General features: G+C 69.1%; 54 protein-coding genes and 2 tRNA genes (1 of these 56 running past the window's edge). 22 read left to right on the top strand and 34 right to left on the bottom strand.

The features are described from left to right. Positions 1-52, bottom strand: the 5' portion of a protein-coding gene (locus tag LY12_RS15930; protein WP_253857552.1) for an ArsR/SmtB family transcription factor. 488 nt of this gene lie to the left of the window's left edge; only the first 52 of its 540 coding nucleotides appear in the window; its start codon is at positions 50-52; its stop codon lies beyond the left edge, outside the window. Positions 53-128: 76 nt separating this feature from the next. Here LY12_RS15930 and LY12_RS15925 point away from each other — a divergent pair, with 76 nt between their 5' ends. Continuing rightward, positions 129-1,421 carry an MFS transporter gene (locus tag LY12_RS15925; protein WP_253857550.1) on the top strand — a complete coding sequence of 431 codons (1,293 nt, stop codon included), beginning with the start codon at positions 129-131 and terminating at the stop codon, positions 1,419-1,421. 24 nt (positions 1,422-1,445) lie between these two features. Here LY12_RS15925 and LY12_RS15920 read toward each other — a convergent pair whose 3' ends face one another. From LY12_RS15920 to LY12_RS15910, 3 genes are read right to left on the bottom strand one after another with little or no spacing between them, the layout of a single operon-like run. Further along, positions 1,446-2,045, bottom strand: a complete 600-nt coding sequence (locus tag LY12_RS15920) for a hypothetical protein (RefSeq protein WP_253857548.1) — start codon at positions 2,043-2,045, stop codon at positions 1,446-1,448. Positions 2,046-2,052: 7 nt separating this feature from the next. Then, positions 2,053-3,648, bottom strand: a complete 1,596-nt coding sequence (locus LY12_RS15915; RefSeq protein ID WP_253857546.1) for an alpha/beta hydrolase — start codon at positions 3,646-3,648, stop codon at positions 2,053-2,055. Between the two features lies 1 nt (position 3,649). Beyond that, the gene (locus LY12_RS15910) at positions 3,650-3,958 is read right to left on the bottom strand and encodes a hypothetical protein (protein WP_253857544.1); all 309 of its coding nucleotides are present in this window, start codon (positions 3,956-3,958) and stop codon (positions 3,650-3,652) included. Positions 3,959-4,139: 181 nt separating this feature from the next. Between LY12_RS15910 and LY12_RS15905 the strand changes: the two genes are divergently transcribed. Then, on the top strand, positions 4,140-4,601 hold the full coding sequence (locus tag LY12_RS15905; RefSeq protein ID WP_253857542.1) for a DUF6653 family protein: 462 nt from the start codon (positions 4,140-4,142) through the stop codon (positions 4,599-4,601). A 9-nt stretch (positions 4,602-4,610) separates the two neighbouring features. Here the strand turns inward: LY12_RS15905 and LY12_RS15900 are convergent, their stop codons facing one another. The 4 genes from LY12_RS15900 to LY12_RS15885 form a co-directional block, all read right to left on the bottom strand. Beyond that, positions 4,611-5,093, bottom strand: coding sequence for a carboxymuconolactone decarboxylase family protein (locus LY12_RS15900; protein WP_253857540.1), 483 nt, complete (start codon positions 5,091-5,093; stop codon positions 4,611-4,613). A gap of 3 nt (positions 5,094-5,096) precedes the next feature. Then, positions 5,097-5,435, bottom strand: a complete 339-nt coding sequence (locus LY12_RS15895; protein ID WP_253857538.1) for a GNAT family N-acetyltransferase — start codon at positions 5,433-5,435, stop codon at positions 5,097-5,099. Positions 5,436-5,604: 169 nt separating this feature from the next. Continuing rightward, a tRNA-Ala gene (locus LY12_RS15890) sits at positions 5,605-5,677 on the bottom strand. A 36-nt stretch (positions 5,678-5,713) separates the two neighbouring features. After that, positions 5,714-5,896 (bottom strand): DLW-39 family protein, encoded by a 183-nt coding sequence (locus LY12_RS15885; protein WP_183780938.1) that lies wholly within the window; start codon positions 5,894-5,896, stop codon positions 5,714-5,716. Between the two features lie 163 nt (positions 5,897-6,059). On the opposite strand from LY12_RS15885, the gene mbp1 reads away from it, so the two are divergent. The 3 genes from mbp1 to LY12_RS15870 all read left to right on the top strand — a co-directional run bounded on the left by mbp1 (position 6,060) and on the right by LY12_RS15870 (position 7,520). After that, complete coding sequence (mbp1, locus tag LY12_RS15880) at positions 6,060-6,296, top strand: microaggregate-binding protein 1 (RefSeq protein ID WP_183780941.1); 237 nt, start codon at positions 6,060-6,062, stop codon at positions 6,294-6,296. A 207-nt stretch (positions 6,297-6,503) separates the two neighbouring features. After that, positions 6,504-6,986 carry an RrF2 family transcriptional regulator gene (locus tag LY12_RS15875; protein WP_253857530.1) on the top strand — a complete coding sequence of 161 codons (483 nt, stop codon included), beginning with the start codon at positions 6,504-6,506 and terminating at the stop codon, positions 6,984-6,986. 75 nt (positions 6,987-7,061) lie between these two features. Next, positions 7,062-7,520 carry a carboxymuconolactone decarboxylase family protein gene (locus tag LY12_RS15870; protein WP_372493531.1) on the top strand — a complete coding sequence of 153 codons (459 nt, stop codon included), beginning with the start codon at positions 7,062-7,064 and terminating at the stop codon, positions 7,518-7,520. Positions 7,521-7,604: 84 nt separating this feature from the next. Here LY12_RS15870 and LY12_RS15865 read toward each other — a convergent pair whose 3' ends face one another. Both LY12_RS15865 and LY12_RS15860 read right to left on the bottom strand, forming a co-directional pair. Next, complete coding sequence (locus LY12_RS15865; protein WP_253857528.1) at positions 7,605-8,015, bottom strand: hypothetical protein; 411 nt, start codon at positions 8,013-8,015, stop codon at positions 7,605-7,607. 40 nt (positions 8,016-8,055) lie between these two features. Beyond that, positions 8,056-9,111 carry an alpha/beta hydrolase gene (locus tag LY12_RS15860; RefSeq protein WP_253857526.1) on the bottom strand — a complete coding sequence of 352 codons (1,056 nt, stop codon included), beginning with the start codon at positions 9,109-9,111 and terminating at the stop codon, positions 8,056-8,058. A gap of 546 nt (positions 9,112-9,657) precedes the next feature. Here LY12_RS15860 and LY12_RS15855 point away from each other — a divergent pair. The 5 genes from LY12_RS15855 to LY12_RS15840 all read left to right on the top strand — a co-directional run bounded on the left by LY12_RS15855 (position 9,658) and on the right by LY12_RS15840 (position 13,105). Next, the gene (locus LY12_RS15855; RefSeq protein ID WP_253857524.1) at positions 9,658-10,047 is read left to right on the top strand and encodes a hypothetical protein; all 390 of its coding nucleotides are present in this window, start codon (positions 9,658-9,660) and stop codon (positions 10,045-10,047) included. Positions 10,048-11,184: 1,137 nt separating this feature from the next. Continuing rightward, on the top strand, positions 11,185-11,469 hold the full coding sequence (locus LY12_RS26280) for a helix-turn-helix domain-containing protein (protein ID WP_372493530.1): 285 nt from the start codon (positions 11,185-11,187) through the stop codon (positions 11,467-11,469). A gap of 81 nt (positions 11,470-11,550) precedes the next feature. Further along, positions 11,551-11,703: a hypothetical protein gene (locus LY12_RS15850; RefSeq protein WP_253857522.1), complete on the top strand. Its 153-nt coding sequence runs from the start codon at positions 11,551-11,553 to the stop codon at positions 11,701-11,703. Positions 11,704-11,855: 152 nt separating this feature from the next. Beyond that, on the top strand, positions 11,856-12,557 hold the full coding sequence (locus LY12_RS15845; RefSeq protein WP_308292131.1) for a putative immunity protein: 702 nt from the start codon (positions 11,856-11,858) through the stop codon (positions 12,555-12,557). Positions 12,558-12,643: 86 nt separating this feature from the next. Further along, complete coding sequence (locus tag LY12_RS15840) at positions 12,644-13,105, top strand: nuclear transport factor 2 family protein (protein ID WP_253857520.1); 462 nt, start codon at positions 12,644-12,646, stop codon at positions 13,103-13,105. A gap of 207 nt (positions 13,106-13,312) precedes the next feature. On the opposite strand, the gene LY12_RS15835 is transcribed toward LY12_RS15840, so the two are convergent. From LY12_RS15835 to LY12_RS15790, 10 genes are all read right to left on the bottom strand, one after another. Then, positions 13,313-13,389 (bottom strand) — tRNA-Ile (locus LY12_RS15835). Positions 13,390-13,505: 116 nt separating this feature from the next. Further along, the gene (locus LY12_RS15830) at positions 13,506-14,333 is read right to left on the bottom strand and encodes a DUF3566 domain-containing protein (RefSeq protein ID WP_253857518.1); all 828 of its coding nucleotides are present in this window, start codon (positions 14,331-14,333) and stop codon (positions 13,506-13,508) included. A 37-nt stretch (positions 14,334-14,370) separates the two neighbouring features. Further along, entirely contained in the window at positions 14,371-17,013 is a 2,643-nt protein-coding gene (gene gyrA / locus LY12_RS15825; RefSeq protein ID WP_253857516.1) for a DNA gyrase subunit A, read from the bottom strand. 65 nt (positions 17,014-17,078) lie between these two features. Further along, a complete protein-coding gene (gene gyrB, locus LY12_RS15820) occupies positions 17,079-19,043 on the bottom strand; it encodes a DNA topoisomerase (ATP-hydrolyzing) subunit B (RefSeq protein ID WP_253857515.1) in 1,965 nt (654 codons plus the stop codon). Positions 19,044-19,326: 283 nt separating this feature from the next. Further along, entirely contained in the window at positions 19,327-19,836 is a 510-nt protein-coding gene (locus LY12_RS15815) for a DciA family protein (protein ID WP_253858851.1), read from the bottom strand. A 400-nt stretch (positions 19,837-20,236) separates the two neighbouring features. Beyond that, positions 20,237-21,388 (bottom strand): DNA replication/repair protein RecF, encoded by a 1,152-nt coding sequence (recF, locus tag LY12_RS15810; RefSeq protein ID WP_253857514.1) that lies wholly within the window; start codon positions 21,386-21,388, stop codon positions 20,237-20,239. A 21-nt stretch (positions 21,389-21,409) separates the two neighbouring features. After that, on the bottom strand, positions 21,410-22,360 hold the full coding sequence (gene gnd, locus LY12_RS15805; protein ID WP_301302835.1) for a phosphogluconate dehydrogenase (NAD(+)-dependent, decarboxylating): 951 nt from the start codon (positions 22,358-22,360) through the stop codon (positions 21,410-21,412). After that, positions 22,357-23,490, bottom strand: a complete 1,134-nt coding sequence (gene dnaN / locus LY12_RS15800; protein WP_253857512.1) for a DNA polymerase III subunit beta — start codon at positions 23,488-23,490, stop codon at positions 22,357-22,359. Before dnaN ends, gnd begins: the two co-directional genes overlap by 4 nt. A gap of 1,575 nt (positions 23,491-25,065) precedes the next feature. Continuing rightward, complete coding sequence (gene dnaA, locus LY12_RS15795) at positions 25,066-27,363, bottom strand: chromosomal replication initiator protein DnaA (RefSeq protein ID WP_253857511.1); 2,298 nt, start codon at positions 27,361-27,363, stop codon at positions 25,066-25,068. Beyond that, positions 27,356-27,529 (bottom strand): hypothetical protein, encoded by a 174-nt coding sequence (locus tag LY12_RS15790; protein WP_253857510.1) that lies wholly within the window; start codon positions 27,527-27,529, stop codon positions 27,356-27,358. The genes dnaA and LY12_RS15790 overlap by 8 nt, the downstream gene beginning before the upstream one ends. Before the next feature lie 423 nt (positions 27,530-27,952). Between LY12_RS15790 and rpmH the strand changes: the two genes are divergently transcribed. The 8 genes from rpmH (at position 27,953) to LY12_RS15750 (ending at position 35,125) form a co-directional block, all read left to right on the top strand. Beyond that, positions 27,953-28,090 (top strand): 50S ribosomal protein L34, encoded by a 138-nt coding sequence (gene rpmH / locus LY12_RS15785; RefSeq protein WP_183647447.1) that lies wholly within the window; start codon positions 27,953-27,955, stop codon positions 28,088-28,090. A gap of 28 nt (positions 28,091-28,118) precedes the next feature. Next, positions 28,119-28,508 carry a ribonuclease P protein component gene (gene rnpA / locus LY12_RS15780; protein ID WP_253857508.1) on the top strand — a complete coding sequence of 130 codons (390 nt, stop codon included), beginning with the start codon at positions 28,119-28,121 and terminating at the stop codon, positions 28,506-28,508. An 89-nt stretch (positions 28,509-28,597) separates the two neighbouring features. Next, complete coding sequence (gene yidD / locus LY12_RS15775) at positions 28,598-28,846, top strand: membrane protein insertion efficiency factor YidD (RefSeq protein ID WP_372493571.1); 249 nt, start codon at positions 28,598-28,600, stop codon at positions 28,844-28,846. Between the two features lie 4 nt (positions 28,847-28,850). Beyond that, a complete protein-coding gene (gene yidC / locus LY12_RS15770) occupies positions 28,851-29,993 on the top strand; it encodes a membrane protein insertase YidC (RefSeq protein WP_253857505.1) in 1,143 nt (380 codons plus the stop codon). A gap of 62 nt (positions 29,994-30,055) precedes the next feature. Beyond that, entirely contained in the window at positions 30,056-30,664 is a 609-nt protein-coding gene (locus LY12_RS15765) for a Jag family protein (RefSeq protein WP_253857503.1), read from the top strand. Positions 30,665-32,425: 1,761 nt separating this feature from the next. Then, positions 32,426-33,133, top strand: a complete 708-nt coding sequence (gene rsmG, locus LY12_RS15760; protein WP_253857501.1) for a 16S rRNA (guanine(527)-N(7))-methyltransferase RsmG — start codon at positions 32,426-32,428, stop codon at positions 33,131-33,133. Between the two features lie 115 nt (positions 33,134-33,248). After that, the gene (locus LY12_RS15755; RefSeq protein ID WP_253858850.1) at positions 33,249-34,115 is read left to right on the top strand and encodes a ParA family protein; all 867 of its coding nucleotides are present in this window, start codon (positions 33,249-33,251) and stop codon (positions 34,113-34,115) included. Further along, positions 34,112-35,125: a ParB/RepB/Spo0J family partition protein gene (locus LY12_RS15750; protein ID WP_253857499.1), complete on the top strand. Its 1,014-nt coding sequence runs from the start codon at positions 34,112-34,114 to the stop codon at positions 35,123-35,125. The genes LY12_RS15755 and LY12_RS15750 overlap by 4 nt, the downstream gene beginning before the upstream one ends. Positions 35,126-35,268: 143 nt before the next feature. Here LY12_RS15750 and LY12_RS15745 read toward each other — a convergent pair whose 3' ends face one another. Then, positions 35,269-36,219, bottom strand: a complete 951-nt coding sequence (locus LY12_RS15745) for a D-alanine--D-alanine ligase family protein (RefSeq protein ID WP_253857497.1) — start codon at positions 36,217-36,219, stop codon at positions 35,269-35,271. A gap of 36 nt (positions 36,220-36,255) precedes the next feature. After that, on the bottom strand, positions 36,256-37,620 hold the full coding sequence (locus LY12_RS15740; protein WP_253857495.1) for an aminotransferase-like domain-containing protein: 1,365 nt from the start codon (positions 37,618-37,620) through the stop codon (positions 36,256-36,258). A 265-nt stretch (positions 37,621-37,885) separates the two neighbouring features. Between LY12_RS15740 and LY12_RS15735 the strand changes: the two genes are divergently transcribed. Together LY12_RS15735 and LY12_RS15730 are read left to right on the top strand one after the other, a co-directional pair. Further along, complete coding sequence (locus tag LY12_RS15735; protein WP_253857493.1) at positions 37,886-38,620, top strand: GNAT family N-acetyltransferase; 735 nt, start codon at positions 37,886-37,888, stop codon at positions 38,618-38,620. 208 nt (positions 38,621-38,828) lie between these two features. Then, a complete protein-coding gene (locus LY12_RS15730) occupies positions 38,829-39,590 on the top strand; it encodes a hypothetical protein (protein WP_253857491.1) in 762 nt (253 codons plus the stop codon). Between the two features lie 51 nt (positions 39,591-39,641). Here LY12_RS15730 and LY12_RS15725 read toward each other — a convergent pair whose 3' ends face one another. The 11 genes from LY12_RS15725 to LY12_RS15675 form a co-directional block, all read right to left on the bottom strand. Next, complete coding sequence (locus LY12_RS15725) at positions 39,642-40,826, bottom strand: N-acetylmuramoyl-L-alanine amidase (RefSeq protein ID WP_253857489.1); 1,185 nt, start codon at positions 40,824-40,826, stop codon at positions 39,642-39,644. 271 nt (positions 40,827-41,097) lie between these two features. Then, positions 41,098-41,421, bottom strand: coding sequence for a thioredoxin (gene trxA, locus LY12_RS15720; RefSeq protein ID WP_253857487.1), 324 nt, complete (start codon positions 41,419-41,421; stop codon positions 41,098-41,100). Between the two features lie 51 nt (positions 41,422-41,472). Next, on the bottom strand, positions 41,473-42,474 hold the full coding sequence (trxB, locus tag LY12_RS15715; protein ID WP_253857485.1) for a thioredoxin-disulfide reductase: 1,002 nt from the start codon (positions 42,472-42,474) through the stop codon (positions 41,473-41,475). A 128-nt stretch (positions 42,475-42,602) separates the two neighbouring features. Next, positions 42,603-42,986 (bottom strand): hypothetical protein, encoded by a 384-nt coding sequence (locus tag LY12_RS15710; protein WP_344073407.1) that lies wholly within the window; start codon positions 42,984-42,986, stop codon positions 42,603-42,605. After that, positions 42,947-43,825, bottom strand: a complete 879-nt coding sequence (locus tag LY12_RS15705; RefSeq protein ID WP_253857481.1) for an MFS transporter — start codon at positions 43,823-43,825, stop codon at positions 42,947-42,949. Before LY12_RS15705 ends, LY12_RS15710 begins: the two co-directional genes overlap by 40 nt. A 194-nt stretch (positions 43,826-44,019) precedes the next feature. Further along, complete coding sequence (locus LY12_RS15700) at positions 44,020-44,820, bottom strand: RsmA family anti-sigma factor (RefSeq protein ID WP_253857479.1); 801 nt, start codon at positions 44,818-44,820, stop codon at positions 44,020-44,022. Next, complete coding sequence (gene sigM / locus LY12_RS15695; protein ID WP_253857477.1) at positions 44,817-45,428, bottom strand: RNA polymerase sigma factor SigM; 612 nt, start codon at positions 45,426-45,428, stop codon at positions 44,817-44,819. The genes LY12_RS15700 and sigM overlap by 4 nt, the downstream gene beginning before the upstream one ends. Positions 45,429-45,555: 127 nt before the next feature. Further along, positions 45,556-47,106 (bottom strand): protein kinase family protein, encoded by a 1,551-nt coding sequence (locus tag LY12_RS15690; protein ID WP_253857475.1) that lies wholly within the window; start codon positions 47,104-47,106, stop codon positions 45,556-45,558. A gap of 91 nt (positions 47,107-47,197) precedes the next feature. Then, positions 47,198-49,063, bottom strand: coding sequence for a murein biosynthesis integral membrane protein MurJ (murJ, locus tag LY12_RS15685; RefSeq protein ID WP_253858849.1), 1,866 nt, complete (start codon positions 49,061-49,063; stop codon positions 47,198-47,200). Positions 49,064-50,210: 1,147 nt separating this feature from the next. Further along, positions 50,211-52,409: a DUF6049 family protein gene (locus LY12_RS15680; RefSeq protein WP_253857473.1), complete on the bottom strand. Its 2,199-nt coding sequence runs from the start codon at positions 52,407-52,409 to the stop codon at positions 50,211-50,213. Positions 52,410-52,466: 57 nt separating this feature from the next. Next, the gene (locus LY12_RS15675) at positions 52,467-52,958 is read right to left on the bottom strand and encodes an NUDIX hydrolase (protein WP_253857471.1); all 492 of its coding nucleotides are present in this window, start codon (positions 52,956-52,958) and stop codon (positions 52,467-52,469) included. A 158-nt stretch (positions 52,959-53,116) separates the two neighbouring features. Between LY12_RS15675 and LY12_RS15670 the strand changes: the two genes are divergently transcribed. After that, the gene (locus LY12_RS15670) at positions 53,117-54,556 is read left to right on the top strand and encodes a CCA tRNA nucleotidyltransferase (protein ID WP_253858848.1); all 1,440 of its coding nucleotides are present in this window, start codon (positions 53,117-53,119) and stop codon (positions 54,554-54,556) included. Positions 54,557-54,714: 158 nt separating this feature from the next. Here the strand turns inward: LY12_RS15670 and LY12_RS15665 are convergent, their stop codons facing one another. After that, positions 54,715-56,625, bottom strand: coding sequence for a TNT domain-containing protein (locus tag LY12_RS15665; protein ID WP_253857469.1), 1,911 nt, complete (start codon positions 56,623-56,625; stop codon positions 54,715-54,717). Positions 56,626-56,961: 336 nt separating this feature from the next. On the opposite strand from LY12_RS15665, the gene LY12_RS15660 reads away from it, so the two are divergent. Beyond that, positions 56,962-57,543: a YqgE/AlgH family protein gene (locus LY12_RS15660; RefSeq protein ID WP_253857467.1), complete on the top strand. Its 582-nt coding sequence runs from the start codon at positions 56,962-56,964 to the stop codon at positions 57,541-57,543. The last annotated feature ends 128 nt before the right edge of the window (positions 57,544-57,671 follow it).

Here is a 57,671-nt window from a genome sequence, read left to right as displayed (position 1 = left end):
CGGTGGTGTCCCTGCTGGACAGCCGGGACGGAACGCGGGCCGGATCGGTCATGCCCGGACCCTAGTCCATGGATGGAGTTTTCTCTTATCGATGGATTTTTCCCCATCGATGTGTGATTCTCCATCGCATGGGTGTGACCAGGAGCGACCCGCCACGACTGGGCGCTCCCTACCGCCGGTTGTGGACGTCGACTGCCTTCTCCAGCCTCGCCGACGGGCTGTTCCGGGTCGGGCTGCCACTCGTGGCCGTGACCATGACCCGGTCGCCGACGCTGATCGCCGGCATCACTCTCGCCGTGACCCTGCCGTGGCTGCTGTTGGCGCTGCCGGTGGGTGCGCTCGTGGACCGGCTCGACCGGCGCCACGTCATGCTCGGCGCCAACCTCGTCCGCGCCGCCCTCGCCGTTGCGCTCATCGGACTGCTCTCGTCGGACGTGTCCGCGATCTGGGTGCTGTACGCGATCGCGTTCGGCGTGGGCGCGGCCGAGGTCTACTACGAGATCGCCGCCCAATCGATCGTCCCCCGGCTGGTGCACCACGACGTCCTGGCACGCGCGAACGGCAGGCTGTTCGGAGTGCAGCTCACCGCGGACGAGTTCATCGGGCCGCCGCTCGCCGGACTCCTCGTCGCTACGGGAGCAATGGCGGCGGTCGCGGCTCCCGGCGCGCTGTGGGCACTCGGCGTGGCGGTGCTACTGCTGGTCCGCGGCCGATTCCGGGTCGACTCCCCTGCGGCGCCACAGGGAACGGCACGGCAACCGGCGACGGGGCGAATGGTGCGCATGGGGCGCCGACCGGCCGGCCTGCGACGGGACATCGCGGAAGGGGTGCGCTTCCTGTGGCGGCAGCCGTTGCTGCTGCGGTTCACGGCGATGAACGGGCTGTTCAACCTGGCCACGAGCGCCGTGTTCGCCGTATTCGTGCTGCAGGCGCTCGGCCCGATGGGGCTGTCCGAAGCCGCTTACGGGGTGCTGCTGTCCGTCATCGCCGCGGGCAGTCTCGTCGGCTCGGGCCTCGCCGAGCGCGTGGAACGAACCCTCGGCCGAACCCGCACACTCTGGACTTCGTACGCGGCGGCCGTGCCGACCGTCGCCGTGCCCGCGCTCACCACGAACGCATACGTGATCGGCGCCGCGTTCTTCGTCGGCGGTGCCGGAATCCTGGTGTCCAACGTCGTGACGGTGTCGCTGCGCCAGCGCATCACCCCCGACCGGTTGCTCGGCCGCGTGATCAGCGCGCACCGCCTCGTGGCCTGGGGAACCAAACCGTTGGGAGCCGCACTCGGCGGAATCATCGGTGAACTGCTCGGCGTTCGCATCGTATTCGCGGTGATGACCGTCGTGGCGCTGGCGATGCTGACGGCGTTGCTCGGGGTCGACGATCGCAGGCTCGACGCCGCGGTGCGCGCCGCCGACCACTGAACCGACTCGCCGCGGAACGTCTCGTCAGTGGCCGGACCCTGCGGGTGCCTCCGCGTCACCGGGCGGTTCACCGTCGGGCCACACGCACGGCGACGACGCACCGAGCGACAGGCTGCCGTCCTTGCTCTGCTGCACGGACATGCGGAACGCGTCCTCGCCGTGTTCGACGGACACGAAGCGGTCGTCGGAGGCACGTTCATCGGCCAGCACCCGGAAACCACCGGACGTCCAGTGGCCGTGGAGCGTGTCGACGATCTCCGCGCTGCGTTCGGTCGGGATCCTGTCGAGCCAGTACGTCCTGCCGACCTGGTAGCGCCCGGCCGGGCCGTTGTCGTCGGGGTCGGTGCATTCGAGCTCGTCGTCCCGGTGCAGTGTCAGCTCCGGCGTCACGGGCAGTGCCGCGACGGCACGGTCGATGTGCTGCTGCGCCCTGTCCCGCGCCTGTTCGATCGTCAGCGTCCTCAACTGCCGCCCGCCTTCCGTGCCGCCACTGTCCGTGCCCTCGCCCGAGCCGCTTGCCGCATCACCACCGCACCCTTCCGCCAGCAGCACGCCCACGACCAGGGTGGGCAGCACCCACCGCGTCCGCCTGCACCGCGCCGACCGCGGATTCGGTTCCCTCATGGCCCCATCATGACGGCGACTCGCCAACCACGATGCGGCCGAGGTTGCGCAACGGTGTGGAGTTCTCGTCCCAGTACTCCGAATGCGCCTCCGTCGACGTGCCGTACCACGAGTCGGTGCCCTCGCCCGCGTCGAACACCTCGGCGCCGAAGTCCTCGCTGATCGGCTGATTGTCGTGGATGACCGGCGGGGTGTTGCGGATGACGTCGTTCTCCGCGGTGCCGGCGTAGACGTTGGCGTCGTCGGCCAGGTTGAGTTCGGACACGTGGTCGGCGCCGACGCCGGGACTGCCGATGAACACGGCGTTGTCGACGTCGAGTTCCTTGTCGCCCTGTGCCGAATACCCGACGACGGTCGACCCGTAGCTGTGGCCGATGAGCGTGTTGTTGGACGGCTGCCCCTCGTGCGTGGCCCGCAAACCGTCCTGAAAGGACTGTAGGTCGCCCGCGGCGTCCTCGGCGTATTCGGCTTTCGTCGCCGCGCCGAGGTCCTGCGGCGCGTCGTAGCCGACCCAGGTGATGGCGGCGTTGCTGCTCCCGCGGTCGGTCTGCGCGGCCTGGTCGAGCAGCGCGTCGGCCTTGTCGAGTTCGCCGCCGATCTTCGACAGGTTCGACCCGGTCCCCGGGACGGATGTGACGACGTTGTCGGCCGTGTCGGGATTTCCGGTCGCGACGATGCCGCGGCCGTTGCCCTCGGTGGAGAAGTCGAGCAGGTACGCCTCCGGCCTGGTTTCGGTCGGCTCCCGTTCGAGGCGTTCGTGAATCGCGTCGAGGCCACGCAGTGTCCGGTCGATCTCCTCGAGCTCACTCGCCTCCGCGGAGTATTCGGACGGTCCGAGGTTCTCGAGTTCGTCACGGCGTTCGTTCAGTTGGGTGTATTCCTCGGTGAACCGGATCCGGTTGGCACGGTCGCGATCCTCAGCGGGAATCCCGTCCAGGCCGCCGATGACGTCGCCGTGGGTGTAGATGGCCGATTCCTGCTCGGTGGGGCTCAGCTCGTCCCACCACTGCTTGACCTCCGCGGCCGAGGCGTCGCGGGGAATGTCGGCCGGGGTCACGATGTTGCCCTCGCCGGTGGCTTCGAGTTCGAGGCCCGCCGACTCCGGCGTTGCTTTGTCCAAAGCAGACACCGCGGTGCGGTCGGCCTCCCTGGCGGCCTTGAGAGCCCGGGAGAGCTTTCCGGTCAGTTCGTCCGCGAGATCCGAAGCCGCCTGCTTCTCGTCGTCACTGCGCATGTCGCCCGGGCCGCCGGGAATCGCCCGGACGGTGCCGTCCTGCTGCAGCCGCAGATGCCCGTTGGAATCGACGGTCTCGGCGACGCTGCTGACGGTCTTCTGCGCCTCGGACACGGCGTCGGACAACGTGCGCAGGGCGGGCGGGATCCTCTCGATGTACTCGGCGGCCGTGGAGTAACCGTCGCGCACGTCGCCGATGTGGGACCGGGCGGTGTCACCGGCGTCCCCGCTCCAGCCCTCCAGTGGCCGTGCCGCGGCCGCGAGGTCGGAGTCGGTGGAGGAGAGTTCACCGGCCAGGCGCGACCACTTGTTCGCGAGGTTGTCGAAGGATCCCGGGTCGGCAGACCGCAGCTGTTCGAACGAAACCACGTCATGCCTCCGAGTGCAGGTCGGGCAGGGTGTCGAGAACGGTGTCCTCCATCTGCTCGTAATCGCTCGCGCCGTCGCGCAGCAGTTCCCCTGCCACCGCGGTTCGCTTGTTGAGATCGTCGACGTGGTACTCCCACAGCTCGGCGAGCCCCCTCACCTTGCCCGCGGCGCTGAATCCGTCGTTGTCGTCGGCGTGCACCGCGGCAGCGCCGCTGAACTCGGCGACCGCTTCGCCGGCACCGTCTGCCAGCGAAACGAGCTTGTCGCCGGTGCTGACGAGTGTCTCGGGATCGACGTCGTAACCGCTCACGTCGGGCCTTTCTCCGGTGGGCAGGTGAGGAACAGAAAGTATCGAACCGGACATCGCCGTGTGACCACTTTCGGTGAACAGCTGCCCACGATGACATGAGCGGCAACCTCTCGGCACGTCGGCGGATGCGGCATACTCCGTCGCATGCCCGCGACAGCCGTCAGGGGCAACTGGAGGACCGATGCCGAACGCAGCAACTGCGAGTTCCGGCGGGTCGGCGGGTGACCGGTTCCGCCGGTGGATGTTCGCCCGTCACGCGCATCCGGTGAGCGCGTGGTCCCGCTGGGCCACCACGCCGCTGCTGGTGGTGCCACTGTGGACCCGCGACTGGCGGCACGCGGTTCCGATCGCGGTGTGGATGGCGATCAATCCGGTCGTGACCCCGCCGGTGCGCAGCGACAAGAACTTCGCAACACGCGCCATCCTCGGTGAGGAACAGTGGATCGCGGACCCGAAGCAGGACCCGGGCTCGGCCGGTCTCAACGCGGTCGGCTCGGCCGGTCTCGCGGCTGCGGCGCTGGGTGCGTGGACGAAACGGCCGGTGCCGACGGTCCTCGGTCTCGCGTGGTCCATGACCGTGACCATGCTCGGCTGGCGGCGGTACGCCGATCTCTACGACCGGCAGTCCGGCGACCGCGGGTGACGCGTTCGTTCAGGCTTCCTGCCGGCCCGCCGTGCCGGAACGGCGGCGTACGGGATGCTTCGACATGAGGGACACACGGTTGAAGGCGTTGATGGTGATGGCCGCCCACGTGATCAACGAGACCTCGTCGTCGGTGAGGTTGGCGCGCGCCCGTGCGTAGGCCTCGTCGTCGGGGTGCTGCTGGGCGACCAGGGTCACCGCTTCGGTCAGTTCCAGCGCGGCCTGCTCACGTGAGGTGAACAGGTCGGTGTCACGCCAGCCCGGCAGCACCGCCAGCCGCTGAACGGTCTCACCCGCTTCGATCGCGAGGTGGGTGTGCCGGTCGAGGCAGAAAGTGCACGCGTTGAGCTGGGAAGCCCGGACGTTGACCAGTTCCAGCAGGACCGTGTCCAGGCCGATCTCACGTGCCCGGCTGCGAATCTCGGTCGCCGTCGCCGTGAGCGCCTTGAACACGGATGGCGTCTGCTTGTCGATGAAAACCCGATCGGACATCGTTCACCCCGTCCGCTCGCGCACCGCGGCCAGTGCGTCCGTGGTCACCTTGTCGACGATGTCGTCGACGTCGTGGTGGCGTTCGAGATACTTCTTCACGAACGGGCACACCGGCACGATCCGCAGGCCAGCGGCACGCGTGTCGGCCAGCGCGTGACCGATCAACGTGCTGCCCAGCCCCATTCCGCCGAAGTTGTCGCCGATCTCGGTGTGGTAGAAGATCCGCTGCCCGCCGCGGTCGACGTACTCGGTGAAACCCGCGGGCTGCTCGCCGACGCTGATCTCGTAGCGGTTGCGGTCTGCGGCCTTGGCGACTTCCGCCGCTGCGGCATCGTCGGACATGGCTTCCCTTCGGTCTCGCATCGTCCGGTCCACTTCGCACGATACGGGCTCGCCGCAGAATGTTCCGGATGATCGGCAGGCGGCCGAGCACCTGCGACCGGAGGAGCCGAAGTCATCGGTGAAACGAAAAGACCCGCGCTCGTGAGTGAGCGCGGGTCGTCACACTGTGTGGAGCTGAGGGGAATCGAACCCCTGACCTCTGCCTTGCAAAAGCAGCGCTCTACCAATTGAGCTACAGCCCCTGGGCCTGCGAACGGTGGCGATCGCAGGCGCCGGTGTCAGTTCTGGCCCGCTCCGGTGTTGGCCGGAGTGCTGCCGTTGAGGGACGCACCGTTGACGTGGGTGTCGACCGGTGCCGTGGCCTCGCGCCACAGGTCCGCCTCGGCCTTCGCATCCTTGTTGCGCTTGATGACGAAGAACACGCCACCCGCGACCACGGCGAACGCCAACAGCTTCTTCACGGCCGAAGCCTCCCTCTGGCACGAACTGACCCTGCCGCCTCGATGCTACTGCACGCCGTCGCAGCCGGTTTACGCGGTCCGGTCACGCGGGCAGCCGACGGATACGCGGCCATGGGCAGTGACCCGGCCGCAGGTACGGGCACGAGAGGCACAGGAGGTTCACATGAACCGCAGGGACGAACAGCAGGAAGGCCTCAAGGGTGCCGTCGAGGACATCAAGGGCCGCGTGAAGCAGGCCGCCGGCTCCCTGCTCGGGCACGACTCGATGCAACAAGAAGGCAGTGCGCAACAGGACAAGGCCGAGGCCCAGCGCGAGGTCGCCGAGAAGGAGGCGCAGGCCAAGGAGGCCGAGCGCAAGGCCACCGAGTCCCAGGCGCGCGAGCGCTCTCAGCAGGAGTGAGAACTCATGATCGCGGGTGGTTCCACGTGGAACCACCCGCGATCTCGGCTGTAGAACACCAGGTCAGGACTCCGTCGACGACGGCAGGACGCCCGATGGACAACCCGCGCCCACCGCTGCGGCGCGCCTGTCTCACTTCTGTTGCGTCACTCGTGTTGCACCGCGCTCGCGTTGCGGACCGAATTCAGGACATCTAATATCCAGGTTGTGCGGATGAGCGAGGGAGTCGAGTGGGCGGTCCACAGCTGCCTGAACCTGGCGTGGCTGGGTGAACGAGCCGTGCCCGCGGCCCGACTCGCGGCGTTCTACGAGCTGCCCGCGGCGTACCTCAACAAGCAGTTGCAGGCCCTGGCCCGCGCGGACATCCTCACGTCCGTATCGGGTCCACGTGGGGGTTTCCGGCTCGCGAGGCCACCCGAGAAGGTCACGCTGATGGACGTCGTCGCCGCCGTCGACGGTGACGAACCGGCGTTCCGGTGTACCGAGATCCGCCAGCGCGGCGGCTCGGGCGGCGGCGATGCCGACGCCTACCGCAAGCCCTGCGCGATCGATGCCGCGATGCGCAAGGCCGAACTCGCCTGGCGGCGCGAACTCGCCGGGCAGACGGTCGCCGACGTCATGACGACCGTCGAACAAGCGAACCCCGGCGTGCCCGACAAGGTGCGCCGCTGGTTCGACGACACCCGCTGACAACCGCCACAGCATGGGCGCGCGCTCAGCCGTCCAGATATTCCGGATATTGAACATCCAGAAAAGGAGAGGCCGATGCAGGGACGACTCGAAGGACTGCAGTCCGCTGCCGCAGGCGGTTTCCAAGCCATGTACGCGATGGAGTCTTTCCTCGCCAGCAGCGACGTTCCCCATGGATTGCTGCACCTGCTGAAACTGCGTGTCAGCCAGATCAACGGCTGCGGGTTCTGCGTCGACATGCACGCCCGGGACGCGGCCGCTGACGGCGAGAGCACCGAACGCGTCAACGGGGTCGCCGCGTTCCGCGAGATGCCGTACTTCACCGAAGCCGAACGTGCGGCGCTCGAACTGGCCGAAGCCGCGACCCGGATCGCCGACAACCCGCACGGCGTTCCCGACGACGTGTGGCAGGCCGCCCGCAAGCACTACGACGACACCCAGCTCGGCACGCTGATCATGGCGATCGCCGCGATCAACGCGTGGAACCGCATCAACGTCACCAACCGGACCGAGGCGGGAACCTTCACCCGCTAGGCCGAGTGTTGTTCCGCCCCCAAGGGCACTTTGGTCGCATTCAATGCGACCAAAGTGCCCTTGGGGGCTTTCCGGTGGTGACGGTCAGTCGTCGGTTCCGCCGTCGAGCCAGATGCAGGGCGACGACGCACCGAGCGAGAGGTCACCTTCGATGCTCTGGGTGACGGACATGCGGAACGCGTCGCCGTTGTGCTGCACCGACACGAAACGGTCGGCGGCGTCGCGATGGTCGGCGAGCACGCGGAAATCGTGCGACGTCCAGTGCTCGAGGAGCACATCGACCAGCTCGGCGTTGCGGCCACCGGGAAGGTCGTCGAGCCAGTACGTCTTGCCGACCTCGTAACGTCCGCGCGGACCGCGATCCTTCGGGTCGTCGCATTCGAGCGCGTCGTCGCGCTGCACCGTCAGCGTGGGCTGCACGGGCAGCGCGGCGACGGCGCGTTCGATGTGTTCCTGCGCTCGCGCACGCGCCTCGTCGTGGGTCAACGTCCGCATGACCTGTGCCCCTTCCCCTGGCGCGCAGTGCCGGCCAGCGTCACAACGGCCCTCTGCCCAGGATGATCGCGGCGAAGTTACGCAGCGAATCCGAATCGGTGTTCCAGTACTGCGAATGCGCCTCGGTGGACAGGCCTGCGGTGAACCACTCACCGTCGGCCCCGGGATCGGACTCGAACACGGTCGCGCCGAAATCGTCGTCGATCGGCTGCGGCCCGTGGACGAAGTCGGGCGTCAGGCGGATGACGTCGTTCTCCGCCGTCGTGGCGAAAACACGGCCGCTCTCCGGGAGTTGCAGCTCCGACACGTGGTCCACACCGACGCCCGGACTGCCGACGCACACCACCGCGTCGACGTCCAGGGGAGCTTGGGACGCGGCGTGCCCGACCACCGTCGAGCCGTAGCTGTAGCCGATGATCGTGTTGTACGAGCGCTCACCGTCGCGGGTGGCACGTAGACCGTCCTGAAAGGACCGCAACACCTCGCCGCCGACCACGGCACGGTCGTCGCTCGCCGACTCGAGCAAATCCTGCGGCGCGTCGTAGCCGAGCCAGGTGATCGTGGATGTGTTGGTGCGGCGCGACAACTGGCCCACCCGGTCGACGATCGCGTCCGACTTGTCGATCTCGGAGCGGACGGTCTTCAGGTTCGTACCGGTGCCCTGCACGTTCGTGACGACGTTGTCCGCCGTGTCCGGATCACCCGTGGCGATGATCGCGCGGCCCCTCCCCTCGCGGGACAACCCGACGAGGAACGCCCGAGGCCGCGCGCGCGTGGCCTCACTGTCGATGTACCGCTTGATCGCGTCCATGGCCCTGATGACGGCCGCTCGGTCGTCATCGGGTTCGTTCCGCTGCTGTGCCGTGACGTCGGCGTACTCGGCGTCGAACACCAGCCGGTTGGCGCGGTCACGGTCCACGGTCGGAACGCCGTCGAGCGCACCGATCCCGGCCGGGTCGGCGGAGATCGCCGCGTCGCGCTCCTCGGCCGGCAAGCCCCGCCACCAACCGGCGACCTCGGCGGGCGAACCGGCCGCGGGGATCCCGTCGACCGGACCGGTTCTGCCACCCGACTCGACCGCCACTGCCGCCTCCACGGTTCACACCACGCTCGACAACGCCGGAAGCAGCGTAGCGGTACGCAAGGCTGCCAACCAACGCTTTCGGACCACGGTCCGGGACTTGAATCTGCGAGTTCCGTCGTGCGGACACCGACCTCGGGCGGTGCCCGCACGACGGGAACGTTCGAAACGGAAGGGTCGAACTACTCGTGATCGATCACTGAAAACGACAAAACAGACAAGACTCCAGTGGGTGAACCAACAATCTGCGGGTGCACGGTAGCGCACGTATTGAGGTATAAACCCTGCGGCGAGATTATATCCGGGTACGAATAGAACCGAGTTCGGCCGCGACACAGAAGAATTCCTCATTATTCGGAGCCGACGTCCCGACGGATTGGCCAATTCGTTATGGGATGTGACACCACCGTTGCAGGGTGTGTGCGTCGAGCAACTGTGGAAGGCTGATTTGTGAGCCCGATGACGGGCTTACCCCAATAAGCGGTCCCGCCCTTCCGGACATTGCAGTGCATCGAAAGGACGGGACCTTCCCTGTCAGCAGACAGAGAAAGGGATTATCGCATGCGTACTATCAAGCGCGCCATGGTGGCCAGTGCCCTCGCACTTCCGCTCACACTCGGAGCGGCGGGTGTCGCGTCGGCGGACAGCTTCTCGCAGGAGCACTCGCACGCCGGGCCGAACGGCTCCATGTCGCACAGCGTGCAGTCCGGCACCGGAGCAGACGGCGGCAGCTCCTACGACGAGTCGATGACCTGGGCGGGCCCTGACGGCTCCAGCAGCTCGGGCACCAGCTCGAACGCGGGCGCCGACGGCTCGGCCAGCTTCGAGAGCTTCGAGAACAGCGCCGGTCCTGACGGCGTGAGCTCGAGCAACACGAGCGCCAGCACCGGTGGTGCCGGCTCGTCCGACGAGGGGTCGCTGAGCGGCCTGCTGGGTGGCCTCGGCCTCTGATTCCTCGCTAGACAACGGAACGCTCCGCTTATCCCGGCGGACGCCAGATGTCTGGCCGGGGCCCTGGGCCCCGGCCAGACATCCACGTCGAAAGGATGCCTCCGAATGGGCAGACCGTCGCGTGCAGCACTCGGCCGATCGGCAGTCGCCGCCGGGCTGGTCCCCGTCGCGCTCCTACTCGCGAGCCCCGGCAGCGCGCACGCCGACCCTCGTCCGACGGGCGGTGATCCCGCGCAGGAACAGCTGTCAACAAACGGCTCTGCGACCGATGAACGGTCCGAGGCGGTGCACAGCAAGCACACTTCCGGACACGAACGGGTGTTCTCGATCGGTGATGATCTCGGTGTCACGAGAGCCTCCACTCACCACCACGAGCACACGGTCAGCGGCGAACGGATGACTCACCCCGACGGGTCGGCGACAGTCACCACCCAGGAGCGAAGCCGCACCGCCGGAGCGTCGGCAGGACGCATCAGCCTCGGCCCGGTCGGCCGCGTGACGTCGAACTCCGCGGACTACCGGTCACAACGACGCCACACGGCGACCGGTGAGAGCTCCGACGATCGTGGCGGTTCGCGAGCCGTGCACACCAACCGACAACGCACCGCCAACAGAGCGACGTCGCATGCCGCGCAGCTCGGTCCGGTCGACGGACGACTCAGCACCGCGCGAGCGACATCGACACGGGCGATGCATGGGGGTTCGCCTCACGACGGGCCCCAGAACCCGGACGACTCCACTCCGCACCGAACCGCTTCCAGGAACGTGGCAGGAAACTTCCAAGGGAAACTGGATGTAGCGCGGATTGTCGGAGTAGACGCCCGCGCCGTGCACTTCAACCAGCGTCACGCCGAATCAGGCGACAGGGCCGAAAACCGTCCTCATCGAGAAGGCCGCCTCGAACTCGGTGTCACGGCGCTGGGAAGGCCACTACTCGAAGTGAAACCGGAATCCCCGTAGACGCACCGGAACTCCGTATCGAGCCATGCGGCGCGGTACGACGCGAACCGGCGTGGCGCGAGCTGATGCGGTGTGTGGCGATGCCGTCATGCCGACCGACAGTGGCACCAGGACAGGGGCACGTCGATTACCTCCTCGGCAATCACTCCGCGCACCGGCTCAGTCTACCGTCGGCGTATGACGGTCGGCCCGCTGCTCCGCGCATGGCGCACCCGCAGAAGGCTCAGCCAACTAGGGCTGTCGGCACAACTCAGGGTGTCCGCGCGGCACGTCAGCTTCGTGGAAACCGGCCGCTCCGGCGCAAGCCGCGCGTGGCTGCCGCAACTCGCCGAACACCTCGACGTGCCGCTGCGCCCGCAACGAACCGTTGCTGGCCGCCGGATACGCACCCCGCGTTCGGCGAGCACCGGCTCGACGACGGGGCGATGGAACCCGTGCGGCGGGCCAGCGACACCGTCCTGACCGCACACGAACCACACCCCGCTCTGGCCGTGGACGACTGCTGGAACGTCGTTGCGGCCAACGGCCAGCGCCGATCCACGCGTGGCGGAGCTCTACACCGAACTGGCTTCGTACGGCGAAACACCGGGCTGGCGATCGAACGGCCGGACGCCCGGCAACGGCGCCTCCGTACGGGTCGGTTCGCACCACGGTGCGCCGACCACCGACGACAGGGTGTTCCTCGCGGGCGGTTGAGCGCGGTGTTCCTCCGTGCGTGTTCCGACGTTGCCGTGTTCCGGTTTCCGTGTCCCTGTAGTCCGCGTCCCCATGTGGAGTCTGCTGTGGATGGTCAGGGTGACCGAACGCCCACGACCCGACCCGCACCGGACGCGGGCACAATCATCGGTGTGACAAGCGACGACACGGGACGGGAACGCCGGGAGCAGGGACGCCATGGCACACGACGTGCCGCAAGTGACAGTGCTGCAAGTGATCCGGCCGGCGACCGGGAGGGCAGTGGGGCGACGATCGAGCTAAGCCTCGACGAGATCCGGGCCGTCGCCGCGTTCGCCGTGGAATGCGCCGAGCCGGCGGCCTCGATCTTCGAACAGGCGTGTCCGCGGGATTCGCGCGCACGGGACGCCCTCGATGTCACCCGCGCGTTCGCCGAGGGAGCGCGGCGGTCGAAGGCGATCCGCGATGCAGCGTGGGCGGCGTGGCGGGCGTATCAGGAGACCCGTGATGCCGGTCTGGCCGCCGCGAGTGAGGCCGCCCGGTCGGCGCACACGGCGGCGAGCTCGGCGTACCTGCACCCGCTGTCGAAAGCGACCCAGGTCAGACACATTCTCGGGGCAGCTGCTCACACGGCGCAGGCATGCGAACTCGACGCAGGTGACAACGCGGACGTCGCCGCCGAGCAACTCCGGCGGGCGCAACGACTGGCGACACCGGCCGTGATCGACGTGCTTCGCCGCTATCCCACCGCCCCAACAGGTGGCGCCCGTCCCGGTGAGCTGATCCGCACACTCGACGCCGTGTTACGCGACACGAGCTGCCGCGGCGTCGACGACGACGGCGCGCGTCCGCGAAGCGGCGGCACCGGCACGTGACGGCGCTACCCGCCGTTGTCTTACGGCACCCGCACGAATGTCCGAATCCTCGGGCATTCCGCGCCCGGCGGTGGGAGCATCCGCTCATGGACCTTCCACGCGAGTTCCGGGATCTGCTCGACCGTGACCACATCACGACGCTCATCGCCCGGTACGTGACAACGCTCGACAACGGCGAGTTCGACATGGAATGGGGCCGTTCGCTGTTCACCGACGATGTCCACATCGAGTTTCCGCTGGGTCCGGTGGACGGTGTCGAACGCGTCGTGGAACAGCACCGTGCGGTCATGTCGTCCTGGGACCGGACGCTGCACTTCAGCTCCGACCATGTCGTCGAACTGGACGGCGACCGGGCGGAGGTGTGGGGAAGGCTGGTGGCCCTGCACGTGCACGCGAATGCCGAACCGAGGGCGCCGCTCATCGCCGCACAGAAACTCCAGGCGACGACGGTGCGCACTGCCGACGGCTGGCGCTTCGAACGTGTGGTGTTGCGGCCGAGCTGGACGACGGGCGAACCGCCCACCGACATCGAACAGGTCATCCGCTGACCTCAGGCCGCTCGTCCGCCGATCTTTTCCCCGGAAACTGCAAAGACGAGCGCCGACAAACGGCAACACGGTCCCGCGCCCCCGAAGCACCGCGTCCCGAGCGCAGAACACGCGTGCACGCACGCAGGACACGCGGTGCTGAGTGCAGAACACGCGCAAAGGAAATAGAAAAGGCGCCTCCCGCGTGTAGCAGGAGGCGCCTTCTCGTGGTGGGCCCAGGAGGACTTGAACCTCCGACCTCATCGTTATCAGCGATGCGCTCTAACCGTCTGAGCTATGGGCCCGTGCAGCGGTGAAAACTCTACCTCACCGCCGCGGCACGGTTGACACGGGGTCACTCCGTCCTCGGTCCGCTCGTCACGCCGCCCATCGTGGCCGTCGTGGCGGGCGCACCGGCTCGTCACTCCCGCTCGGAGAGCGTCACCTCCAGGCCACCGGCCAGGTCGGCGGACACGTTGTAGATGAACGCGCTGACCGTGGTCAACGCCGAGATCAGCACGATGTTGATGGCGCCGACGATGGCGGCGATACCGAACACGCGGGGCGCCGTGATGAACGGATCCCCGGCACCCTCGGTCGCCTCTCCCTGCACGAGCGAGGTGTACGTGCCGTTGATCTGATCCCACACGCCCATGCCTTCGAGCACGGTGTACAGCACACCGACCGCGACCAGCCAGATGAAGAACAGCGCCACGCCCAGCACGAGCGACAGCTTGAGCACCGACCACGGGTCGAAGCGCTTGACCTGCAGGCTCGCGCGCCGCGGCCCGCGGCCCGGCCTGCGCAGCGCACTGACCGGCGTCGACCGCTTCGCCCCGCCGGAGGACCCGCCCGCCGCGGTGCCGACCCCCTCGGGAGGGGCGAGCTGGTCCTCACCGGCCTCGGAACCGCCGCCGAACAACCTGCCTGCGGCCGTGCCGCTCACCACCTGCGTGTCGGCGTTGCTGCCCGCGTAGTCGCCGGCCGAGCCGGCCGCGGCGTACTGCTCCGTCGGCTGCTCGGCCGACTGGTACCCCGCCGACCGATACGACGCCGACTGGTACCCGGCCGACTGGTACGACGCCTCGTCGGCGGGCAGCTCGCCAGACGACCAGCGCTGGCCGAAGCCGTCACCGTCGGCGTCCGACACGGTGTCGACATCCTTCGCGACCCGCTGCCACGGCGGTGCGACCTCGTCGTCGGTACCCGCGTCGGCGCCGCGCTGTTCGGTGTTGTCGGGTGGTGTCACTACCGGTCAGTCCCTCGTCCGCGCTTGCGTCTCGTGCCTACTCTTGCTCTTCCTGGGCGGTTCCGCCCGCCGAGGCCTCGTCACCGTCGGCGTCCGCGGCGTCGCCGGCCGGGGCGGAGGCGGTGCCCCCTTCCGTCGAGGCTGCCGCATCCGACGTAACAGCACCATCAGCCGCGCCGCCCGCGTCCTCGTCCGCTTCCCCTTCCGGGACGTCCGAAGGCTTGTCGGCATTACGTGCCACGGCCAGCAGAGTCGTTCCCTCGTCGAGGTTCATCAGGCGAACCCCCTTGGTCTGCCTGCCGGCCTTGCGCACGTCGTCGGCACGCGTCCGGATGACCCCGCCGCTGGAGGTGATGGCGTACAGCTCGTCGTCGGACTCGACCACGAGCGCCCCCACCAGCCTGCCACGCTTGCGGTCCTGCTGAATGGTGAGCACACCCTTGCCGCCACGACCCTGCACCGGATAGTCCTCGATGTCGGTGCGCTTGGCGTACCCGCCGTCGGTCGCGACCAGCAGGAACGTGTCCGGCTTCACCACGCTGATCTTGAGCAGCTCGTCGCCCTCGTTGAACCGCATGCCCAGCACACCCGACGTGGCACGGCCCATCGGGCGCAACGTCTCGTCCGTGGCATGGAAGCGGATGGACTGGCCCTCCGCGGACACGAGCAGCAGGTCGTCGTCACCCGAGGCCAGCACCGCGCCGACGAGCTCGTCACCCTCACGCAGGTTGACCGCGATGAGACCACCCGAGCGCGCCGAGTCGAAGTCGGTCAGCTTGGACTTCTTGACCAGACCGTTCCGCGTGGCCAGGACCAGGTAGTCGGCCGCCTCGTAGTCCGGGATGTGGATGACGCCCGCGATCTCCTCGTCCGGTTGGAACGCGAGCAGATTCGCCACGTGCTGGCCACGTGCGTTGCGGCTGGCCTCGGGCAGGTCGTAGGCCTTCGTGCGGTACACGCGGCCCTTGTTGGTGAAGAACAGGAGCCAGTGGTGCGTGGAGCACACGAAGAAGTGCTGGACGATGTCGTCCTGCTTGAGCGTCGCGCCCTGCACACCCTTGCCGCCACGTTTCTGCGAGCGGTACAGGTCCGTCTTGGTGCGTTTGGCGTACCCGGTGCGGGTGATGGTGACGACGACGTCCTCTTCGGCGATCAGGTCCTCGATGGACACGTCGCCGTCGTACGGGATGATCTTCGTGCGGCGCTCGTCGCCCCACTTCTCGACGATCTCGCTGAGCTCGTCCCGCACGATCTGCCGCTGCCGCTCGGGCTTGGCGAGGATGTCCTCGAGGTCGGCGATCTTCGCCTCGATCTCGGTCAGCTCGTCGATGATCTTCTGACGTTCCAGTGCGGCGAGCCGGCGCAGCTGCATGTCGAGGATCGCGGTGGCCTGGATCTCGTCGATGTCGAGCAGCTCGATGAGGCCGGTGCGCGCCTCGTCGACCGTGGGCGAACGCCGGATCAGCGCGATCACCGCGTCCAGCTGGTCCAGCGCCTTGACCAGGCCGCGCAGGATGTGGGCGCGTTCCTCGGCCTTGCGCAGGCGGTACCGGGTGCGCCGGACGATGACGTCGAGCTGGTGATTCGTGTAGTGCCGGATCATCTGGTCGAGCCGCAGCGTGCGCGGCACGCCGTCGACCAGGGCCAGCATGTTGACGCCGAAGTTGTACTGCAGCTGCGTGTGCTTGTAGAGGTTGTTGAGCACCACCTTGGCGACCGCGTCGCGCTTGAGCGTGATGACGATACGCATGCCGCTGCGGGAGTTGGTCTCGTCAGCGATATCGGCGATGCCGGTGAGCTTGCCGTCGCGCACCAGCGTCGCGATGCTCTCGACCAGGTTGTCCGGGTTGACCTGGTACGGCAGCTCGGTGCAGACCAGCGTCGCACGGCCCTTGTTGTCCTCCTCGACCTCGACGACCGCGCGCATCCGCACCGAGCCGCGGCCCGTGCGGTAGGCCTCGGAGATGCCCTGCGTGCCGAGGATCAGACCGCGCGTCGGGAAGTCGGGCCCCTTGATGCGCTGCATCATCGCGGCGAGCGTCTCCTCCTCGCCAGCCTCCGGGTTGTCGAGCGCCCAGATGACGCCGTCGGCGACCTCGCGCAGGTTGTGCGGCGGAATGTTCGTCGCCATGCCCACCGCGATGCCCGAACCACCGTTGACCAGCAGGTTCGGGATCCGGCTCGGCAGCACGTCCGGTTCCCGCGTCCGACCGTCGTAGTTGTCGGAAAAATCGACGGTTTCCTCGTCGATCTCCCGCAGCATCTCCATCGCAAGCGGGTCGAGGCGGGATTCTGTGTACCGCATCGCGGCAGCCGGATCGTTGCCGGGAGAGCCGAAGTTGCCCTGACCGTCGATGAGCGGGTAGCGCATCGACCACGACTGGGCCAACCGCACGAGGGCGTCGTAGATCGCCGAGTCACCGTGCGGGTGGTAGTTGCCCATCACGTCGCCGACTACGCGGGAGCACTTGTTGTACCCGCGGTCGGGCCGGAACCCCGAGTCGTACATCGAGTACAGCACCCTGCGGTGCACCGGTTTGAGCCCGTCGCGGACGTCCGGCAGCGCTCGCGACACGATCACGCTCATCGCGTAATTGATGTACGAGTTCTGCATCTCCTGCTGGAGATCGACCGGCTCGACACGACCGTGCTGGCCGTCGGGGGGCAGAGTTTCAGTCACGGCTGGTTGTTCCTTTCACGCCTGATCCGGGTGGCTCGCGAGTGGATGCTGCGGTCCCGCCCGGATCAGATGTCGAGCATTCCGGCGGCCTTGGCGTTACGCGTGATGAACGAGCGGCGGGCGTCGACGTCCTCGCCCATGAGGACGGAGAACAGTTCGTCGGCGGTGGCGGCGTCATCGAGGCTGACCTGCAACAGCACCCGGCTGGCCGGGTTCATCGTGGTCTCCCACAGTTCGTCCGAGTTCATCTCGCCGAGACCCTTGTACCGCTGGATACCGTCGTCCTTCGGCAGCTTCCTGCCCGCCGCGGCACCCGCTTCGAGCAGGCCGTCCCGCTCCCGGTCGGAGTAGGCGTACTCGGCTTCCGCACGCGGCCACTTGATCTTGTAGAGCGGCGGCTGTGCCAGGTAGACGTAGCCGTGCTCGATCAGCGGGCGCATGAACCGGAACAGCAGCGTCAGCAGCAGCGTTCGGATGTGCTGGCCGTCGACGTCGGCGTCGGCCATCAGCACGATCTTGTGATACCGCAGCTTCGAGATGTCGAACTCGTCGTGGATGCCGGTGCCGAGCGCGGTGATCAGCGACTGCACCTCCGCGTTCTTGAGCACGCGGTCGATGCGGGCCTTCTCGACGTTGATGATCTTGCCTCGGATCGGCAGGATCGCCTGGAACATCGAGTCCCGGCCCTCCTTGGCCGAACCGCCGGCCGAGTCGCCCTCGACGATGTAGAGCTCGCACTGCTCCGGGTCGGTCGAGCGGCAGTCCTTGAGCTTGCCCGGCAGTCCGCCGATGTCCATCGCGCCCTTGCGGCGCACCAGGTCACGGGCCTTGCGCGCGGCGTCGCGCGCCTGCGCACTCGAGATGGCCTTGTTGATGATGGTCTTGGCCTCGGTCGGGTTTCGTTCGAACCAGTCCGAGAGCCACTCGTTCGTCTTGGTCTGCACGAACGTCTTCGCCTCGCTGTTGCCCAGCTTGGTCTTGGTCTGGCCCTCGAACTGCGGCTCGCCGACCTTGATCGAGATGATCGCCGTCAGGCCCTCGCGGACGTCGTCGCCGGTGAGGTTGGCGTCCTTCTCCTTGAGCAGCTTCTTGTCACGCGCGTAGGCGTTCACCACTCGGGTGAGTGCCGCGCGGAAACCCTCCTCGTGGGTGCCGCCCTCGTGCGTGTTGATCGTGTTGGCGAACGTGTAGACCGACGGCGTGAACCCGTTGTTCCACTGCATCGCGACCTCGACCTCGAGGCCGTCACCCGCGGCCTCGAAGCCGACGATCGTGGGGTGGATCGGGTCCTTCGTGTTGTTGATGTGCTTGACGAAGTCCTCGAGCCCGCCCGGATAGTGGTAGGTGCGCTCCTTGATGCGGGCCGCTTCCCCAGCGGCGTCCTCACCGTTCTCGTCCGGCACCCGTTCGTCGCGCAGGACGATCGTCAGGCCCTTGTTGAGGAACGCCATCTCCTGCAGCCGGCGCGCGACGGTCTCGGCGTTGTAGTCGGTGGTCTCGAAGATGCCCGGGTCGGCCCAGAACGTGGTGGTCGTGCCGGTGCGGTCGGTGGACCCGGCGTCGACGAGCTCACCGGGTTCGGAGTGCTTGTAGTGCTGCGTCCACTTGCGCCCGTCCCGGTGGATCTCGACGTCGAGCGCCGTGGACAGCGCGTTGACCACGGAGACACCCACGCCGTGCAGACCACCGGAAACGGCGTAGGAGTCACTGTCGAACTTGCCGCCCGCGTGCAGCACGGTGTGCACGACCTCGACGGTCGGCTTGTGCATCTTCGGGTGCAGCTCGACCGGGATGCCACGGCCGTCGTCGACCACGCGGACACCGCCGTCGGCCATCAGCGTGACCTCGACCTTGCTCGCGTACCCCGCCATCGCCTCGTCGACGGAGTTGTCCACGACCTCCTGGATCAGGTGGTGCAGGCCGCGTTCACCGGTGGACCCGATGTACATGCCGGGGCGTTTGCGGACGGCCTCGAGACCTTCGAGGACCGTGATGGAGGACGCACCGTATTCGTTCTGGTTCTCTGCCACCGGCCTGACTTCTCCTCACCATCGCCACACGCGCACGCGCGCGGGGAACTCTGGGGCGCGGGCACCTTCTCGGCTCACCGTCTCGCACGCGCTCACACGGGGTTTCCCGCGCGCCGATCCGGCCCACCGGTCCTAGTTTACTTGGCCAGTCTCGCTCACATGCATCAAGGACACGTCTGATTTCGTCAGAGAGCGACGATCTCGACCCTGATCGGGTCCGGGGGCTGACCCGATCAGTGCCGCCACGTCTCGGAGAAATCGGGCGCCCACTCTCCGGCGGGGGTCAGCCGTACGTGTCACGCGGTCCTCTGCCGGACACATGACGTGGCCCCTTCCGCCAGCTCGGAGCGGCGGGCCCCTGGATCTTCATCCGCTTGACGACGCCGTGTCCCACGCCGGAGGCGATCTTCGCGAGCAGTTGCCGCTGCAGCAACCGCAGCTGTGTGGCCCACGCCGTCGACGACGCCCTGACCACCAGTTCTCCGTCGGTCAGGCTCACCGGCTGGGCGTGTTCCGCCACGTCTTCACCCACGAGGGTGGCCCACCGGCCGAAGACATGTCCCCCGGCCAGGCGGTCACTCCAGCCGAACTGCGTCGCCATGCGCGCGGCGATCCGGCCGAAGCTCTGCGGGTCGCGCTCGTCGGCTCCCGCCCCCGACCAACGGCGCCTGCGCGGGTTCTGCGAGGTCTGCCCCTGCTTGCCGGGTGGCCGGTTCCCGGACTGGCGCCTGCCGGGCTCGTGCCCCCGGGTCTTGGCACGGTCCTGCGCGGCCTTCAGCGCGGCGTGTGCCAGGTCGCGGCCACTGTCCGCCGCCTCCGACGGCTCCGGAGGGCGGCTCCGGTCCGCGTCGACGGCTGCGGAGTGTGCACCGCCCGTGGACCCGCCCCCTGTGGACAGAGCACCACCGCGGCCGTCGACGTGCGCGTTGTCCCCAGGTGCGGTAGGCGACCCCGTGTCGGGGACTGCTCCGGTCGGTGCGGTACGGTCACGCTCCGTCGCTCGATCGGGCTTTTCGGCCCCGCATCCCCCCTCGTGGGGAGTATTGACCCGCTGATCACGGTCTTCAGTCACCCAGTGCGATAACAAATCCAGGGTGTTATCCACACTGTCCACAGACTTATCCCCAGTTCGGCGACGTTTAGCTGTGCTGCCGGTCACCCCGCGTCGCCGATTTCCCGTATTGCGGGTGTTGTCAGCCACGTGTTACCTCACCCTCCGCGACCGCGAACCGGACGCCGGTCAGCTCTGTCGGCACGTCCTCGTCCACAGCGGCCGTCACGAGCACCTGCTCGGCACCCAGCGCGACCTCCGCCAGCCGCGCCCGCCGCCGCTTGTCCAGCTCGGCGAACACGTCGTCGAGCATCAGCACCGGCTCACCCCCTGCCTCACCGCGCAACAGCTCGTACGAGCCGAGCCGCAACGCGAGCGCGAACGACCACGACTCGCCGTGGCTCGCGTACCCCTTCGCCGGGGTGTCCCCGAGCACCAGGTCCAGCTCGTCGCGGTGCGGTCCGACCAGGCTTACCCCACGTTCCAGCTCCGCCGCGCGCGACTCGCCGAGCGCCACGCGCAGCACCTCCGCCAGCCGCTCCGGATCGGCCCGCTCCCCGCTGGGCTCGCCGTAGCCCTCCGGCAGCGCCTCACCCAGGCTGGAGCGGTACGTGATGTGCGCAGGCCGCGAATCCGGCGCCACCCCCGCGTACGCCTCCGCGGTGTGCGGCGCCAGATCCGCCACGAGGTTCAACCTCGCCGCCAACAGGTGCGCCCCCGCCTTGGACAGATGGTCGTCCCACACGTCCAGCGTGGACGCCGCGTACGGATCGTCACCACGCTTCTTCCCCGCCGACTTCAACAGGGCGTTGCGCTGCTTGAGCACCTTCTCGTAGTCGGATCGCACCCCCGCGTACCGCGGCGCGCGCTGCACCAACAGCTCGTCGAGGAACTTGCGCCGCTCACCAGGGTCACCTCGCACCAGCGCCAGGTCCTCGGGTGAGAACAGCACCGTGCGCAGGATCCCGAGCACGTCCCGCGGCCTGCCGACCGCGCCGCGGTTCACACGCGCCCGGTTGGCACGTCCCGCGGCGATCTCCAGCTCGACCGTCAGTTCCCGGTCCTCGTTGACCACCGCGGTCCGCACCAGCGCGCGTTCGCACCCCTGCCGCACCAGGGGTGCGTCGGTCGCAACCCGGTGCGAGGAGAGTGTGGCGACGTAACCGATCGCCTCGAGGAGATTCGTCTTCCCTCGTCCGTTCTGCCCGACCAGCACGGACGGGCCCGGATCGAGCGGCACATCGACGTGGTCCCACGAGCGGAAATCGGTCACCTGCAGGTGACGGATGTACACGTCGTTATCCGACTGCCTTCGTCATTCGCCGGCCTTCTTGACGCTGTGCCCGCCGAACTGGTTGCGCAGCGCGGCCACGGCACGCATCGCCGACGAGTCCTCCTGGCGCGAGGCGAACCGCGCGAACAGCGCCGCGGAGATGACCGGAGCAGGCACCGAGTTGTTGATCGCCTCTTCGAGCGTCCACCGGCCCTCACCCGAGTCCTCGACGTAGCCTTCGAGCTCGGCCAGCTCCGGATCCTCCTCGACGGCGCGGATCAGCAGGTCCAGCAGCCAGGACCGGACGACCGTGCCGCGCTGCCACGCCTTGATCACACCGGGGACGTTGTCGACGACGTCCGAGGCCTCCAGTAGTTCGAAACCCTCGGCGTAGGCCTGCATCAGCCCGTACTCGATGCCGTTGTGCACCATCTTCGCGTAGTGACCGGCACCGACCCCGCCCGCGTGGGCGAAGCCCTCGTCCCGCGGCCCCTCGGGGCGCAACGCGTCGAAGATCGGCATCGCGCGCTCGATGTCCGACTCGTCGCCGCCCGCCATGAGGCCGTAGCCGTTGTCCTTGCCCCACACTCCGCCGGACACGCCCACGTCGACGTACTTCACGCCGTGCTCGGCCAGCACCGCGGCGTTGTCACTGTCGTCGGTGAACCGGGAGTTGCCGCCGTCGATGACGAGGTCACCGCTCGACAGCAGGCCGCCGAGTTCCGCGACCGTTGCCCGGGTCGCCTCACCCGCGGGCACCATCACCCACACGATGCGCGGCGCGTCGAGCGCCTTGGCCAGGTCCGCGAGCGACGAGACGTCGCTGACGTCCGGGTTCTGGTCGAATCCGACCACGTCGTGCCCGGCGGCCCGCAGCCGCTCGCGCATGTTGAAACCCATCTTGCCGAGGCCGACCAGTCCGAGCTGCACCATCGAAATGACTTTCCCTTGGTAGTTGCGTGTGCTTGCGCGCGTCCGCCCGCGTGAACTCAGCCGGGCAGCCGCACCGGCATGAGCAGGTACAGGTAGCCGGGCACCACGTCGCCGTTCTCGTCGGCCGGCTTGATCAGCGCGGGCCGGTTCGGGGTGGTGAACGTCAGTTCGGCGCGGTCCGCGTGCAGCGCGGCGAGACCGTCGACGAGGTAACCCGGGTTGAACGCGATGGCGACCGGCTCACCCTCGAAGTCGACGGGCAGCTCCTCCTCGGCGCTTCCCTCGTCGTCGCCACCCGCGGACAGGCGCAGCGAGCCGTCACCGAACTCCAGCCGTACCTGCGTACCCCGTTCGGCGACCAGCGACACGCGCTTGATCGCCTCGGTCAGGGTCGACACGTCGATGACGGCGCGGCAGCTGTGCTCGCTCGGCAGTAGCTGGCGGTACGGCGGGAACTCGGCGTCGAGCAGCCGGGTCGTCGTGTACTTGCCCGAGCCGGTCAGCCCGAGCAGGCCGTCCCCGCTGGCGAGCCCGACCTGAACCGTCGACCCGCTCGTGCCCAGCGACTTCGCCGCGTCGGCGAGCGTGCGTGCCGGCACCAGCACCGAGGCGTCACCCAGTTCCTGGGCGGGCGACCAGCTGAACTCCTTCATCGCCAGCCGGAACCGGTCGGTGGCGACGAGCGTGAGGTTCTCGCCGGAGATCTCCACGCGCATGCCCGTGAGCATCGGCAGCGTGTCGTCCTTCCCGGCGGCGACGGCGACCTGGGCCACGGCCTGCGCGAATGCCTCACCCGCGACCTCGCCTGCCAGGTCTGGCTGGGCAGGCAGCTGGGGATAGTCCTCGACCGGCATCGTCGGCAGGGAGAACCGTGCGCTGCCGCAGGTGATGGACGCACGCGCCCCGTCGACGGCGATCTCGACCGGCTGGGCGGGCAGCGCCTTGGTGATATCGGCGAGCAACCTGCCGGACACCAGCGTGCGTCCACCGTCGGCGATCGTCGCGGGAACCCCGACCGTGGCCGACACCTCGTAGTCGAAACCGGACACCGTCAGCGCATCGGAACCGCCGTCGCCACCGGCGTCCAGCAGCACCCCGCCCAGCACCGGAACCGGTGGCCGGGACGGGAGGCTGCGTGCCACCCAGGCAACGGCGTCAGCGAGGCCATCACGCTCGACGCGGATCTTCATGGCGCCCATCCTTTCGACGGCCCGAGCCGCCGTAGCTCGAAAGACGACAAACGACCACCTGCCGGTTCCCCTCGTGGTTCGAGACGAGCCCGGACCGTGGCTGTAGCGGCCCGCCAACCTACAGCGTGTCGACATGTCGACGCATCTGCGCCATCGGCCCGGATACGGACCCGACCGACATGGAGACAACCGCTGCTCGAGCGGACCGGATGTGTGGGTCTCCACGGTAGAGCCTGCGACCGCCGTGGGTCATATCGGGCCGCGGCCTTCCGAGCGGGTTCGTCCCCATCTTCAACGTCCTTCTCTTTTTCTTTTGTTCTTCTAAGAGAGATCTTTTGTCCAGCCGCAGTAGTAAGCGTTGTGAGTTGTGTGGATGCGGCTCGTTCTCCCTGGTCGGCAGGCGTGGCGGCGTGTGGAGGACAGGGTGTGGTGTTCGGTGGACCGATCAGGGGTCGATGTGGGTGGTTTGAACCGTCCTCAGGCGGCCCACAGTTGTCCCCATGGTTGTCCCCAACTGTGGGGACGGTTGTGCCCAAGACCTGTGCGCGCCCGTCGTGAGACAGATCGCCCGCTGGGGTGACAGATTTCTTGGCACACAAGGATTTCCACACAGTGGGGATGTTTCCCCTGGTCGTTCGTGCACAGGTGCCGCTGGGCGGAGCCGGTTGTAGTGCAGCGTTGCGGTCAGCGCGCCGGTGGACATCCTGCGGACAGAGTGCGGACAACCCTGTGGATGCTGTGGACGTCCGGTGGACAACCTCCCGCGAGGTCGGGAGTGAGCGGTTTTCGCGTTCTCACGCGGAATCCGACGAAGGTCGCCTGTTCACAGTGGACGGAGTCGCCGAGCGGGCGCCGTGACGGCGTTCGGGGGCGGTTCGGCGGTCGGTTTGGGGTTGGTTCGGGGCCGGTTCAGTGGTCGTCGAGGTCTGTCGCCCGCCGTTTCCGTCGGCCGAGGCGGCGCTCGGGAGGCGGGTCGAGGCGGTCGATCGCCGTCCGATCGGCTGTGCGCGGCGTTCGTCCGGCGCGGTGTTCGTCCGGCGCGCCGGATGGGGATCCGGCGCGGTTCACGGGGTCGTTCCGGTGCGTGCCCGCGGCGGGGCCGGTGGTCTGATCCGGTCCCGACCGGCGTCCCGGTGCCGGCTCCCGAGCGCCAGACAGTGGTGCAAGACAGCGGCGCGACAGGGGCGCAACGTGCGGGAGTGGCCGGAGTTCGGAACCGCTCTGCTCCGATGGCGTACTCGACGGCCGCGTGGGTTGCCGCCAGGACTGCCGAACGCGGCGCATGCGCGCGGCAGGCGCGCCTCAGCGCGGCAGAGTGACGGTCGGCCGGAAGTCGGCAGGCCGCCGCCGGATGCAGCACCTGTGGTCGTCGATGCAGGACGCTGGATGCAGGACACGCGGTGCTGAATGCAGGACACGCTGTGACGGCACAATCCGAGCGCGTCGATGAAGGTGGCGGTCGGCCACCCCGAATCCGCAACACGGTCCCCGGAAGGGACAACACGGTTCCCGGGAACCGCAACACGCGCCCCGGGAACCGCAACACGGCGGCAGGGGCGGGTGGGCCGGCGGTGGCTACTGGCGGGCGCGCTGCTTGATGCGGGAGGTGAGTTCCTGCACCTGGTCGTAGATACGGCGCCGTTCGGCCATCTCCTTGCGGATCTTCTTGTCCGCGTGCATGACCGTCGTGTGGTCTCGGCCGCCGAAGGTCTGCCCGATGCGCGGCAGTGACATGTCCGTCAGCTCGCGGCACAGGTACATGGCGATTTGCCGCGCCGTCGCGAGTGCCTTCGTCTTGCCGGGACCGCACAGGTCGTCGACCGTCACGTCGAAGAACTCGGCGGTGACGCCCATGATGGTCGAGGCGCTGATCTCCGGTGCCTGGGAATCCGGGATGAGGTCGCGGAGCACGATCTCGGCGAGCCCGACATCCACCGGCTGCTGGTTCAGCGAGGCGAACGCCGTGACCCGGATGAGCGCGCCTTCGAGCTCGCGGATGTTCGCCTCGATGCGCGCGGCGATGAACTCGAGCACGTCGCCGGGGACGTCGAGCCGGTCCTGGGCCGCCTTCTTGCGGAGGATCGCGATCCGGGTCTCCAGCTCGGGCGGCTGGATGTCGGTGATCAGGCCCCACTCGAACCGGGTTCGCAGCCGGTCCTCCAGCGTTTCGAGGCGCTTGGGCGGCCGGTCGGACGAGACGACGATCTGCTTGTTCGCGTTGTGGAGCGTGTTGAAGGTGTGGAAGAACTCCTCCTGAGTACCTTCCTTGCCTTCGAGGAACTGGATGTCGTCGACGAGCAGGATGTCGATGTCGCGGTAGCGCCGTTGGAACGCGACCTTGCGGTCGTCACGCAGCGAGTTGATGAAGTCGTTCGTGAACTCCTCGGTGGACACGTACCGCACGCGCATGCCGGGGAACAGCCGCTGGGCGTAGTGCCCGACGGCGTGCAACAGGTGCGTCTTGCCGAGCCCGGACTCACCCCAGATGAACAGTGGGTTGTAGGCGCGGGAGGGCGCTTCGGCGACGGCGACGGCCGCCGCGTGCGCGAACCGGTTGGACGCACCGATGACGAACGTGTCGAACGTGTACTTCTCGTTGAGCTTCGTCTTCGACGTCTGCGGCTGGGCGGGCGCGGTGTACGGCTGGCCCGCCGTCGGCTGCCCGGTGAACGACGGCCAGATCTCGTTGGCGGCGGCCAGCGCCTCGCCCTCTTCGTCGACCTCTTCGTCCGAATCGGCCAACGCCTCGAGCCGGGACTGACCCGCCGACTGCGTCGACTGTGCCGACGTGGACCCGCTTCCTGCGTGCTGCGCTCCGCCGGACGGCGAACGCCTCCCCGCGTGCTGCGAGCTCTCGCCGGAGCCGCCGGCCGCCTGCGACCCCGGAGCGGCCGGCGGCTCGCCCGTCGATCGGCCGGCCTCTGCGGCACCTCGCGCCGGGGCGTGTGCCGCGGGATCGTTGCTGTCCTGGGAACGCCGTCCGGACGCGTGCTGCTGCCCGGCGTGCGGCTGGCCACCGTTCTGCCCGCCGGACGGTCCGGAGTGCGGGCCCGGCTGCTGCTGGGGTGCGGAATGCCGCGGTGAACCGGGTGACTGCTGCGGGTACGGAGTCGGCCGCCTGCCCTGTGACGGAGCCGACTGACCCGATTGCGGTGCCTGCGGTGCGTGTGACGGTTGTGGCCGGTGCTGCGGCGACTGCTCGGTCGAACCCGATCCGGTCGCGCTCGCACTGGTTGTCCCCGAACCCGAGTCGGCGGAGTTCGTGGCGGAGGGCGAACCGCTCGACGGGACACCGGGAGGCGGTGGGGTGTCGTCGCGGATCGGCGGAATGGTCGGCAGGACCATCGTCTCTTCGGCAGGCGACGTCGGCGGGACGCGGGGCGCGCCGGACTGGCCGTTGGGGCCGGAACCGTGTGGTGAACCGGGCGACGTGGCGGAAGCCGCCGCCTCCAAACCATGTGCGTGTGGGCCAGGACCGCCGGTGTCGCCACTCGCCGGGGTGAGCGTGCCCTCCATCCGGCCGGACGGCGAGCTCGGCGTCGTCGGGGAGTGCTGACCTGGTGAGGAGTACTGGGGCGGGGACGTCGGCCCGTTCGGCGCGGGTGCGCTCTCGGCGGAGTCGACCTTGACGGCGAGTGAGACGTCGCGGCCGAGCCTGCGCGACAGGGCCGCGGTGATGGGCTCCCGGAGGGCGCGCTCGATCGCTTCCTTGGCGAAGTCGCTCGGCGCGGCGAGCAGGGCGGTGCCGTCGAGCAGGCCGATGGGGCGGGTCACCCGCATCCAAGCGCGCTGCTGGGGCGAGAGCGTGCCGTCGGACAGCTCTTTGACGACCTGTTCCCACACGGAACCCAGGTTCAGCTGTGGCTCAGACACCCTGCTCTGCTCCCCTCCCCTCGACCTCGTCCACGTGGCCTGCGCATTTCATCCTGTCGACGTTCGTGAGCACGTGCTCGCCGATCGCCGGTCCGAGACGGCAGCGGTGCAGGTCGAGCGGGGCTTCCGGCGTTATGAGCGCAGGAAGCATCCACAAGTTGTCCACAGGTTGTGCATCAATGTACGGCTACCCCACGGGCCCTCCTACCCGCGGGTCCGTGTGTCGCTCGCCCAGTCTCCCACTTACCGGCGGCGCGGCGCCTGCCCCTCATCTTCGTGGGTCGAGAAGAGGCACGCTAACAAGCGCTGGTCCGTGCCACAAGCAGTTCATTCGAGCAAGGATTCCATGGTCGACGGCGTGTCGCCATTCGAGCCGGATCCGTGAGCAGCAGGGCTGCCGCAGGGGGCGGTGTCAGGGGTGGGTGGCCGGGTGCGTACCCTTGAAAGGTCTGCCGCCGACACCGCGGCGCCACGGTCAGCCGGCCGACGAGGTCTTTCACTCGGAGACTATCGCGCCGGCGCCCGTGGCGAGCACGAGGTCCGGTGGCGACCACAGACCTGTACGTCGCCAGACCAGGAGAATGACGCCGTGAGCAAGCGCACCTTCCAGCCGAACAACCGTCGACGCGCGCGGACCCACGGATTCCGGCTGCGGATGCGTACGCGGGCGGGCCGCGCGATCGTGGCCGCCCGTCGTCGCAAGGGCCGTCAGAAGCTGTCCGCCTGACCTCGCCTGCGGCCGGGTCCGAGCGCGCGTGCTTCCCGCCGACGCTCGCCTGCGGCGCAGTGAGGAATTCCGTGCCGTCATGCGCGGCGGCGTCCGAGCCGGGCGCCGCCGCCTTGTGCTGCACGCGCTCGCCGAGTCCGGCGAGCGGAAGAAGGCAGGGTTCGTCGTGAGCAAGGCCGTGGGCAATTCCGTGGTGCGGCACCGGGTCATCCGGCGCCTGCGCCACCTCGTCGCGGACCGGCTCGGAACCCTGCCGGACGGTTATGCGTTGGTCGTACGAGCGCTTCCTCCCGCCGCGAAGGCGAGCAGTGCGGAGTTGGGCTCGGACCTCGACGCGGCCATGCGGCGGTTGAAGCTTGCCGGTGCGACGAGCGCCGCACCGGAGGCCTCCCGCGACAGCAATGGACGAACGGTGTGAGTGAGCAGCAGCCGGTCGCCGAGCACCCGGAACGTGCAGGCGATCACGAGACGACACATGCGGCTCCGCGGCCGACTCCGGTTGCGTGGATTCTGCTGCTCCCGATCCGGTTCTATCGCAAGGCGATCTCACCCTTCCTGCCCCCGATGTGCCGGTTCTATCCGAGCTGTAGCGCATACGCGGCCGAATCGCTGACGAAGCACGGCGCGGCGCGGGGCAGCTATCTCGCCGTTCGCAGGCTACTGCGGTGCGGTCCGTGGACCGAACCGGGACGGGACCCCGTTCCCGAGACGTTCAGCCTCCGGCGTCAAACCCCTGGTATATCTACCGAGGAGTAGCTCAGTGCTCGACTTTATCTACTACCCTGTGTCGTTCATCTTGTGGTGCTGGCACAAGGTGTTCGGCTTCGTCTTCGGGCCGGACAACGCCATCTCCTGGATTCTCGGCATTGTCTTCCTGACCTTCACCGTGCGCGGCATCCTCTTCAAGCCGTTCGTCAAGCAGGTCCGGTCGATGAAGAAGATGCAGGACTTCGCCCCCGAGGTGAAGAAGCTGCAGAAGAAGTACGCCAACGACCGGCAGAAGCAAGCGACGGAGATGCGCAAGCTGCAGCAGGAGCACGGGGTCAACCCGCTCGGCAGCTGCCTGCCGATGTTGCTGCAGATTCCCGTGTTCATCGGTCTGAACTGGGTGCTCCGCAACTTCCAGGAGGGAAGGCAGAGCAACTACTTCTTCGACGCCGCGGAAGTCGACTCGTACGTCAACGCGAAGCTCTTCGGCATCAACATCGGCGACGCCATCAACCACTTCGGCTTCGCGGGACAGTCGAGTGAGTGGCACTGGGAAGTCGCGCCGCTGGCCATCCCGCTGATGATCATCGCCGCGATCGCGACGCACCTGACGGCCCGTCACTCGGTGGCCCGCCAGAACCCGGCGTCGGCCTCGCAGCAGACGGCCATGATGAACAAGCTGACGCTGTACATCTTCCCGTTCGGTGTCCTCGTCTTCGGTGCCTTCTTCCCGATCGGCCTGCTCATCTACTGGCTCGCGAACAACGGCTGGACCCTCGGACAGCAGCACTTCGTGTACGGCCGGATCGACCGTGAGGAAGAGCAGAAGAAGCTCGAGGAGAAGGAGAAGCGCGACAACCTCGCGCCGAAGCCGGGACAGAAGCCGAAGAAGCCGCAGCCGGGGCAGAAGCCGGACCCGCAGAAGAAGCAGACGTCGGGCGAAGGCAAGGCGGAGACCTCCGCCGACTCGTCCGGCGAAACCGATTCCGGTGCCGAGTCCGGCAAGGTCTCGGCGAAGTCGTCCACGAGCAACGCGAACGGCAGCGGCGCCGCCCAGAAGAGCGGTAACAGCGCCAAGAGCGGCAGCAACAAGGGCGGCAACAGCGCCAAGGGCGGTGCCTGGGCCAAGAACGGTGGCAACAAGCAGCGGCCTGCCGGTCAGGGCAAGAAGTCCAAGGGCGGCAAGCGCCGCTGACGCGCGCGGCGCCCGCCTTCCGCAATCAGACCTCGCCTGAGGGGCTCGAGAGGAGAAGCGACATGTCCGAGACCGCAGAGGTGATCGGCACGGAAGAAGAGAAGGCCACGGCCGCAGCGGCCGGGGCCGAGGAGGACACGACAGCGGCCGAAACGGATGGCGCCGATTCGTCCGGCAGCGAGGAATCCGCTGAGAACGAGTCGTCCGGAGAGGACGTGCTCGTCCGCGAAGGAGACATCGCGGGTGACTATCTGGAGCGGCTGCTGGACCTGCTCGACTACGACGGCGACATCGACCTGGACGTCGAAGCCGGCCGTGCGATCGTGAGCATCGACGGCGGCGACGACTTGGAGAAGCTCGTCGGGCCGCGCGGCAACGTCCTCGAAGCGTTGCAGGAGTTGACCCGGCTCGCCGTTCAGCAGGAGACCGGATCGCGCAGTCGGCTCATGCTGGACGTGGCGGGTTGGCGTGCCGGCCGTCGTGAGGAGCTTCGCCGGATCGGCCGGACCGCCGCCGAGAACGTGGCGAAAACCGGTGAGAAGGAGAAGCTCCAGCCGATGAGCCCGTTCGAACGCAAGGTCGTCCACGACGCCGTCGCCGAGGTGGACGGTGTCACGAGCGAGAGCGAGGGCGAAGAGCCCAAGCGGCGCGTGGTGGTCGTGCCCGAGTAGTAGCTGCATCCACAACGAACAGCGGCCCGCCGGATCTCGGCGGGCCGCTGTTCGTGTACGGGCGGACCGTTTCGAGGTCGACCACTCCCCTGTGCTCGGCTGCGGCGGCCGGGAGGGCTCGGGTTTCACGTGAAACCGGAATCGGCACGCCGGGGGCTTGATACGGCGCACACGGCGGGCGGCTGGAGCGGAACGGTCGGCGAGCGCCGCGCAGGTTGCGGCGGCGAGCGTGCTGGAGCGGCAGACCGCCGGTGCGGAAGTGGTCAAGCACGGCAATCGTCAAGCACGGCAATCGTCGATCACGGCGATGGCGGAGTCGGGCCATAGCGGAGTGCGGCATCGGTGGGTCGCAGCGATGGCGAGTCACGGTAGTGGCGAATCGTGGCGTTGGTGGAGCACGGCTTTAGCGGAGCACGGTCGTGGTGGAGCGCGGCCTTGGTGAAGCCGGCGACGCCGGTCGGTAAGCCAGTCGACGACAGGGCTCGACGCTCAGTGGGCTCGAGATACCTCTTTCGCTGTCGACCGTGGCTCGATGGCGCGTCCCTCCGAAACTGGCCGTTATCGGTGTCCGCCGATGCGGCCCTCCTCATTCCCGTGCCGGAAGCCGGAGCCGGTCTCCGTAGGGCAACGACGGCGGGTGTCGGCACGCCGGGAATCGCGTTCCGGCTGGGCGCCATGGGCGCGCAGGCCTCGGAGGTGGCGCAGCCGGGAGGTCGCTGACCCGGCAACCATGGTCGGGCCCGCGTTCGCCGAACACGTGAACCGGAGCCGGCGCTCGGGGCACCCGCTACCGTGACAGCGGCCGCATCACCGCGGCCTCGTCACAGGGCGTCGCTTCGTCACAGGGCCTTCGTGATGGCAGCTTTCGTGACAGCCGGCCGTGTGGCGACAGCTTCGTGGGAGTGGCTTCGAGGGTGGGGACGGTCTCGGATCACCTCCCCCATTGCTGGCCGATTCCCCAGGTGCACGGATGCCGATCGGACAGCGGGCAGGCGGAGATCTCCGAGTGGCGGCGCGGCGAGCTCACGGCGGTCAACCGGACGCCCGTCGACGCTCGGCACGTTCGCTGTGACGGGAGCCCGCGAGGGACGCGGCCTCGTCGCGACAGAACATGCGGTGTCCCGACTCGGCCGACGCGTGCGTCGGCCGGCGTGGTGTTGCGGTCGCTTGCGTTGGCACGGCCGCGCACGAGGGTTCGGCCGCGCACGAGGGTTCGGACCCAGCGGTGGAGCCGCACCGGAATGATCCCGCGGGGCCCATTCCGAGCCGCGCTGTGCCGGGGCTCTGTCGCAGCGAGGTGTGATGACGGGGTGCGCGTGTCGGGTCGAAAGGAAAGTAGTCTCCGGGTGGGCGCGGTCCGGACCGAGCGTGCGTCCGGAGGCGTTGTGCCGACCTCGGCGTGACCGTGCGGACGGCGTCGGCACGCGTGACCCCGCGGACGGTATCGGCCGACGCGACCCGAGTGGGTCCATCGGTGGTGAGGCGGCGGCGCGTCTGCGCGAGCGGCGAGCCGTTGGCGATCGGGCGCTTCTATGATCGACGAAGGCCGTCGCGATTACGCCGTCGTCGATCACGAATCACGTGACGAGGGTTGCGGCGATGTCGGGACCACCCGACCGTCGACGTTCCACGTGAAACCACGCATGGAGTTCTCCACATCTTCGGACTGTCGACTCTGATCGCGTGCGAGTTCATGGACAATCGAACGCGGGCCGTTTCACGTGAAACGCGGCGCCCGCGAATCCAGTGAGGAGTTGAGTAGTGGGCCGGGACGGACTGGAGTCCACCACCCCGACGGCGGCGATCGCCGTGTTCGGCGAACACGTTGATCGAGCGGAGCGGTTCGTGGCGATGTTGCGCGAAGACGGAGTCAGGCGGGGACTCATCGGGCCGCGAGAGCTCGACCGTCTCTGGGATCGGCACGTGCTCAACTCTGCGGTGTTGGGTGACGAGGTTCCACGTGAAACGAACGTCGTCGATGTGGGGTCCGGAGCCGGCCTCCCCGGAGTACCGTTGGCGATCAGTCGCCCCGATCTCGATATCGTTCTACTCGAACCGATGGCCCGTCGTGTCGAATGGCTCGAAGAGGTCGTGGACGAGCTCGACCTCGATGGCGTCACTGTGGTTCGCGGCCGCGCGGAGGAGAAGACGGTGCGTGCGCAGCTGGAGCTCGCCGACGTCGTGACCGCTCGCGCCGTCGCTCCCCTCGGCCGCCTTGCGGGCTGGTGTCTCCCGTTGGTGCGTGAGTCCGGCACGCTGGTGGCGCTCAAAGGTGCCAGTGCGACCGAGGAGATCGAACGGGATCGGGCTGACGTCGCCAAGGCCGGTGGCGGCGAACCGCACGTCGTCGAGTGCGGCGGTGACATCCTCGATACGCCGACAACGGTCGTGGTGATCGAGCGGGTGAAGGGTCAGCGCCCGGGATCGCAGCGGAAACGGCCGAAGAAGAAGGGTCAGCGGAGCCCATGACGAGTAGTTCCGAGCAAGGCATGTTCCACGTGAAACACGGCGGCGTTGGGTACGCGCCGACGAAGGGAGAGACTCGGTGACCACGCCAGCTGGACAGTCGAAGACCGGCGGATCGATGCCCATCGCCGAGGAGGCGCTCCGAGCGGCGAAGGTCCTCCACCCCGATGAAGGCTTCATGCCACGTCCGTCCAAGCGCCGCGTCATCACGGTGGCGAATCAGAAGGGCGGCGTCGGCAAGACGACCAGCACGGTGAACCTCGCGGCGGCGCTGGCGCTGCACGGCGTCAAGACGCTCGTCATCGACCTCGACCCTCAGGGGAACGCGAGCACCGCGGTCGACGTGGATCACCGTTCCGGGACCCCTTCGGTGTACGAACTCCTCATCGGCGAGGTGACCCTCGTCGAGGCGGCGCAGGCGAGCTCGCAGAGCGACAACCTGCTGTGCGTACCGGCGACGATCGACCTGGCGGGCGCGGAGATCGAACTGGTCTCGATGCAGTCCCGCGAGTCACGACTGAAGGAGGCGTTGACGGACGAGGCACTCGCCCAGCTCGACGTCGACTACGTCTTCATCGACTGCCCGCCCTCGCTCGGCCTGCTCACGGTGAACGCGCTCTCCGCCGCGCACGAGGTGCTGATCCCGATCCAGTGCGAGTACTACGCACTCGAGGGACTGGGACAGCTGCTGAGCAACATCGAACTGGTGCAGAAGCACCTGAACCGCACACTGACGGTCTCGACGATCCTGCTCACCATGTACGACGGCCGTACGAAGCTGGCCGACCAGGTGACGCAGGAGGTCAAGAACCACTTCGGTGAGGTCGTGCTCAAGACGATCATCCCGCGCAGTGTGAAGGTCTCGGAGGCTCCCGGGTACGGCCAGACGGTGCTGGCCTTCGATCCCGGTTCACGTGGCGCCATGAGCTATCTGGACGCCGCACGCGAAGTCGCCGAACGCGGTGTGGAGGGGAAGCAGGAATGACCGAACGCAAAGGCGGCCTCGGCCGCGGACTGGCAGCACTGATCCCGACGGGACCGGTCGAGGACGATCCCGAGGCCGAATCCCACGTGCCGGTCCCCGAGATGGCCGACGTCAAACCGCCTGCGGGTGACGACAGCGGATGGTTCGCCGCCAACGGCGCCATCGACGACGCACCCGCGGTGGGAGGCGAGGTCGCCGGCGCGGTCTATCGCGAGGTTCCGCTCGAAGCCATCGAGCGGAACCCGAAGCAGCCGCGGCAGGTCTTCGACGAGGAGGCGCTCGCCGAGCTGGAACATTCGATCCGCGAGTTCGGCCTCATGCAGCCGATCGTGGTTCGCACCCTCGAGGGCGACAAGTTCGAGCTCGTCATGGGCGAGCGCCGGCTGCGCGCCTCGCAGCGGGCCGGTCTGGAGCGCATCCCCGCGATCGTGCGGCAGACGACCGACGACGCGATGCTGCGGGACGCGCTGCTCGAGAACATTCACCGGGTGCAGCTAAACCCGCTCGAAGAGGCGGCGGCATATCAGCAGCTGCTCGACGAGTTCGATGTGACGCACGACGAGCTCGCGTCGCGGATCGGGCGCAGCAGGCCGGTCATCACCAACACGATCCGCCTGCTCCGACTCCCCCTCCCCGTGCAGCGCCGGGTGGCGGCGGGCGTCCTGTCGGCGGGGCACGCGCGCGCGTTGCTCTCCCTCGAGGATCCGGACGCGCAGGAGGAACTGGCGGGGCGCATCGTGTCGGAGGGGCTTTCGGTCCGCGCGACCGAGGAGGCAGTCACCCTCTACAAGAACGGTCCGCAGAAGAAGGAGAAGAAGCAGCCGCGCAAGCAGATGGAGGCGCCCGGACTCCAGGAGCTCGCTACGCGGCTGTCCGACAGCTTCGACACGAAGGTGAAGGTCGACCTCGGCCGCCGAAAAGGGCGCATCGTGGTCGAGTTCGGTTCGAAGGACGATCTCGAACGCATCGTTCGCCTGATGGACCCGAATAACGGCAAATCGGACACATAATCCGACGTCCCATCACCCCGGGTCAATACGTCACGGTGACGATTACTGGTGGTGGTGCTAAAACACCGATCGTGTGCCATGAGAACGGCGCCCGGAGCGAGTCGCTCCGGGCGCCGTGTCGTGTGACGAGTCGAGGCCGTGACTCAGTTGCCGCGGCCGGCGGCCCGTCCGATCAGTTCGTCGAACACCTTCCCCAGCGAGGTGCCGGCCGCCTCGAACGCCATCGGCACCGTGGAGGTTTCGGTGAGGCCTGGTGAGGAGTTCACTTCGAGAAAGTGGACCGTTCCGTCGGCGGCGACGATCGCGTCGGTGCGGGAGATGTCGCGTAGCCCGAGGGTTCGGTGTGCGCCGACGGCCAGCTCCCCCACGGACTTCTCGACGCCGGCGCCGAGCCGTGCGGGCGTGAAGAAATCGGTCAACCCGGCCGTGTAGCGCGCGGTGTAGTCGTAGACACCGTTCTCCGGCACGATCTCGACCGCGGGCAGTGGCTGCGGTCCGTCCGACCCCTCGACGACCGTGACGGCGATCTCGGTGCCGTCGATGTACTGCTCGGCGAGGACGGTGTCGCCGTAGGCGAAGCAGCCGACCATCGCGGCGGGCAGTTCGGCGGCGTCGCGCACGACCTGTGCGCCGAGCGCGGAGCCGCCCTGGTCGGGCTTGAGGATCAGCGGCAGGCCGAGCCGCTCGACCATGGCGTCGAGTACCGACTGCGCGCCGAGTTCGCGGAACGTGCTGTGCGGCAGGACGAACCAATCCGGCGTGGTGAAGCCGGCACCGGACACGAGCGCCTTCGCGATCGGCTTGTCCCACGCACGCCGGCAGCCCTGCGAGTGGGTGCCGACGAACGGGACGCCGAACATCTCCAGCACGGTCTGCACGGAACCGTTCTCGCCTTCACCGCCGTGCAGTGCGACGACGGCCGCGTCGGGCCGCTGCTCCCGCAGTCTGCCGATCAGACTGGAGTCGGTGTCCCATTCCTGGACCGTCAGTCCGGCATCGCGCAGTGCGACCGACAATCTCCGGCCGGACCGCAGCGAGACGTCCCGTTCGTGGGAGAGGCCGCCTGCGAGGACGGCGACAGTACGTTCGGCCACCCGTGAAACTCCTTGGGGCTGAAGGGAAAACGTCGATCAGGCCGTGTCCGGTCCAGGCGTCTGCGGCCCGGAGACGGCACGGGTGGTGACGCTACCGAACGTCCGCATCAGGTCCATTTCGGACTCGAGTACGCCGGCGAGCCGGCGCACACCCTCGCGGATCCGTTCGGGCGTCGGGTAGCAATAGGACAGTCGCATCTGCCTGCTGCCGAGCCCGTCCGAGTAGAAGCCGGTCCCCGAGGCGTAGGCGACCCGTGCGGTGACGGCGCGCGCCAGCATCGCCTTCGCGTCGACACCTTCGGGAACGGTCAGCCACACGTAGAACCCGCCGTCGGGGTGGGTCCAGCTGCAGCCCTCGGGCATGTACTGCTCCAGGGCGCCGATCATCGCGTCGCGGCGTTCGCGGTAGTTCTCGCGGAACGTCTTGATCTGACCCTTCCAGTCGTGGGTCGCGAGGTACTTCGACACGACGAGCTGGTTGAGCGTCGGCGGGCACAGTGTCGCCGACTCCGAGGCGAGCACGAGCTTCTCGCGCACGGCGTGCGGCGCGAGCACCCAGCCGACCCGCAGGCCCGAGGCGAACGTCTTCGAGAACGAGCCGAGGTACACGACGTTGTCGGGGTCCATCGACCGCAGCGCCGGGTAGGTCTGCCCGTCGAAGGCCAGCAGGCCGTACGGGTTGTCCTCGATGACGAGCACGTCGTATTGGCGGCAGATCTCGAGGATCTCCGCCCTGCGCTCAACCGCGAGCGTCACACCTGCGGGATTGTGGAAGTTGGGGATCGTGTAGAGGAACTTGACCCGTTTGCCCGCCTTCTCGCATTCGGCGAGCGCACTGCGGAGATTCTCGGGCACGAGGCCGTCGTCGTCCATCGCGACGTGCACGACCTCGGCCTGGTAGGCCGCGAACGAGCCGAGCGCGCCGACGTACGACGGTCCCTCGGCGATCACGACGTCGCCTGGGTCGCAGAACAGCCGCGTGACCATGTCCAGCGCCATCTGCGAACCGACGGTGACGACGACGTCGTCCGGGTGGCCGGTGATGCCCTCCATGGCCATCACTTCGCAGATCTGCTCGCGCAACGCGGGAACACCGTGCGCGGAGCCGTACTGGAGGGCGGTCAGCCCGTCCTCGGCGATGAGTTCGCTCATCTGCTGCGACAGCGATTCGAGCGGCAGCGCTGCGAGGTTCGGCATGCCACCGGCGAGCGACACGACCTCGGGGCGGCTCGCCACGGCGAACAACGCGCGGATCTCGGACGCCGTCATGCCCGCCGTGCGGGCGGCGTAGCGCTCGACGTGCGGGTCGAGGTTGGTGCGGCTGCCCGGCTCCACGCCGGACTTGGCCTCGGGGAGAGTCGGCTCCGCGCTCTGCGAATCCGGGACCTGGGGTTCGCTCATGGCATACTTCCGTCTGCTTTTCGTGGGGAAAGCGTTCGGCGGCTGGGCTCTACCTGTGTACTGCGCTGCCCGCGGTGTCACCTACGGGTAGTTGTTCGAGTGTAACCACAGGTGGTAGGGCGCCTCCCGCCGTTGGCGCGCTCGTCACATCGGCATATGCTTGCCGGTGTTACTCGCGCCGCGTGCGTTCCGTGTGCGCGGTGTCGGTCAGCGCCGGTCGATGCGGTCTCACACGGCCGCGCGGCCCTGCGATTCGGGAGGTCTGGTGTCACGTCGCGTCGTGGGCGTCACGCTGGACAACCTCGAGCAGCTGCCCCCGCACTGCCGGCGCTGCGTCTACTGGGAACTCGCTCCACATGTGAAACAGCAGGCCGAGGAGTTCGGCGAGACCGAGGTCGAGAAGGAGGCCTGGGTCTCCGGTGTGCTGCTCGAATGGGGCTCGTGTGGGCGGATCGTCTACAGCGGGAGCCTGCCCGTCGGGTTCGTGCTGTACGCGCCGCCGAGCGCAGTCCCGCGGTCGGACGCCTTCCCGACGTCGCCGCCGAGCCCCGACGCGGTGCTGCTGACGGCGTTCCACATCCTGCCGGAGTTCCGTGGCGGAGACCTGGGCCGGATGCTGGTGCAGGCCGTGGCGAAGGACCTCACGCGACGCGGGGTGAAGGCCATCGAGGCCTTCGGCGACGCCGGTCCGGAGGACCCGGACGCCGACGACGGCGCCGCGGTCGACACTCGCCATCCCGGCACCGGGAAGCCTGCTGCCGGGGATTCCGGGACTGGAGATTCCGGGACTGGGGAGCCCGACGGGCATTCGTGTGTGGTTCCGGCCGCGTTCCTGCAGAGCGTCGGGTTCAAGACCGTGCGGCCGCATCCCCGGTGGCCCCGGTTGCGGCTGGAGCTCCGGTCGTCGATCTCGTGGAAGGAAGACGTCGAGGCGGCGCTGGAGAAGCTGCTCGGCGAGGTCACGATGACGACGGCGACGTCGTCCAGCTCACGCGCCTGAGCCGACCGCCCCGCCGTCAGGCCGGCCGGCCTACACCGTCACCGCCGCCACGCGGTCAGGACCACCTCCGAGTTATCCACAGTTCTGTGCACAACTCGCACGGTTATCCACAGGTTGCGGTGGCTTGTGCACAGTCACTCGTTCGGTGGTCGCGCTGGGTCCATCGGTTCACCACCCTGGGTCACTTCGAACCTGGGGGGAGGGTGCGTTGGCTGACGACGAACCGGATTTCAAGACCGATCCGAAAACCGGAAAGGTCTATCCGATCAGGGGTAAGCGCAAGAAGGGCCGCACGGCCGTGGCCGGTGTCGTGGCGGGAGGCGCCCTGATGGCTGCCGGCACGGGCGCCACCGGAGGGTTCGGTGCGGGCGGCCTGGGGACGGCGGCGGAGGGGGCGTTGTCACAGGCCATGCGAACGGCCGTCACCCAAGGTGTGAAACACGCCGCGAAGGGCCGCACGGCGAAGGCGCTGCGTTCGCTGAAACTGCGGCCCGCGAAGTCACGCAAGCCCGGCCGCGGCAAACCAGGCCGCAGGCTTCGCAACGAGCTGCGTGATCGGGCCGAACACGCAGCCGAGTGTGCGGTGTGGTCCTACGGCGAGGTGCAGCAGTTCTTCTCGACCAGGCCGTGCCGGGAACTGACACGGCGGCTGATCCCGGTCACCGACGAGCACGGCAACCGCATCGCCGTATCCGTCGTGTGGGTTCGGATGCCGCGAACCGCCGGAGTGACGGATCTGCGGCAGCTCGTCGACACACCAGGCACGGGAAGCGTCACGGCACTCGGAGCCGTCGGGCCGCGGATCGGCAGTGGCGAGTTCACCGGCGAGGCCTACACGTCCAGGCCGAAAGGTCGGCGCCTGGTCATCTCCGAGGCGGCGATGCTCGGCGGCACGCCGGACGACGAGGAGCTCGAAACCATGGAAGCCGCCACCCGGGTGGCGGTGCACATGCCCCGTCCGAAGCGCTGAGTTCGCGACACGGAGCCCGGGAACGAGCCCCGAGAGCGGCGCCGGGCGCGGCTATTCCGCCTTCGCGAGCTCGTGAGCGAGGACGTCGGCGAAGGTGAACGTGCCCGTGGGCTGGTCGCCCTCCCCGAGCAGGTACAGCCGCTTCACGGAGATGAGCAGCCCCTCGGCGACCACGTCGCGGAACGCCGGGTCGGACAGCCTGAGCCGGTCCTGGCCGTTGGTGAGGTAGCCGATCTCGACGCGCACCGCAGGGCAACGGGTGCGCGTGAAGATGTCCCACGTCTTGGGGTGCGTGCGGCAGTCGAGCAAGCCGGTGCGGGCGGCCAGTTCACGCTGGATGTAGCCGGCGAGTAGCTCGCCGACCGTGGAGGTGGTGCCGTTGCCGGTGCCGAAGTGGAAACTCGCGACACCCTGGGCGTGCGGCGAGGAGTTGCCGTCGCTGTGCAGCGACAGGAACAGGTCGGCGCCCGCGTCGTTGGCGAACTGCGCCCGCTCGATCTCCGAAGGGCTGCGGGTGGGACCGCGGGAGATCAGCGCCTCCATGCCGGTGGCCTTCATCCGCCCTTCGAGACGGCGCGCCAGGTCCCACGCGATGTCCCGTTCGGCCACGCCGCCGACGTCGACGCCCGGGTCGTCACCACCGTGACCGGGGTCGATGACGATGCGCTTGCCACGGAGCCGCGGCCCGGCCTGCCGCACCTGCTCCTGCTCACGCAGAAACACGGGGCGGCCACCGCGGGCGCGCGGCGACAGCTGCCGCAGCGCCCTGACCGTGGACGGACCGCAGATACCGTCGACGGTGAGTCCGTAGTCGCGCTGGAAGTTCTTCAGACCGCGCTCGGTCTGCGGTCCGAAATGCCCGTCCGGCCGACCGGCGTTGTAGCCCAGCTCGGTCAGGCGTTCCTGCAGCGAGAAGACGTCGTCGCCGTGCACGGGGGACGAGATGAGATAGGCCAGCGGGCGGCTGCCCAGGTGGTAGCAGGATCCGCGCAGCGCGCGATACGTCGCGGGGCCCACCACGCCGTCGGTGATCAGACCACGGCGCTGTTGGAACGCACGGACAGCGTGTTCCGTCCGATCGTCGAACACGGCGTCGGCGCCGCTGGGCGCGCCATCGGCCCCGTCCGCGCCGTGGGCGCCGTTGGTGCCCGCACCTGGGAGCAGGTCCAGGCTGACCAGCAGGGACCTGATGTCGGCGACGTCCGGTCCGCTGTCGCCGCGGCGGAGTACCCGCATGCACTCCTCGCTCTACCTTGGGCATCGGACCAGCGGGTGGATGGCCACCCGATCCGGTGCTTGATGCTGTGCAAACCAATGCAGGACGCGGGGTCCTGCGCCTGACTATTGTGCCTTGTGCTTCCTTGACGAGCGCGCCAGGCCCGTCTCGCGGGCTGCCGCACTGGTGTGACGGCGCAACCGGGGCCGCGTGACGCGCACCGCGGGAACGAAAACGCGAAAGCCCGGGACGGGGCGGACCGCGTCCCGGGCTTTCGCGTGTCGATCTTCGTCAGAGCACTTCCGACAGGTCGTCGAGCAGCGCCGCCTTCGGCTTGGCGCCCGTGATCTGCTTCACCGGCTTGCCGCCCTGGAACAGGATCAGCGTCGGGATCGACATGACCTGGTAGTCGCGAGCGGTGTTCGGGTTCTCGTCGATGTCCAGCTTGGCGATCTGGATCTTGTCCTTGTGCTCGGAGGCGATCTCCTCGAGCACCGGGGCGATCATCTTGCACGGGCCGCACCAGGTGGCCCAGAAGTCGACGAGCACCGGCTTGTCGTTGGTGAGCACGTCGTCGGAGAAGCTGGAGTCGGTGACCTTGACGGTGTCGGTCATGGTGCCTCTTTCTGTGTCGTTGGGCCTGGTACCTGGTGAAATCTCAAGCGGTCAGTGGGCGGCGCCGGCGGTCGCGTAGCCGCCGCCGACCATCTCGGAGGACTCGGCGGCCTCCGCCACGTGGGCGTGCTCGGCGAGCCAGCGCTCGGCGTCGATGGCCGCGGTGCAGCCGCTGCCCGCCGCCGTGACGGCCTGCTGGTACGTCTGGTCCACCAGGTCGCCTGCGGCGAACACGCCGTCGACGTTGGTGTACGAGCTGCGGCCCTTGGTGAGCACGTAGCCGGACTCGTCGACCTCGATCTGGTCGCGGAACAGCTCGTTGCGCGGGTCGTGGCCGATCGCGACGAAGAAGCCCGTCACGTCCAGCGTGGACTCCTCGCCCGTCACCGTGTCCTCGACCTTCAGGCCGGCCACGGTGCCGTCGCCGAGCACCTCGGTGACCTGCGAGTTCAGCTGCCAGCGGATCTTGTCGTTCTGCTGTGCACGCTCGAGCATGATCTTCGAGGCTCGAAACTCCTCGCGCCGGTGGACGATCGTGACGGTCTTGGCGAACTTCGTCAGGAACGTCGCCTCCTCCATCGCCGAGTCGCCGCCGCCCACCACGGCGATGTCGTGCTCGCGGAAGAAGAATCCGTCGCAGGTCGCGCACGACGACACGCCACGGCCGAGCAGTTCCTGCTCACCCGGCACGCCGAGGTAACGCGGTGCCGCGCCGGTCGCGAGGACGACGGCGCGGGCGGCGTAGCGCTTGCCGTTCGCGGTGACGTACTTGATGTCACCGGTGAGTTCGAGCTGCTCGACGTCCTCGGCGCGCAGGTCCGCACCGAAGGTCTTGGCCTGCTCGCGCATCTCCTCCATCAGGTCCGGGCCCTGGATGCCGGACCGGAAGCCGGGGTAGTTCTCGACCTCGGTCGTCGTCATGAGGGCACCGCCGAACTGGGAACCCTCGAACACCAGCGGCTCGAGCTGTGCGCGTGCCGCGTACACGGCCGCGGTGTACCCCGCGGGACCCGACCCGACGATGATCAGGTTCCGAACGTCCTCTGCAGCCACTGGTTTCCTCCGCTTCGATAACGCCTGACACCGGGTCCAACAGCATCGTAGGTGCGTCTGTTCCCGCGGTGGCCCACGCCCGTGTGTGACGGGTCTTTCGCCGGGTGCGCTCCCGGGATGTGGACGGGTCACCGGGTGTGCCCGTGGCCGCACGTCACCATCGGCTCGGTCCGGGCGGTCCGCGTTCCCCTGCCGGTGCGGGGCTGGAGCGCGAGGTCCCACGCCCACAGCAGGAGTGCGAGCCCCGCGATCGCGGCGCCGACGGCCGGGACGGCCGGATAGGCGTGCCCTGCCGCGAGGACGACGCCGCCGATCCAGGGGCCGAGGGTGATGCCGACGTTGAACGCGGAGACGTTTCCCGACACGGCGAGGGTGGGTGCGTCGGGCGCGATGGCCATGAAGCGGGAGTTCAGTGCCGGGTTGGTGCCGAACCCGAGCATGCCGAGCACGATCACGAGCACCACGGTCGGGGTCATGTGGTGCGCTGCGAGTGCGAGCAGCAGCGAAGCCACCAGCAGGCCGGCGAAGCCGATACCGAGGACGGCCCTGGGACGGCGGTCGGGCCCCCGAGGGCGATGCCGAGGAGGGCACCGAGCCCGTAGCCGAACAGCACCGCCGGCACCCACGCGGAGTCGAGACCGGTGGTCTCGATCAGCATCGCCGCGAGGTAGGAGAAGGTGCCGAGCAGCGCGGTGGTGGCGACCGCCGTCATCGCGTAGGACAGCCACAGCCGGGGCGGCCTCAGGCCGCGCAGTTCCTTGCGCACACTCGGAGGGCTTCCCTGCCGGAGTGGGGGCACCGCGGCGATGACGGCGACGGCGGCGACGGCCGAGAGAGCCGCGATCGCCCAGAAGGCCCCGCGCCAGCCCAGGTGCTGTCCGACCCAGGTGCCCGCGGGCAGGCCGATCACGGTCGCGACCGTGAGCCCGCCCGCGACGATGCTCATCGCCCTTGCCCGGCGGCCGGGCCCGACGAGCGCCATCGCGGTGCTGCCACCGACGGCCCAGAAGCCCGCGTAGGCGAACGCGCCGATGAACCGCATCGCCAGCAGCAGCCCGTAGCTGTCGGTCAGGGCGCTGACCACGTGGCTGGCTGCGAACACGGCCAGGAACGCGAGCAGTGCCGAGCGCCGCGGCCAGCGCAGGGTCAGTACCGCCAGAACCGGCGCGCCGACGAGCATGCCGAGTGCGAATGCGCTGATGAGCCAGCCCGCCGCGGGGATCGTCACCGCCAGGTCGGCCGCCATGTCCGGGAGCAGACCGGCGAGCATGAGTTCGCTGGTGCCCTGCGCGAAGATCCCGAACCCGATTCCCCAGATCGCGAGCGGCATCCCGCTGTGTTCCTCGGCCACACCCACTCCTTTTTGTATCGATCGGTAGACAAGTGCCGAGGCTAGCAATTATGTATCGATCAATCCAAAATTATCGGGTATGGCCTGCACCACGACCCACCGACACCGGTCGTGGCAGGACAGCGAAAAGGCCGGCGGCGTCCCCGTCGGACCCCGCCGGCCTTCTCCGATGCTGCTGCTCGGCCGCTCGCTGCTCAGCCGCCTGCGCCGATGACGCGGTCCAGCACCGGTGCCGAGTTGCAGTCCGGGCTCACCGCGACCGCGCGGAACTGGGCCGACTGGCCTGTCGTGTAGAGCGCGAGGACGGCTTCCTCGCCGTCGATCGTGACCGGTCGTACCCCGGCCAGCTGCTTGTTCGGGTCGGCGCCCGCCGCCTGGACGCAGGCGTCGAAGCGGCTCTTACTCTCGAGCGGCCCGTAGTCGCGCACCGCCGAGATGCTGCCGATCGCCGAAGCGAGGTCACCGTCGTCCTTGGTCAGCGCCAGCGGCCCGGAACCGTCCGACGGAGCGCCGGCATCGCTGTCACCGGACTGCTCCGACGGCGCCGGCTGCGCCACCCCGGACGTCTCGCCGCCTCCACCGAGATTCGGCACGGCGATCGCGACGGCGGCCACCACCGCGGCGGCCACTGCGACGAAACCCGCAGCAATGCCCTGCTTCTTCCGCCTGCCGCGAGCACGGTCGAGGCTGACGACATTGGTACCCGCCGCCTGCTGCTCACGGGTTCGCTGTTCGTCGGCCAGGGCCGCGTCGATCCGCGAAGCCACGTGGGCGGGCATCGGCTCCACCGGCTCGTTGTGGAGGGAACCCAGATCCGACCTGGCGGCTTCCAGCGCCTCGATGACGGCTCGTGCCTCCGGGTCGGCGTTGACGCGGGGCCACAGCTCGGCCGCCTCGCTGTCGCTCAGCGCACCGGCGTGCAGGTCGGCGAGCACGTCGACAGACAACGCGGAACCGTCGGCGGCCCCGCCATTCCCCCTGAACTCGTCCGTCATCGTCGTCCCTCCCCGTGTTTGCTTTCGTAAGTTGGGACGCCGCCTTCCTCGGTCGGGTTCCGTAGATGTCCGAGAAGTTTCGCCAGTTTGGAGCGACCTCGCGCACACCTGCTCTTAACCGTGCCGTCAGCGATGCCCAGCATCTCGGCCGTCTCCGACACCGAGTACCCCTCGACGTCGACGAGCACGATCGGGGCGCGCTGATCCTCCGGCAGCTGCTCGAGTGCCTCTTTGATGACCAGGGACGTCTCGCGTTCGGCCATCGAATCGCGCGGCACGGCCGGTTCCTGGTGGCCCTCCTCGGGCAACGGCACGGTCGGTTTGGCCTGACGCCTTCGGATGCGGTCGAGGCACGCATTCACGACGATCCGGTGCAGCCACGTTGTGACCTGTGACTCGGCGCGGAAGTTCGACGCCGCGCGGAAGGCCGAGATGAATGCGTCCTGCAGCGCGTCGGCGGCCTCCTCCGGGTCGCGGACCGTCCGCAAGGCGACGGCCCACATGCGGTCTCGGTGTCTGCGTACGAGCTCGTTGAACGCGTGCGGATCGCCGGCGGCGTGCGCCTTGATCAGATCCGCATCCGTGGGCTCGGCGGTGGGCGCTGTCACCCGGAAGAGATTACTAAGGAGCACTCGGGCGTGAGCACGCCCTGTGCGGATCGTCCGGGTGAGATCGCGTTGCCGGGAATGTCGACACCGGTCGGGCCGGATCGGCGGCGCCCGCCTCGCGAGGTGGTCACGCCGAGGGCAGGAACTTGACCTCGCCGAACTCCGAGTTGAAATCGGGTTCCTGGCCGGACAACGTCTTCACCCAGACGATCACGTGCGTGCTGTCGACGGGCTGGTCGAGCGAGATCGTGGTGTTGACGTCGTCGAGCTTGCCCTGACCGACGACCTGGGTCGCGTCGAGCGGCGCGTCCGGGGAGTCGGCGGTGCGGATCTCCACCTCGGTGCCGGGACTGTCGGCCACGACCCGCACCTTCGACAGGTCGATCGGCTGGTCGAAGGTCGCCAGCAGGCCGACGCCGCGCTTCAACGCGGGCAGCTGCTGCTTGTACAGGTCGGTGCGCCACACCGTGGCGGGATCGCCGTCGGTTGCCTTCGGAGCGTCGGCGGGACTGTCGCCTTCACCCTCGGGGTTGTAGACGGTGATCTCCGACGGCTGCACCGGCTTACCGGTCTGCGTCTGCTGGTTGCCGTTCCCGCCGTTCTGGCCGCCGTTGTCGCCGTCCTGTCCGCCGCCCTGCTGCTGTGCGGGCGGGTCGGCGAGGTTGACGGGCGGGCCCGACGTGTCGCCGTCGTCCTGGAAGAAGTTGATGGCCATCATGCCGAGCCACGCGAGCACGGCGACGGCCGCGCACACCAGGGCGGTGACGCCGAGCGCGAGCTTGCGGCGGCGCGCCTTGTCCTTGGACGGCTTCTTCGTGGTCCACACGCTGCCGTCGGGTTCGGCCGGTTCGGCCTGCGCCTGCTTGGCGCGTTCTGCGGCCTCGGCGGCGTGGTCCAGCGCGCGCAGAATGGCCGCGCTGGTGCGGATGCCTCCGTGATCGCCGTCCTCGATGGTGCGCACCGACAGCGCCGACAGCTCGGGGGGCACGCGCGGCTGCAGCGATTTGGCGGGCACGATCCTGCCGGTCGGCGACTTCGGTGCGGGCGGCAGCGCGGGCGGACCGCCCGGCAGTGCCCAGCGGCCGGTGAGCAGCAGGTACAGCACCGAGCCGAGGGCCTTGACGTCGTCGCGCAACGTGGCGTCGGGCAATGGGCCGGGGAACGCCAGCCGCAGCCTGCCGTCCGGGGTGAGCCGGAGTCGTTGCGGGTGGTCGATCCCGAGCACGAGGCCGGACTGGTGCGCCTGGTCGACCGATTCGGCAAGGGCGCGCACCATGCGCACGGCCGCGCCGGGTTCGACAGGGCGCTCGGCGACGAGGTCGATCAGGTCGGTGCCCTTGGTCCACTCGGCCACGATGATCCCCAGCAGCCCCTCCGACGAGGAGATGCCGCTGCCGAGGGACAGCACGTCGAGCACGCGGGCGACCCCGGGGTGCTCGAACGTCGCGGCGTGCGCTGCGCGTTCCAGCGTGCGCCTGCCGAGCAGGGCGGCTTCCGGGTCGGCGGGGTCGCCGACCAGCATGGTCAGTGCGACGTCGCGACGCAGCTGCCCGTCGCGCGCACGCCACAGGTGGGCGCCCGCGCGTTCGTCGATGCCGAACTGCGCGAGCAGGCGGTACCGGCCGTCACCGACGACTCCGCCGGGCGCCAGCGCACCACGCTGCGCTCTCGTGCCCATCCGGCCTGACCCCCTAGGTTCGGCTCTCGCTCGCTGCTGTCTCTAGAAGAGGGTACGTGAACACGCAGTGCAAGGGCGGTGTCTTCCGCCTCTAGCCACGGCCCAGCAACCGGGTGACTCTCCTGGTCACCGGCGCGAGCTCATCCACCTTGAGTGCCATGAGTACCCCGAACGAGACACCCATTCCGACGATGCCCTGCAGGATCAGCGTCACCCACGCACCTCCGATGGCCCCGAGGAAGTCCGGCACGAGCATGCCGGCGGCCGCCGCGGCCGCCGCGCCGAGCACGCTGGCGACGACCGTGAACAGGATGACGCCGACCACCCGCTTGCTGCGCAGGTTGCCCAGCTTCACCCACAGCCAGACCTGTCCCAGGACCGCGCCGACGACGAACACGAGCGAGTTGACCATCATCACGCCCAGCACGACGTGCGTCGGCGACAGCAGCGCCTGAGCGAGGTACAGCAGCGGGATCTTCACCGCCGTCATCACGACCATGATCAGCGTGGGGGTGCGCGAGTCCTTCATGGCGTAGAACACGCGCATCTGCAGCATCACCAGCGCGTAGGGCAACAGGCCGAAAGCCGAGACCGCAAGCGCTTGCCCCAGCCGTTCGGCGTCCTCGACCGAGCCCTTGCCCAGCGCGAACAGGGCGACACCGATCGATGTGCCCGCCACGGCCATGACCGCCGAGACTGGCAGCAGCATCAACGTCGTCAGCCGTGAACCGTAGGACAGGTCGCCGACGAGCCTGCGGTGGTCCCCGTCGGCCGCGGCCCTGCTCATCTTCGGCATCAGCGCGGTCAGCAGCGACACGCCGATGACGCCGTACGGCAGCTGGAACAGCAGCCACGCGTTCGAGTAGATCGAGGCGCCACCGGCCGCGCCCGCGGTGAGCACCCGGGTGTTGATGACCATGCCGATCTGGCTGACGACGACGTAACCGAGGATCCAGGCCGCGAGCCCGCCGAACTCCTTCAACCGCTCGTCGAGGCCGAAGTTCCACTTGAACCGGAACCCCGACCTGCGCAGCGCCGGCACGAGGAACAGTGCCTGCGCGGTCATGGCCGTCAGCACGCCGAGGCCGAGTACGAGCACCTGCGGGTCGGTCATGCTCGTCGGCACGATCGTCGGATCGCCGGGGACCAGCGCGAACGCGATGATCGTGACGATGATGACCATGTTGTTGATCACCGGAGCCCACTGGGCAGGCCCGAAGATCTGCTTGGCGTTGAGCACCGCCGACAGCACCGCGAACAGGCCGTAGAACAGCAGGCCTGGCAGCAGCAGGTAGGCGAACCACGTCGCCAGCTGCGGATTCGCAGCGCCCGAGTCGTCCATCAACAGCGATGTCAGCCACGGCGCGGCCGCGGTCGAGACGATCGTGCCGATGCCGAGGATCGTGATCGCCATCGTGATCAGGCGCTGCGTGTACGACTCGCCGCCGTCCGGATCGTCCTGCGACCGCACGAGCAGCGGAACCACGACGCTGGTCAGCACGCCACCGAGCAGCAGCTCGTTGATGATCAGCGGCATCGTGTTGGCGACCGTGAACGAGTCGTACAACACGCCCAGCGTGGCCACCCACGCCAGCAGCACCTTCCACAGGAAACCCGTGATGCGGCTGGTCATGGTCGCGATGGCCATCCGCCCGGTGGCCTTGGCCAGTGACTGCTTCTTCGCCGCGGGCTGAGGCTCGGCCTCGGGTTCGGCGCGCTCGTCGACCCCGACCGCGGGGATCCGTTCGCCGATCTCCGTGTGCCGGGGACCGTCGAGGATCCGCGGCATCATCTGTGTCGCGAGCTCGTCGTACGGGCCCTGCACGTCCGGGTCTATCCCCGGCCAGCGCGCCGAGCGCGGCGGGATGTAGACCGTCGCGTCCGGTTCACGCGGCGGCGGTGGCGGAGTCGGCCGGCCCTGCGGTCCTGGCGGTGCCTGCCGCTCCGGTGCGGCCATGTCCCGGGTGCGCTCCTGCGAACGGCCTTCCGGTGCCGGGTGGGCGGGTTCGACGGGGCCGGCTGCACCGTCGGGCCGGTCCGCGGGCGGGCCGCCCTGCCACGGGCGCACCGGACCGCGCTGCGCGGCCTCGGGCGGCCTGCCACGGCGTGGCGGTTCGCGGCGCGGGTCGGGTGGGGGCTGTTCGTCCGGCGGCTGCCACCGGTCCGGAGCAGGCGGCGGCGACGCACGCCGCGGCCCGCCCTGGGGTGGTGCGGGCGGCCGGTCCTGCGGTGAGCGCTGTTCCGGTGAGCGCTGGTCGGCCGGAGGCGGCACCGCGCGGTCGCGACGGGTGGCGTCCGGCGGCGGTGCCTGCCTGCCCTTGGCGTGCGGTGGCCCTGCCTGCCCTGGCTGCCCGGGAGGCGGAGTGCCGGGGCCGTGCCCGGGTGGGCCGCCGGGGTGTCCGCGCCGCGGCGGCTCCTGGCCCGTCCGCGGATCGACGGGCGGCCTGCCGGGTGGCGGACCCTGCGGCGGTTGCGCGCCGGGAGGCGGCGGTGCGCCGCGACGGGGACGCCGTTCGGCATCCGGAGGTGGCGGCACACGCCGGTCGCCGGCCTCTGGGGCGCGGCGACCGTTCCGTTGTGGCTCGTGCGGCCCTGCGGGCGGCGGCTGCGGTGCGGGGCCGCGCGAACCCGGAGCCGCGCGCGGAGGACGGGGTTCGCGTGGATCGCCGTCGCCGCGTTGTCCCGGGTGGCGTTCCCCGGCTTCCCGGCGGTGGCGGTTGTGGGGTTCGGGAGGTTCGGAACCACGGGGGTCGGGGCGGCGAGGGCCGCGGCGGCGCGCGTCGGGGTCGTCGGGGTCGACGGCGCGCGGGTCCTGCGCAGGCGGCGGCTCCGCAGAGTCACCCGGCCACTGCATGGCGTCATCCCCCTCGGATGCTGCTGGCCCCCCTGGCCTCGCCGGTCCTCCCGGCCTGCCCCCGGGTTCGGGTGGCCGGCCCGGCTGTCTGTCCAACGCGTGCCCCATCAACTCGGTGTCAAGCTCGGTTCAGGGTAATGCGCACGGCTGTAAAACTCAGGTCGCACGGGGACCCGTTTCGGTGCGCCGTGTGTCGCGGCCCTGGGCCGATCGCCGCCGGCGAACGTGACGCCGGGCACCGCCGGCCGCGCTACGAGCCGGACTCGTCCTCGCCCGTGTGCCGGATCCTGCGGATGATGCGCCTGCCCGACAGCAGCACGAGCGCGACGCCGGCCACGATCGTGATGACGAGGGTCACGGTGGAGAGTTCCGTGGAGCTGAGTTCGAGTTCGGCCGGCTCGCCGAGGGCCGTGCCGCCGGGAGTGGTGAGCGACACGGTGATCTTGAATCGCCCCGACCGGAGCGTCTCGGCAGGCACCTGCGGGCTGAAGGTGCTGTTGGCCGAGAGCGTCTGCACCGGGATGTGAGCCGGGCGCAGCCCGGCGATGTTCTCCAGCTGCAGTTGCACGCGGATCTGCACGGGCAGTTCGTTACTCACACTCACGGGCAGCGGAGCGGACTCGGATCCGCGCAGCACCGGCTGGGCCAACGTCGCGACGGTGACCTGCCCGGTCAGGTCGTCGAGCTGGGCCTCGGCGTTGCGGGCCGCCGCCATCGCCGCGGCGGGCCGGGCGGTCCACGCCGACGAGGTCGCGCGGATGACGGCGTTGTGCAGGGGCCGCAGCAGTTGGGCGGGCGGAACCTGCCGCGTCGGGTCGACCCGCATCGCGCGGCTCAGGTCGGCGGTGGTGGCCTCGGTGCCGGACAGCGAGTCGAGCAGGTCCGCGTCGAGCGCGGCGGCGGCAGAGCCGTCGCCCGGTTCCCTCGCCGGTGCCGCGTCCTGCGGCGGAGCGGAGAGCACCTCGTCGAGTGCCGTCGGGGCCAGCATGTTCGCGTGCTGCAGCTGCGCGTAGGCGTCGAGGAAGGCGGTCAGCTCGCCGGTCGTCGCGTTGATCCGCCGCGGCGGTGCGACCACCACCGGTCCGCCGGTCTGCTCGCCGAGCCCACCGCGCAGTGCCAGCGCCGCGATGCCGTTCTGAGTGGCGACCTCGGTGTCGTTCACCGCGGTCAGCCGGTTGCCGCGCGCCTTGCGGCCGGTGAGTGCCGCCGACACGAGCGGGTCGTACGTCAGCGTCCGCGCCTGGCCCGCCGTCGAGACGCGGCCGATGCCGTCGGCACCGGTCGAGGCCGTCGGTGGAACGAGGAACGTCCGCGCGCCGGCCGCGGTCGCCGCCGACATCGCGTCCTTGTCGGGAGCGCGCGCGGGCCACACCACCCCTGGCCTCGGCTGCACGCCCGTGCGCCGCAGGATCGACGGCCCGCCGCCGACCGCCATGCGCGTCAGATCGGCCTCGGAGTCGACCTCGGCGAGAGTGCCCAGATCCGCGTCGGCGTACGGCAGCTGGATGACGCAGTGTGACGCCACGAGGGAGCGCAGCTTCTCCAGCCAGTTGCGCGCGTCCTGCGCGCCCTGGCCCTCGACGTGGCCGTCGGTGGTGCGCACGCGGTAGCCGCCGGTCATCGCCTCGACCGTGTCGAGCAGTTCCGGGTCGATCGCGAAGCACATCGAACCGAACAGCGCCGCGTTCTCCTGCTTGGCCAGCGCCGATTCGACCAGCGCGTCGAGCCGGCCACCCGGAGCGAGCGCGGTGGCGAGGCCGTCGTCGGCGAGCATGATCGTGTCGTCGTGCGGCTGGGAGACCACCCGCGGATGGGTCGCCGTGATCGGCCACATCAGTGTGGTTCGCGCGGGGGCCGCCTCGCTCGGGGGGTCGATCACAGGCAGCAGCAGGTTCATCGAAGCCAGCCGCGCGGGCCCGCCGTACTCGGGTGTGCCGTTGACGTTGACCAGCAGCGGGTAGATACCGGGAGTCGTCAGCGGAAGGTCGGCGGCGGGGACGTCGAACCGCACGGGCGCCGACTCCCCCGGCGCGAGCGTGTCGGACAGCGTCACCCACTCCGTCGCGCCCGCGTCGGCCGGCGGGGGTTCGGTGACGGCCCGCTGGAACGCCGATGCCGTCGGCACCGCCTGGCCGACCTGCAGGCGCGCCACGACGTCGGAGATGTCACGGTCGCCGGTGTTGGTGACCGTGCCCGTGACCTGCACGCGCGTCCGGTCGGCTGCACCCGCGGTGAGGATGCGCGGGGAGAACGTGTTGATGTCGAGTTCGAGCAGGTCGGGGCCGCTGAGGCGCTGCTGCGGACTCGGCTGTGCCCTGCCCTGCTGCACGTGGGCGGCCCGGCCCGCGGCGTCGACGCCCGCCGTGGCCGCTGCGGTCGCGGCCGGAGCGCACAGCCCCTGCGTGAGGAGGAAGGCCAACGCCAGCGCGAATGCGCTGAACCTCTTCACTGCTCGCCGCCTCCGTGCCTGTTCGTGCCTGCCCGCGGGTGCCCGCGTGCGTGTCCGCTACTCGAACAACTCCCGTGCCTTGCGCACGAGCTTGCGCTCATCGGTGTAGGCGAGCCGTGAATCCAGTTCGTCGAGCGGGACCCAGGCCACTTCGGTGACCTCCACGTCGTCGTCGGACAGCTCGCCGCCGTGTGCCTCGAGGAGGAAATGATGCACCGTCTTGTGAATCCGCCTGCGCTCGGCCACGAACCAGTAGTCGATCGAACCCAGCGGGCGGATCACCCGTGCGACGATGCCGGTCTCTTCCCGAACCTCGCGTACGGCCGTGTCCTCGACGGTCTCACCATCCTCGATGTGGCCCTTCGGCAGGGACCACAGCAGGCGCCCGTGCCGGTTCAGCCTTCCGATGAGCGCGGCGTGCGTCCGCCCGCGATCGACCACGAGACCACCGGCGGAGGTCTCGTCGACAGTCGTCATGCGCCGCCCGCGACGGCGCCGCGGCCGGCGCCGTGGTGTGGCATCACCGGAGCGACCGGCCGATCCAGGCATGCTGCGATGCTAGATCACATCCCGCCGGCGGTAGGCTGGCTTGCTGTGTCCGTGTTGAACCGAAGCGCCCGCCGGACCGCGGGCGGCGCAGATGTCGCGGAGGTCGCGAAGGCGTGAACCAGGCCGCCGTGAACACCACCGATTCCCAGCTGCGAGCGATGAAGGAAGCCCAGCGCAACGCCGTTGCGGAGTTGCTGCGCGTGTCCCCCGTCGCCGACGAGCTGGCTGCACGGTTCGCCGATGCGGGCCACCGGCTCTACCTGGTCGGGGGGAGCGTCCGGGACGCGTTGCTGGGCCGGCTCTCGTCGGATCTCGATTTCACCACCGACGCGCGGCCGGAGGCGATCCAGCGCCTCGTGACCGGCTGGGCCGACGCCGTGTGGGACACGGGCATCGAGTTCGGCACCGTCGGCGCGGCCAGGGGCGGCGTGCAGTTGGAGATCACCACGTTCCGCGCCGACGTCTACGACCGCGTGAGCCGCAACCCCGAGGTGTCGTTCGGCGACACGATCGAGGGCGACCTGGTGCGCCGCGATTTCACGGCGAACGCGATGGCCATCGAGCTGTCCACGAAGACGTTCGTCGACCCGCACGGCGGTATGGCGGCGCTGGCCTCCGGCCTGCTCGACACGCCCGCGACGCCCGAGGAGTCGTTCGCCGACGACCCGTTGCGGATGCTGCGCGCGGCACGGTTCGTGGCGCAGCTGGACTTCACGCCCGCCGACCGGGTGGTCGCGGCCATGCGGGACATGGCAGGCGAGCTGGAACGCATCACGGCCGAGCGGGTGCAGGCCGAGCTGTCGAAGTTGCTGATCGGGAAGGCGCCGCGGCGCGGCCTGGAGCTGATGGTCGACACCGGGCTGGCCGACGTCGTGCTGCCGGAGGTGCCCGGCATGCGCCTGGCGATGGACGAGCACCACCAGCACAAGGACGTCTACCAGCACTCGTTGACGGTGCTCGAGCAGGCGATCGACCTGGAGACCTCGCACGAGCCGACGTCGGAGCCGGATCTGGTGCTGCGGCTGGCCGCGCTGCTGCACGACATCGGCAAACCGGACACACGCAGGTTCGAATCCGGTGGCGGGGTCAGCTTCCACCACCACGAGGTCGTCGGTGCCAAGATGGCGCGCAAACGTTTGCGCGCGTTGCGGTACTCGAAGGAGATCGTGCAGGACGTCTCGCAGCTCGTGTACCTGCACCTGCGGTTCCACGGTTACGGCAAGGGCGAGTGGACCGACTCGGCGGTCCGGCGCTACGTCACCGACGCCGACCACCTGCTGACGCGCCTCCACAAGCTCGTGCGCGCCGACTGCACGACCCGCAACCGACGGAAGGCGACCCAGCTGCAGCGCACCTACGACGACCTGGAGGCGCGGATCGCGCGGATCGCCGAGGAGGAGGACCTCAAACAGGTGCGCCCTGATCTCGACGGCAACGAGATCATCCGCATCCTCGGCGTGGAACCCGGTCCCGTCGTCGGCAAGGCGTGGAAACACCTCAAGGAACTGCGCCTCGACCGCGGCCCGCTGGACCACGACGAGGCCGTCGCCGAACTCCGCCGCTGGGCCGCCGAACAGGGCATCGACCCCGCGGACTAGCGGGATGCCCCCTCCCGGGTCGTCAACCCCCTCACCCGTCCGGCCCATGACGTGAAGCGCCCCCAAGGGCACCTTGGTGGCACTCAACGCCACCAAAGTGCCCTTGGGGGCACGAAGATCACCTGGACGGGGTGCTGCGAACGGGCCGTTCGCGACGGCTATGCGCGCTCCAACGCGCCGGACTCGACGTGGGAGCCGATCGGGTGCGGCAGGAGGTAGCCGACCGCTCCGCCCGGCAGCGGCCCCCACGGTGCGGTCACGCCCGTGAGCACGTGCACCGGGCGCTTGACGACGAACGCCCGCACCTCGCTTTCGCGGTCCACGGGCAGCGACGTCTCGGGGAACGGCGTCCGGTCCGGGTGCAGCAGGTTGCCCTGCTCGCCCCCGAACCGCCGCAGTCGCATCCCCACCGGCAACGTGACCATGCGCTTGTTGCGGAAGAACGGCAACGGCGGTTCGCCGCGCAGCGGCTGGATCGGCCAGTCCGTCGGATGCTCCTGCTCGGCCGAGGTTCCGCCGCCCATCCGCCCTGGCAGCAGCAGCAACGATCCGAGCAGCGCCTCCGCGGCGTCGTGCACCCGCGGGAAGTACCGCGGTTCGATCGGCGCCCCTTCGGCGTAGCGCGCGACCTCCCAGCCGTCGGCCGCGCGGTGCAGGCACCACACGTCGTCGGCGGTCTCCCCGATGCGGTACGCCGACTCACCGATGCCGTACTCGGCGAGCCGCATCCGTAGCGCCGACAGCACCTCCGACGCGCGCAACCGCCGCGGCTCCTCGCCGCGCTGGAGCTTCGTGAGGATGCTCGGCTCGGCGACGTCCTCGGGTGCGCGTGGTGGCCGAGGCCTTCCCAGCAGGTCGGCCTCGGCCGCCCCGCGAACCGATCGGCTCGCGTAGGGCACGTTGTACTGCTTCGCCCTGATGGCGTCGAGCAGGTCGGACTCCGGCGGCACCCCGTATTTGCGCAGGTAGTGCGGCACGGCGGCAGGCCAGATCCACGTGCCGTCGGTGTGGAACGCGTCCGGCACGTCGTGCGCCGAACCCTGCGGCGCGAACACGTCCCGCAGCCCGCCCTGCCTGGCCAGCACCACCGGCGCGCGGAACAGGTACCCGAGCACGCGCGGGATCTCCTCCTGCGGCAGCGGTGGCCGGTTGACGACCGGCTGCTCGCCCTCGCCGCCACCGCTGTCGAGCACGCGCACGTGCCGGAACTCGACGTCGAGCGGCTTGCCCGCCTTGCCAGCGAGCCACGGCGGCGGTTCCTTGCGCGGGAAGTACTCCAGTTCGGCGTCGTAGGTGCGGGCGGTGCGCCTGCCCGCGGGCGGCAGCTGCCACTGCGGTTCGTTCGCAGTGTCGAAGTCGAAATCGAAGTTGCGCTGCGGATCGAGTGCGTAGGTGCCCTGGAACCAGGTGCCGTCGGAGGGCGTGTACATCGCCGACCGCAGTTGCGACAGCAGCTGGCCGAGCTGCGGCGGAGCGGACAACGAGACCGCGGTGTTCTCGCCCGCGTCCGCCTTCACCTCCAGCTCGGAGTAGTCGCCCACCTGACGGAACTGGGCCGCCACGCGCTCCCACCCCGACGGCAGGAAACCCAGCAGGGTCCGTCCGATGGACTTGAGCAGCGCCTGCACGTCACCGGTGCCCGGTTCACTCCGCGGCGTGTGGGCCGCGGCGAAGTCGTGCCGCTCCTGCCAGAGTGCGGTGATCGTGTCGGGGTCGTTCACCCTGGTGGTGAGGTCGGTGAGCCCGAGGTCGCGGGCTCGCTGTTCGTCGGTGCCGGTCCAGCGGAGGATCAGCTCGCCGTCGTCGGACGCCGGTTCGACGAGGTAGGGCTCGTCGTCGTGGATGCAGTAGGTGTGGAGGGCGAACGTCGCGGGCGCCTCCTCCGCGGCGACGACCTTGCCGCGGGTGCCGTGGGCCTCGGTGTCGAACTCCTCGGGTGCGTCCTCGCCGGGCAACGGCGTCAACAGCACGCTGGAATCGGTCGTCGAACGCTGTGCGCGGAACATCTGCCCGTTCCACAGCGCGTACAACGCGTCCGGCCGCTCGGCCACTTCGACTCGGTGTCGCACGCGTTCCTCTCCCCCTCGCTTCGGTTGTCGCGCGGATCCCCACCCGCGGCTCACGCGGGCCTTACTGTAACCACCCTGGCCGAGCTCGCCCGCCCGGCCGCGGGCGCGGGATCGCCGAATGCCCGGCCGCGTTCCGGCGGTCGTGTCCGGCCCGGGACTCGCCCCCAGCGTGGTCCCGGACAGCCGGTGTCCGGCCCGCCTCACCTTAACGGGTTACCGGTGACGGCGAGGTGGGATTCGCTCACTTACAGCAAGTTCCACGCGAGGTCCAGAGGGACGTTGGCGATACCGCAAACGACCCCTCCGTTCCCTTCGCCCACCCACATGGGTGGGATCATGGTGGGCGTGCAAGCGGACTCCGAGGTGGAACCGGGAACACTGCTGGTCGCCGCCCCCACGATGTTCGACGAGAACTTCCGGCGGACGGTCGTGTTCGTCATCGATCATCGTGACGAGGGCACGCTCGGGGTGGTGCTCAACCGGCCCAGTGAAGTGCCGGTGGGTGAGGTTCTGCCGGGCTGGGGTTCGCACGTCGTCGAACCGGAATCGGTGTTCGTCGGCGGCCCGGTGGAGAAGAAGACGGCGCTGTGCCTGGCCGCGTTGCGCACCGGCGAGGACGCCTCCGAGTTCGAAGGCCTGATCGCGGTTCGCGGCCCCGTTGCGCTCGTCGACCTCGACGCAGACCCCGACGAACTCGTCGCGAAGGTTCGCGGCATGCGCGTGTTCGCGGGCTACGCGGGCTGGGACGCGGGCCAACTCGCCGCGGAGATCAACCGCGGCGACTGGCTGATCGTGCCTGCGCTACCGGGTGACGTCCTCGCCACGCCCCATCGCGACCTGTGGGCGCACGTCCTGCGCAGGCAGGGCCTGCCGACCGCGCTGCTGGCCACCCACCCTGGCGACCTCCAACTGAACTGAGCCCCGCGAACGCGCCGTGTTGCGCCTCCCGGAGGCCGTGTTGGGTGGTTTCTTGGGGTGGTTGCAACGCCTGTTGGCCTATGTGGTTGTGAGTAGATCACGCAGGCGCTCGGCTGGGGTGGCCCAGC

It is taken from the genome of Prauserella alba (assembly GCF_024171735.1).
Taxonomy (GTDB): Bacteria; Actinomycetota; Actinomycetes; order Mycobacteriales; family Pseudonocardiaceae; genus Prauserella; species Prauserella alba.
Note: the sequence above shows the minus strand (reverse complement) of the source record. Positions and strands in the feature narration are given on the sequence as shown.

Coding starts and splice junctions, on each gene's coding strand:
- LY12_RS15700 (WP_253857479.1), bottom strand. CDS start 44,820: ATGACGGACGAGTTCAGGGGGAATGGCGGGGCCGCCGACGGTTCCGCG.
- LY12_RS15670 (WP_253858848.1), top strand. CDS start 53,117: ATGAAGGAAGCCCAGCGCAACGCCGTTGCGGAGTTGCTGCGCGTGTCC.
- LY12_RS15905 (WP_253857542.1), top strand. CDS start 4,140: ATGCCGAACGCAGCAACTGCGAGTTCCGGCGGGTCGGCGGGTGACCGG.
- LY12_RS15725 (WP_253857489.1), bottom strand. CDS start 40,826: ATGCGGGTACTCCGCCGCGGCGACAGCGGACCGGACGTCGCCGACATC.
- LY12_RS15690 (WP_253857475.1), bottom strand. CDS start 47,106: ATGGGCACGAGAGCGCAGCGTGGTGCGCTGGCGCCCGGCGGAGTCGTC.
- LY12_RS15660 (WP_253857467.1), top strand. CDS start 56,962: ATGGTGGGCGTGCAAGCGGACTCCGAGGTGGAACCGGGAACACTGCTG.
- LY12_RS15855 (WP_253857524.1), top strand. CDS start 9,658: ATGCGTACTATCAAGCGCGCCATGGTGGCCAGTGCCCTCGCACTTCCG.
- LY12_RS15895 (WP_253857538.1), bottom strand. CDS start 5,435: ATGTCCGACGATGCCGCAGCGGCGGAAGTCGCCAAGGCCGCAGACCGC.
- LY12_RS15840 (WP_253857520.1), top strand. CDS start 12,644: ATGGACCTTCCACGCGAGTTCCGGGATCTGCTCGACCGTGACCACATC.
- LY12_RS15870 (WP_372493531.1), top strand. CDS start 7,062: ATGCAGGGACGACTCGAAGGACTGCAGTCCGCTGCCGCAGGCGGTTTC.
- trxA (WP_253857487.1), bottom strand. CDS start 41,421: ATGACCGACACCGTCAAGGTCACCGACTCCAGCTTCTCCGACGACGTG.
- LY12_RS15865 (WP_253857528.1), bottom strand. CDS start 8,015: ATGCGGACGTTGACCCACGACGAGGCGCGTGCGCGAGCGCAGGAACAC.
- mbp1 (WP_183780941.1), top strand. CDS start 6,060: ATGAACCGCAGGGACGAACAGCAGGAAGGCCTCAAGGGTGCCGTCGAG.
- LY12_RS15755 (WP_253858850.1), top strand. CDS start 33,249: ATGCCCATCGCCGAGGAGGCGCTCCGAGCGGCGAAGGTCCTCCACCCC.
- LY12_RS15920 (WP_253857548.1), bottom strand. CDS start 2,045: ATGAGGGAACCGAATCCGCGGTCGGCGCGGTGCAGGCGGACGCGGTGG.
- LY12_RS15750 (WP_253857499.1), top strand. CDS start 34,112: ATGACCGAACGCAAAGGCGGCCTCGGCCGCGGACTGGCAGCACTGATC.
- murJ (WP_253858849.1), bottom strand. CDS start 49,063: ATGGCCGCACCGGAGCGGCAGGCACCGCCAGGACCGCAGGGCCGGCCG.
- LY12_RS26280 (WP_372493530.1), top strand. CDS start 11,185: ATGACGGTCGGCCCGCTGCTCCGCGCATGGCGCACCCGCAGAAGGCTC.
- LY12_RS15675 (WP_253857471.1), bottom strand. CDS start 52,958: ATGCCTGGATCGGCCGGTCGCTCCGGTGATGCCACACCACGGCGCCGG.
- dnaN (WP_253857512.1), bottom strand. CDS start 23,490: ATGAAGATCCGCGTCGAGCGTGATGGCCTCGCTGACGCCGTTGCCTGG.
- LY12_RS15925 (WP_253857550.1), top strand. CDS start 129: ATGGGTGTGACCAGGAGCGACCCGCCACGACTGGGCGCTCCCTACCGC.
- LY12_RS15740 (WP_253857495.1), bottom strand. CDS start 37,620: ATGAGCGAACCCCAGGTCCCGGATTCGCAGAGCGCGGAGCCGACTCTC.
- LY12_RS15900 (WP_253857540.1), bottom strand. CDS start 5,093: ATGTCCGATCGGGTTTTCATCGACAAGCAGACGCCATCCGTGTTCAAG.
- LY12_RS15765 (WP_253857503.1), top strand. CDS start 30,056: ATGTCCGAGACCGCAGAGGTGATCGGCACGGAAGAAGAGAAGGCCACG.